The sequence below is a fragment of the Thermincola sp. GK-1 genome (assembly GCF_059412445.1).
Window position 1 is genome coordinate 1 of record NZ_JBSQAT010000010.1, and the last position, 57,671, is coordinate 57,671.

Sequence of the window (57,671 nt, forward strand, 5' to 3'; positions counted from 1 at the left end):
ACAAAACAAAAAAGGCCATACCAGTTCAAGCTGGTTATGACCGTATTATACGAACAACGCTGGAAACGGCTGCGCTGTGCTCCGACCCAACTTGCCCCGTCCTCGGCTGTCACGGGTTTTGCAGTTACCTGGCAAAAACCGCGCCAGCCTTATGGGCGGGAAAGTTCATTTAGCTCCACTGCGTTATGTGAAATGTTTTGTCTAAATATGGTATAATTAAGGTTGCATAATAAAAGACCCCCAATAGGAGGTCCTAGTAAAATATTATCGTCTACTGTATTTTCCAATGTATTGAGATTGAAAACTTTTAAGTAATTCTACGTATGTATTAAGAATTGAATCGAATAGATCAAAGTTATATACTAAAGCCTCGTCAATTTCCTGCGTATTTGTTACTTTACCCATATACCATTCTTCGTATAGTTCGGCTTTCCCTACAGTATAGATTTGGTCTAACAAAATTGCACTGTCCTTATCAAGAAATCTGTAAGTTCGTTTATAAAGTGCTGCATGATAAGGGTATTTAAGTTTTGGAGGCCGACCTTCTACATAATTGCTTATATCAGAAATTGGAGCAATCAAAACTCTGCTAGAATTTCTATTATTTCTACCGATAATTATGCAAGGATGTATGTCGCTCATATTTCTTGCGTCTGGGTTAGTTCCAAAATTAAACCAATGTACGCAGCCTTTTTCAGTATGTGAACTTGGGGTCGGGTTTGCAGGCAAAGGTGGACAAGGCATAACTATTTATCCAACTTTCTTCTGGTCTTCATGTTTTTACAAAATTTATTGGCTTCTTCGGTTTCTTGATACTTAGCGTCATAATAGTCGAAAATTTCTTGCCTCTTTTTATCATTTAATATCATAATATGAAAAGTGGAAAGATTTTGAGTTTTGGTTTCTTCCTTTTCTAAAATCGCAGGCATTTTTAGTCCCTCCTTCTTTCTCAAAGAAGAAAGTTTTTTATTCCAGGGCTTGTTCCTTTTAACCATATTGTACCACCTTACTATAGCGTATTTCAATAGCATATTACTATACAATATGCCCATTCAAAAGAAAAATGAAACAAATAATAGAAGAAGTACCATTAATTGAGGCAGACAAAAGACTTCGCCTAACATAAAGCCGTGTTTCCGCAGTTGAGCATACAAAAACACCGGCAAAGCACTGGCCCTGCCGGCGTTAAACCGTTACTCAATATGCTCATTTGGCGGCAACACGTGTTGGACGAAGCTGCGTGTATAGAAGCAGTTTATGGGGATTCAAAGTTTTATAATCCTTGCCAGAAATACGTTTCTGGCAGGAAATGCAGGCTAATAAAACATATAAAGTAAAATATTCCATACGTCGGGACGTGCGTGGGTTGTCGGGTAACTGGCAGTCCTACCGCAATTCACTTTTTCAATTATTATTTTGAATTTGTTGTTATTGAAAATTTTCCATACTTGGCAATTATATATGAGCTCAACAAACCGTACACAACATAATTCAGGGTATGCATTAATGTTGTTAAGCCATCGTTTTTCATTTGCGGAGCTATTTTTAGTAAACGTACAATAAGTCCCATACCAATCAATAACATGAAACCAGCTAATGCTAATCCTTTTAGCCAGTAATAATCCTTTCCTGACAGTTTGAGCAAATAAGCTAATAAAACACCACCGGCGGCTCCAATTACTAAATGAACTATAATACCTACTAAATAGCCATAGATAGTGTTGACTTGACTCCAACTGAGTAAGATAGCTGCAGATACTTGCAATGTTGTAATCTTTATTATACCAAGCGATTTCCATACCATTGATAATAGATGCATTACAATCGTTCCCGATATTCCAGCTATAGTACCTATAGTCAAAGTGTCCTTCATAGTAATATCTCCTTCATTAAATTTATTGCTATCTAGATTTTAGTATATCCGTTGGTTCAGTTAGTTTATACTTATGCATTGTAAGGCATCGCAAAACATGTTTTTTGTTAATAAAACTTTTGGCTAATCAATTTTAAACAGTTTCCGGCCAACTTCAGCTAACAACAAGCTAAACGGCTCCACTACGCTCCGACCCAACTTGTCCCGTCCTCGGCCGTCACGGTTTTTACAGTTATCTGGCAACAATCGCGCCAACGGCTGGGACTGTAGAGAGATACAAATAAAGAAAGCCGCCGTTGTCACGATTCCTGCATTGACGGTGCAAAAACCGCGCCAGCCTGCGGGCGGATAAAGTTCCTTTTCAACCATGGGTCAGATGAAATACGGCTATATGTTAATTTAGCTGATTCCTGTAGTACCCTTGTAACTGTGTAGGTGAGGGGTACTTCCACTAATTGAGGTTTCTCCTCCAAAATTATGATAATGACCTCCCTCGGGAAGTTCGATGGAAGTACCGGTTATTCCAGAGACTATATGGGTGTGGCCATCATCATAGGTAGTAACAGTATAATATCTGTGTGAATGAGGAACTTCACTTGGAGCTGGGTCTGTAAATCCTGAGTACCTGTGACTATGGTTTAAATTTACTGAAGTTACCCCTGCAAATTTATGTTGATGTGAAGGCCCATAATTGTTAACATTATTCATCCCATCAGCTCCTTTCGTCGTCAATCTAGTATATGTGTAAAGCACTTTTATGGAGACATAATTAAAAGCATATTTTTAAAAATATTATTTTTCGCCAAGTCTTTGATTTTTCTCTTCTAAAAAATGTAAAAAAGTTATTTATGATTTTTACTCTTCAAGCAATATTTCCAACTACTAATTCAACTTTTGATAAACGGATGTTATTTTTCTATTTTGCTTAAACACAGAAATTTTAAATTTCTATTGACAATTTAATTCATGCCAATTATACTATCACTATAAACCATAACCGATACACAGTTGTATCAACTGAGCAATGATGCTTTCCGAGGCCGGAAAGCATTTTTTGTTTATGTAAAACGAAATGAATTAGTTTTATGTTATGATAAAATTAAATAAAGGATACTTCATGATTTCTGCAAAACACTGTTGTTAGAGTACTTCGATGTACATGGGCAGAGGGGCCTTTTGGCATAATTTCCGGTTTGGAAGCCAAAGGGCCTTTTTGTTTAATTCTACGGCGATTGTTCAGGCGAAGGCGCCAGGGTTAACTCACTTACCCCGGCGCCTTTTTGTATACATCTGTGGATCTTCCCAAGGGAGGTGAACAGCTAAAAATAATAGGTAGTGCCAAAAATGACGCCGACAAAGTTTACCATATTTAATTTTAGGAGGTTGGTATTTATGAGACAGGTTGCTATTTACGGAAAAGGCGGTATTGGCAAGTCCACCACAACACAGAACACGGTGGCTGCGCTGGCCGAAATGGGTAAAAGGGTAATGGTGGTGGGCTGTGACCCCAAAGCGGATTCAACCCGCTTGCTGCTTCATGGTCTGAACCAGAAGACCGTTCTGGACACCCTGCGTGACGAAGGCGAGGACATTGATCTGGAGGATATCATGCGGGAAGGCTATGGGGGTACAAAATGTGTTGAGTCCGGTGGCCCTGAGCCCGGGGTAGGCTGTGCCGGACGCGGTATAATCACTTCCATTAACCTTTTGGAGTCCCTGGGGGCTTACGAGGATAACCTTGACTATGTATTCTATGATGTACTTGGTGACGTTGTCTGCGGCGGTTTTGCCATGCCCATCCGGGAAGGCAAGGCCCAGGAAATTTACATTGTTGCTTCCGGCGAAATGATGGCCCTCTATGCGGCCAACAACATCTGCAAGGGGATCAAAAAATATGCTCAGAGCGGCGGTGTTCGCTTGGGCGGCATTATTTGTAACAGCCGGAAGGTGGATAACGAGCTTGAGTTGTTGCAGCATTTTGCAAAAGAGCTCGGGTCCCAGTTGATTCACTTTGTACCCCGGGACAATATGGTGCAGAGGGCGGAAATTAACAAGAAAACCGTTATCGACTATTACCCCACTCACCCCCAGGCTGACGAATACAGGACGCTGGCCAGGAATATCGACGGCAATGACATGTTTGTAATCCCGTCGCCCATGACTCAGGACAGGTTGGAAGAACTGCTCATGGAACACGGTATCCTGGACTAACCGGAAGAAAAACAGAAAGCGAGGATTGAGGCCTATGTTAATGATTAAAGCTGTCGTGAGACCTGAAAAAACCAACCGGATTCTGGCAGAACTCAACGATGCCGGTTTTCCGGCCGTAACCAAGATTGACGTGGTTGGTCGTGGTAAGCAAAAAGGCGTTATTGTGGGAGATGTTGTTTACGATGAAATTCCCAAGGAACTGCTGATGATCGTGGTTCGGGACGAAGACAAGGATGATGTGGTCAGCATTATTATGAGACACGCCAAGACAGGCGAACAGGGCCATTACGGCGACGGTAAAATCTTTATTCTTCCTGTGGAAGAGGTATATACCATCAGCAGCGGCAAGAAAGAGCTATAGGAGGTGGCCGGCCATGAAAGAAATTATTGCCATTATCCGTATGAATAAGGTCGGTCAAACCAGAAGCGCCCTTGCTGAAGCCGGGTTTTGCCGGATGACTGCCACCAAGGTTATGGGCCGGGGCAAGATGCTTAAGGACTTGGCCCTGCTTGACAAGGCCACAGACGAGAACCGGGAAATCATTCTGCAAAGCATGTTGAAGGGCGGACGGTTAATTCCCAAGCGGCTGCTGAGCATAATTGTAAAGGATGAAGATGTACAGAAGGTTGTCGATACCATCATAGCCGTAAACAAGGAAGGTCACGTCGGTGACGGTAAAATCTTTGTCCTCCCGGTCACGGATGTAATCAGGGTCCGCACCGGGGAAACCGGCGAAGAAGCAATCTAAAAGAAAAAGGGGGTTGTAACCATGTCTGTTACAGAAAAGGATTTAGAAAGAATACTTGAGGCTTATCCTGCCAAAGTAAAAAGAAACCGCAAAAAGCACATCCTGATTAAAGATTCCAGCCAGGAGCCCCAGGAAATCGAAGCCAATACCCGGACTATTCCCGGCATTATCACCAACCGGGGCTGTGCTTATGCCGGCTGCAAGGGCGTGGTGCTGGGTCCGCTCAAGGATATAGTACATATTACCCATGGGCCTGTGGGATGCGGCTACTATTCCTGGCTAACCCGGAGAAATAAAGCCAAGACGCCCCCGGACGGCAAGAATTACCTTGCTTACTGTGTTACTACTGATATGCAGGAAAAAGACATCGTATTTGGCGGCGAGAAAAAACTGGCCCAGGTCATTGACGAAGTGGTGGAAATCTTTAAACCCAATGCCATTACTATATCTGCTACCTGCCCTGTTGGTCTTATAGGAGACGATATTCAGGCAGTGGCCAAAGCAGCCCAGGAAAAGCACGGCATTCCCGTTATGGGTTTTAACTGCGAGGGTTACCGGGGCGTCAGCCAGTCGGCCGGCCACCATATTGCCAACAACGGTTTGCTGGAGTGGGTAGTTGGCAAGGGAGAGATGACGGCAGCGCCGGCCAAATATTCCATTAATATTTTGGGCGAGTACAATATCGGCGGCGACAGTTGGGAAATCCACCGTATTCTGGAAGAGATAGGTTACCATGTTATCGCCGTAGCCAGCGGTGACGGCTCTTACGAAGACCTGAAAAATGCTCATGTGGCTGACCTTAACCTGGTTCAGTGCCACCGGTCCATTAACTACATCGCGGAGATGCTGGAAATTAAATACGGTACACCGTGGTTAAAGGTGAACTTCATAGGCGTTGAGGCTACTTGCCAGTCCCTGCGCGATATGGCCCAGTACTTTGGTGACGAAGAGCTAATTAAAAAGACGGAAGAGGTTATTGCCAAGGAGTTGGCCAGGATCGAACCAATCCTGGAGCAGTACAGGAAAATATGTAAGGGTAAAACTGCCTTTTGTTTCGTCGGCGGTTCCAGGGGACACCACTACCAGAAGCTGTTTGAGGACTTGGGCATTGAAACCGTACTGGCAGGTTACGAATTTGCCCACCGGGACGATTACGAGGGTCGGCAGGTTATACCGCATATCAAGGTTGATGCTGACAGCAAGAACATTCCCGAATTGCATGTGGAACCCGATCCCAAGTTTTTTAAACTGAGAATTTCGCCTGAAAAAGCGGAAGAATTGAAGAAAAAAATCCCACTGAGCTATTATGCCGGCATGAATGTGGATATGAAGGACGGACATGTAATTATTGACGACATGAACCACTTTGAAACCGAGGAGTTTATCAGGATTCTCAAGCCCGATATTTTTGCGTCGGGGATTAAAGATAAATACATTCCGCATAAAATGGGCATTCCTTCCAAGCAGCTCCACAACTATGATTACAGCGGACCTTACGCCGGCTTTAACGGCGCTGTCAAATTTGCCCAGGATGTAACGGCTATGTTTACTAATCCGGCCTGGAACTTCATAGCTCCTCCCTGGAAAGGCAAACCGTTACTGGAGGGGCAATTGCAAAAATAATAGTGCAGTTAGTGGAACGACCGCCGGCGCAGGGCATAGCCTACTGGCTGCCGGCAGTCGGCCTATGACAGAAAGGAGGAAAATAAAATGCTAGACTTTACGCCTAAAGAAATTAAAGAACGCGCTTCGGGTGGTTTAATCAATCCAGCCAAGACATGCCAGCCGATTGGGGCCATGTATGCCGCTCTCGGCATACACAGGTGCCTTCCCCACAGCCATGGCTCTCAGGGATGCTGTGCCTACCACCGGTCTCATCTGACCAGGCATTTTCGTGATCCCATACTGGCGTCAACCAGTTCCTTTACCGAAGGGGCTTCCGTTTTCGGAGGCGGCGCCAATCTAAAAACTGCTATCAAAAACGTATTTGCCATCTATAACCCGGATGTCATGGCCATTCACACTACCTGTCTCACCGAGACCATCGGTGATGATATCCCGGCGTTCCTGAACCAGGCTGAAATACCGGAAGGCAAAATTGTGATCCACGCCAACACCCCGAGTTACGTTGGGTCCCATATCACCGGTTTCTCCAACATGACTAGGGGAATGGTTAATTACTTGTCTGAGGCCACCACCGAGACCAAAAAGGAACAGGTCAATATCATTCCCGGTTTTGTGAACCCGGGTGATATGCGGGAGATTAAAAGGCTGGTCAAAGCCATGGGGATTAACTTTATCATGTTCCCCGACACTTCCGGTGTCGTAGACTCCCCAATGACCGGCAAGTTTGAAATGTTCCCCAAAGGTGGTACTACCGTTGAAGAACTGAAAGATACCGGTAATTCTAAGTTGACTATTGCCCTGGGTTCATTTGCATCTACCGATGCCGCCATTGCATTGGAGCGCAAGTGCAAAGTACCCGCAAAGACCCTGAAGACGCCCATTGGAGTAAAAGCAACAGATGAGTTCCTTATGACCCTCAGGAATACTTTTGTTACCGAAATACCTTATGAACTGGAAGAAGAAAGGGGCCAATTGGTGGATATTATGGTAGACACGCACCATCAATTTCATGGTAAAAAAGTGGCTATCTTTGGCGATCCGGATATCGTTATCGGCTTGACCGAGTTAGTACTGGGTCTGGGCATGGTACCGGTGCATGTACTGACCGGTACTCCGGGCAGTACCTTCGAGAAGGAAGTCAAGGCCATGCTGCTGGAGTCCGGTCTAAAGGGCAATGTAAAGGCTGCCGGCGACCTCTTCGAATTCCACCAGTGGATCAAGAATGAACCGGTGGACCTGATCATCGGCAACACTTACGGCAAGTATATCGCCCGGGCTGAAGACATACCGCTGGTACGGGTAGGCTTCCCGATTCTCGATAGGAGCGTACACTCTTATATGCCCATTGTAGGTTACAAAGGGGCCATGCGGCTGGTTGAAATGATCAGCAACGCCCTCCTTGACAGGCAGGACCGGGATGCCGCTGATGAAGACTTTGAGTTGGTCATGTAACGGAAGGACGTGGTCATATGGACACCGGCCTGGCCATCAGAGAACGTCTTGACTCTATTGCTGTCAAGGGTAAACAGAAAAAGCAGATTAAGTGTGACACGGACAGCATTGCGGGGTGCGTCAGCCAGCGGGCATGTGTCTACTGCGGGGCCAGGGTAGTTTTGAACCCTGTCACTGATGCAATCCACCTTGTTCACGGACCCATTGGCTGTGCCAGCTATACCTGGGATATCAGGGGGAGCCTTAGCAGCGGTTCCGAACTTTACCGGAACAGTTTCTCCACTGACCTGCAGGAAGAAGATGTAATTTTTGGCGGTGAAAAGAAACTGGCCCGGGCCATTGATGATTTGGTAGGTAAATATAAGCCCAGGCTGGTTTTTGTCTATGCTACCTGCATCGTGGGGGTAATAGGTGACGACCTGGAAGCCGTTTGCAAGGCGGCTGCGCAGAAACACAACATCGAAGTAATCCCGGTTGAGTCAAGTGGGTTTATCGGAAATAAAGCGGCCGGATACAGGGCAGCCTGTGATGCCCTGTTCCGCCTGATTAATTCTGGTGAAACGGAGAAGAAAAAGAACGACCCCAAAATTAACTATTTGGGTGATTTTAACCTGGCTGCCGAGGCATGGATAATTAAAAATTATCTGTATGAAATGGGTATAGAGGTCAATGTAACCTTTACCGGCGACTCAGATTACATGGCGCTGAAAAAAGCCCCGGAAGCTTCTTTAAATATCGTCCAGTGTGCCGGTTCCATGCATTACCTGGCTAGAAAAATGAAAGACCGCTTTGGCATTCCCTTTATGAACGTATCTTTTCTGGGCATCGAGGATACCTCCGATTCCCTGCGCAAAATTGCCGCATTTTTTAACAATGATGAAATTACCCGGCGTGCGGAAGCCTTAATTGATAAAGAAATTCGGCGAATAGAGCCTCTTATAAGGGGTTACCGGAAGAAACTGCAGGGTAAAAAAGCCGCAGTATATGTGGGAGGCGGGTTTAAGGCAATTTCCTTAATTAAGCAGTTTAAAGAATTGGGCATAGATGTTGTTATGGTTGGTACCCAGACAGGAAGGCGGGAAGAGTATGAGGTGATCCATGACCTGGTTAATGAAGGGACAGTAGTACTGGACGATGCCAACCCTTCAGAATTGGAACGCTTTATGCTGGAAAAGGGCGCCCACCTGCTGGTGGGAGGCGTGAAGGAGCGGCCCCTGGCCTATAAAATGGGCTTAGCCTTTATAGACCACAACCATGACCGGAAGCATCCCCTGAGCGGTTTTGTGGGAGCTGTAAATTTCGCGGAAGAGGTCTACTCTACAGTTTGCTCCCCCGTCTGGAGATTCATTGGATAAAAGTCTCCAGGCCTCCCGGCGGCAATAATTCTCAGACATTTGATTTCAGGGATTGGCCTTTTTAAAGGATGCCCAAAAAGGAGGAAAGCTTATGAAGAAGGAGACCCCAAAGTTTCGTAATGTTACCGAAAACCCATGCCATATGTGTATGCCTATGGGCGGGATCATTCCCTTTAAAGGAATAGAGCAGTCAATGGTCATCCTCCATGGTTCCCAGGGTTGCGCCACCTATATGAGGAGGCATATTGCCGAACACTTTAACGAACCCATTGACGTAGGGTCTTCTTCACTTAATGAAAAGGGAACCGTTTACGGGGGAGAACAGAACCTGAAAACAGGCCTCGATAATATAATGAAAGTTTATCGGCCCAAACTGGTCGGAGTTTTGACTACCTGCCTGGCGGAGACAATCGGTGAAGATATAGAAAGAATTACTTCGGATTACTTGCGTGACAGGGGCTTAGAGGGTTTCCCTGTTGTTACCGTACCTACTCCCGGTTACGGGGACAGCCATTTTGAAGGTTACTGGTTTACTCTGACAAGAATCGTTACCAAACTTACTCAAAGGGCGAAGAGACATTCCCGGGTTAACGTAATTGTGCCTAATATAAGCCCCGCCGATATACGGGAAATCAAGAGACTGCTGGACTTAATGGGCGTGGAATATATTTTGTTCCCTGATTTTTCAGAAACCCTCGACCGACCCTTTGAAAAGCCGTACCAAAAGATTCCCGCAGGAGGTACCAGGACGGCAGACATCAAGGTAATGGCAGGCTCCGCAGCTACCATACAGTTTGGGATGACGGTAGAAGACAGTATGTCTCCCGGTAGGTTTTTACAAACCGAGTATGATGTGCCCTTATATAATCTGCCCATACCGATGGGTGTTGAAAATACGGACTTATTTTTTGCGTGTCTTAAGGAAATTACGGGGAAAGAAATGCCCGCAAGCCTGCGGTTGGAACGGGGCAGGCTTTTAGATGCCATGGTCGATTCGCATAAATATAATTTCCATGGCCGAAGCGTAATTTTTGGGGAACCGGAACTTGTTTTCGCTGTTACAAAAACCTGCAGTGAAAACGGGATTTTCCCGGTAGTGGTGGCCACAGGCAGCAGGAATTCCAAACTGCCCAGGTTACTTAAGGGCTTTTTGCACGAGTTAGAGATTGAAACCAGGATCCTTACCTCTTCTGATTTTACGCAAATCCGCAAAAACAGCCGTGAAATGGGCGCCAATATTGCCATTGGCTCTTCAGAGGGCCGGTACCTTACAGAAAAAGAAGGTATTCCTCTGGTCCGGCTGGGCTTTCCCATCCATGACCGGGTTGGGGGGCAGCGGCTGTTGTCAGTAGGGTATACGGGGACCACCATGTTTCTGGATCGTATAACTAATACATTATTAGAAAATAAGCTTACTAACTATAGGAGTTCGATGTACCAAAAGTACTACAAACATTATCATGCCGCTGTACCGGCGCATTAAAGCATTGATAACTACCGGCCACTGACCACTGGTCGCTGGCAACTATTGTAGGAGGTGAAGGCGATGGAATGCAGTTCGCCATGCAGTGTTAATAACAAACATATACCACCGGGCCTGTTGGAAGCTACTGCCAAGCATCCCTGCTATTCCTTTGGAGCTCATCATAAACATGCCCGCATGCACCTGCCCGTTGCGCCCAAGTGCAATATCAACTGTAACTACTGCAACAGGAAATTTGACTGCCTGCACGAAAGCAGGCCGGGAGTGACCAGTGAAATCCTTACTCCCCAATCAGCAGAGCAAAAATTCCGCAGGGTGAAAGCGCAGATTGAAAACTTAAGTGTGGTAGGGATAGCAGGGCCTGGAGATGCCCTGGCCAACTGGGAAATAACAAGGGAAAGTATTAAACGGCTGAAGGCTATCGACCCTGAAATCATCTTTTGCCTGTCGACCAACGGTCTGCTGCTTCCGGAATATTACCACGAAATTATAAGTCTGGGCATAAAGCATGTCACGGTAACAGTAAATTGCCTTAACCCGGAGATTGGGGCCCGGATTTACGGCCACATTCTGTACAAAGGAAAGAGATATGAGGGGGAAACAGGTGCGGCCATTTTGATAAAAAACCAGTTGGAAGGTATTCGGCTGCTGGCGGAAAACGGAGTCCTTGTCAAGGTGAACATAGTTATGATCAAAGACATCAATGACTTTCACATACCTGACATAGTCAAAAAGGTGAAGGAACTGGGGGCCTTTATGACCAATATTATGCCGTTAATTCCCGCGCCGGGAAGCGCTTTTGAAAATTACCCGCAAACCAGCATGAAGGAATTAAACAAGATGAGAAACCAGTGCCAGCTTCATTTACACCAGATGCGTCACTGCCGGCAGTGCAGGGCCGATGCCATTGGTTTGCTGGGAGACGACAGGTCGATAGAATTTGCCGCCGAGACAGCAGGGAGAATACCTGCGGGAACAGCCTCCGGTCAAGGGAAGAAGATTTACAGAATTGCGGTGGCATCGAAAAGAGGCGATCTGATTGACCAGCATTTTGGCCATGCTTCAGAATTCCTTATTTATGATGGGAATGGCCGTTACTTCGAAATGGTGGAAACAAGGCGGGTTGACAAATACTGCAGTGGGGCAGAACTTTGTGAAACGGAAGAAGATAAAAAAGATGCCATTGCCGATGCACTGAAAGACTGCAATGCGGTACTCATATTGCGGATAGGCTACCAAGCCAGGCAGAGGCTGCTGAAAAAAGGTATCGTCAGCATAGAACATTACGGCACAGTGGAAGAGGGCCTGAGTTTTGCCGTACAAAAGATTGAGGGCAAGGAGGCGGTTTAAAATGAATAAACCTAAGTACCATATTTTTGTCTGTACCAGTTCCCGGCCTACGGGTCAGCAGAAGGGCTTCTGCCATGCCAAAGCATCAGTGGAATTAATGGAAGCATTTATGGAAGAAATTGAAGAGCGCGGGCTGGGAAGCGAGGTTTTTGTAACCAACACAGGTTGCCTGGGAATTTGTGAAAAAGGCCCCATCGTGATAGTCTACCCCGATAATGTCTGGTATGGAGCGGTTACAGTTGACGACGTGGAAGAAATTATGGAGGAGCATATAGAAGGGGGGAGACCCCTTGCCCGCTTGATTTTCTAGTCTATTAACAGACAAAACCTTTGGTTACACAACGATAGTCAGGAGACATCGGCCCATTAGTACGGGGGGGTGAGAAAAATGGCTAAAGAAATTGCTGTGTTTGTCGGTGCAGACGGGAATACGGCTTCCTTCTACGAAAAAGGGAAAGTTATCGTATTTCAGAGAAACCAGGGCAAGTGGAAAAAATTAAGGGAAAAAGGGTTTACTCTTGCTGACAGCCAGGGTATGAGGGGACTGCGGGAAAAGATGGCTGAGGTGGTAAAGTTTCTTGGTACCTGCCGGGTATTCATCGGGCTTTCTGTAATCGGTGTGCCGTATTTTGAACTGGAGAAGGCGGGCTGCAGCATATGGGAGTTTGAGGGAAATCCCCTGGAATTCCTGGACTACATTCTTGAGCAGGAAGAAGCAGAAAGGGCCGGGAAAACGCGCGACGGAAATCCTGATACAGAAATAAAGCCTATCGAAAGGTCGGCGGGGTGTTTTTATATATCCCTTAAAGATATTCAGAGCCGCAACCTTGGAATCACATCAAAGCAGGCCTTATTGCCTTTTTTGAGAAAAGGTAGCTTTTACGAATTGGAAGTGCTTTGTGACCATGTTCCGCCATGGCTGGAAGGTGAACTATATAGTTCCGGACTATTAGGCAGAATAGAAAAGCTTGGGAACGGGGAGATAAGAGTCACAATAACGAAGAAATGCAGTGACCAATGTTAATGAAAAAATAACCGGTTGAGAAAGGGGTTGGGAGTATGAGGATGGCCTTTCTATCAAGCGATGGATTAAAAGTCATGAAAAAAATGTTTTTAATGCTTGCAGCCCTTTTATCAATTCTACCGCTTAACAGTTGTGGGCAAAAGGGGGTTAGCAGTGAAAAGGCCCTGCAGGGGAAGAAAGAGATTATACTTGATGTTTCTGCTGCAGCCAGCTTAAAGGACGTTTTGACAGAAGTCCGGAAAATGTACGAAGAAAAAAATCCGGGTATAAGATTAAGGTTTAATTTTGCCTCCTCAGGTACCCTGCAGCGCCAAATTGAACAGGGAGCTCCCGCTGACCTTTTTTTCTCTGCCGGGGAAGAACAAATGGATGCTCTGGTCAAACAGGACCTTGTTGAAAACCCTGTTATTATTTTCGGTAACCGGTTGGCTTTAATAGCTCCTGCCGGCGAACCCATTGAAATTGGTCCCCTGGAAGACATTCTCAGCCGGAAATTGGATAAAATAGCCATTGGCAACCCCGATACAGTCCCGGCAGGGGAATATACCGAAGAAGCTTTGCAGAATGCCGGCCTATATGAAAAATTATCCTCCAAACTGGTTTTTGCCAAAGATGTAAGGCAGGTTTTGGCTTATGTGGAAACGGGAAACGCCGATGCCGGTTTTGTTTACCTGTCAGACGCCGTCCTTTCCAAAAATGTTAAAACCCTTTTCATCATACCCTCAGGGCTGCATAGGCCTATCAAATACCCTGGAGCTGTGATAAAAGGTTCTGACCACAGGGAACAGGCAGAAGATTTCCTGGAGTTCATGGGAGAGGAAGAAATACGGAAGGTATTTCAAAAATACGGTTTTTCGGTACCCGGAGCAGAATAACCGGGAAAGGAGGGGCTTTTTTTGGCTGTACCTGTAGAACCGGTGATTTTATCTGTAAAGGTAGCTTTAATATCAACTACAATAACAACAGCCCTTGGAACAGGAACAGCCTGGGTTATGTCCCGCAAGGAGTTTCCCGGGAAGAACCTGGTGGAAACAATTATAGGGCTGCCCCTGGTTTTACCGCCTACGGTAATAGGCTTCGGCCTGCTGCTGCTGTTTGGCAAACACGGGCCCCTGGGATTTATACTGGAAGAAGTATTTAACGTACGGGTGGTATTTACCTGGTGGGCCGCTGTGATTGCTGCGGCCGTAGTATCCTTTCCATTAATGTATCGCAGTGCCAAGGCAGGGTTCGGGTCGGTTGACAGAAGGCTGGAAAGTGCGGCCAGGAATCTCGGCGCTTCCGAGTGGAAAGTTTTTTACACTATCTCCTTACCGCTGGCCTTACCGGGCGTTCTCGCCGGCGTTCTCATGGCTTTCGCCAGGTCACTGGGTGAGTTTGGCGCAACGGTGATGCTGGCTGGCAATATTCCGGGCCAGACCCAGACCATACCTTTAGCTATATACTTTTCTGTGGAATCGGGCGATATTGATACAGCCGGCCGGCTGGTGGCAATTATAACGGCAGCCTCTTTTATCATTACCTTCGCCGTCAATAAATGGCAGGGGAAAACGGGTCAGGGTTTTCAAGGCCGGCAGGACAAGAAGGGACCGGAAAGAGGTGAAATGGGTGTTAGAAGTAAATATACAAAAGGCTTTACCTGATTTCTCATTAAAAGTGGCCTTTTCTTTTGCTAATGGCATAACTGCTATATTAGGCCCTTCCGGAGCCGGCAAAACAACCCTGCTGCAATGCATCGCAGGACTTGTCTCGCCGGATGAGGGTTTTATCAGTTTAAAAGGGAAGGTTTTCTATTGCTCCTGGGAAGGTGTTAATTTACCGGCACGCCTGCGAAGAGTAGGTTATGTATTTCAGGATTATGCTTTATTTCCTCATATGACAGTAAAACAAAATGCCATGTACGGAGTAAAAGGCTGCAAAAAAAAGAGGGGCTACAGGCTTTCTGTTTTCGACGTGCTGGAAATGTTAAAGGTAACCCATCTTCAGCACAGATACCCGGACGAACTGTCAGGCGGTGAGAAACAGCGGGTTGCCCTGGCCAGGGCCCTGATGACCGAACCTGATATCCTGCTTCTTGATGAACCCCTGTCAGCCCTGGATGATTATACGCGGAAGCTGTTGCGCAGGGAATTGAAAGAACTTCAGGGGAAATGGGGGATTCCTTTTGTTATGGTGACCCATAACAGTGAGGATGTGAAGTACCTAGCGGATCAGGCCCTGTACCTTCATGAGGGGAAACAATACACGTTAGGGCAGCTACGGAGCGCGTCCTCCACATTAGTATACCTGACCAGGTAAAGGGAAAAACAGTTAAAACGAAGTCACTAATCACCAATCCGGCCCGAAGGAGGAGGTGCGCCTATGTCTGAATTTTTGATAGTTGATACAACGTTAAGGGACGGTGAACAGGCTGCCGGTATAGCTTTTACACCTACGGAGAAAATTGCTATTGCCCGGCTGCTTGACGGTGCCGGGATACCATTGATAGAAGTTGGCACTCCGGCCATGGGGCTGGAAGAACAGGAAGTCATTCGTCATATTGCCGGCTTGGGGTTGCAGGCAGGTATTTTTACCTGGAATCGCTTATCTGTAAAGGATATAGAGGCTTCCCTGAGCTGTGGCGTAAACAGTGTGCATTTATCGGTTCCGGTCTCAGATATACAGATAAAATACAAGCTGAGAAAAAACCGCCGGTGGGTACTGGAAACGCTTAAAGACGTGCTGTGTTATGCTGTGAAGGCGGGTTGTACTGTCTCCGTTGGGTTAGAAGACGCTTCCCGGGCCGACCAAAAGTTTGTCGCCCTTGTTGCCGGCATAGCTTTAGAAGAGGGTGCAGTAAGGATAAGGTATGCCGATACTGTTGGCATATTAGAGCCCTTTAGAACATATGAAATAATGAGAAGTCTCATCTCCCGCATAGGAAGTAATGTGGAAATTCATGCCCATAATGATTTCGGCATGGCCGCTGCCAATACACTGGCGGCGGTAAAAGCGGGGTGCCGGTATATAAGCACTACTGTTAACGGGATCGGAGAAAGGGCCGGCAATGCCGCCTTTGAAGAGATGCTCCTTATTTTTAAACAGCATTTTGGTTCAATGCCCGTTGATGATTTCTCCAGGGTCAAAATTTTATCGCGCTTTGTATCCCGGGCGTGCCGCCGGAAACCATATGCATTTCCGCGCCATTTCAGGGCTGTTTAGGAATTAAATTCTTCATAAAAAAATAAAAAACTATTGTCAAGAATAAAATTGTGTGCTATTATTCTTATATAAAATATAATAAAATGATACAAGGCTGTATCAATTTAGCAATGACGCTTTCGGAAAGGAAAACTTTCTGTAAAGCGTTTTTTATTTTTATACAGGTTTTCATCCCCCTAAGTTCATGGAAGTACTTAGCGGGTTGAGCAAAGACGCTCTCTTGCGGGAATAGGCGCCGGTTTCCGAAAGGGAGTGTTTTTGTTTAGCTATAAAAAATTATGAAAAGAGGTGACGCCGATGAAAACTGTTAAACTTAGCCTATTAGGCGCTATGTTGATGGTTTTCAGCCTTCCTGGTATAGCCTGGGCTGCAGATGCTTCTGCAGTCGATGCAGGAGATACTGCTTTTATGATTATATCAAGCGCCCTGGTTATGCTCATGACTCCGGGACTGGCCTTATTTTATGGGGGCATGGTCCGGAGGAAAAACGTGCTTAGCACGATGATGCAGAGCTTCATTATCATTGCAATTATTTCTGTTCAATGGGTGCTGTTCGGTTATTCGCTGGCTTTCGGACCTGACCACGGCCACATAATTGGCAGCCTGGACTGGTTAGGTTTCAACGGGGTAGGAGCCGAACCAAACCCGGATTATGCGGGGACTATTCCGCATCAGATTTTTGCTATATTCCAGTTAATGTTTGCCATTATTACTCCTGCATTGATTACAGGGTCAATCGCTGAGCGGATGAGGTTTCCTGCTTTTCTGGCCTTTACCGTCCTTTGGGCTACCATAATATATGACCCTCTGGCTCACTGGGTCTGGGGAGTAGATGGATGGATCCGCAACCTGGGAGCGCTGGACTTTGCAGGTGGTACTGTTGTGCACATAAGTTCAGGTGTATCAGGCTTGATTGCTGCCTTGATTTTAGGAAAGAGAAAAGGGTATGGCAAGGAACCTATGCTGCCGCATAACCTGCCATGGACTGTACTTGGCGCTGGCCTGTTATGGTTTGGCTGGTTCGGGTTCAACGCAGGAAGCGCTCTGGCTGCTAACGGCCTGGCCGGAACAGCCTTTGTAGTTACTAACACTTCGGCCGCTGCTGCAGCTTTATCCTGGGTACTTGCCGAATGGCTGCACCACGGAAAACCTACCCTTTTGGGCGCGGCCAGTGGCGCTGTAGCGGGCCTGGTCGCTATCACGCCGGCAGCGGGCTTTGTAACCCCTCTTGCCGCAATAGCCATTGGTTTAATTGGAGGAGTTATTTGCTACCTTGGTGTTGGAGTACTTAAAGCCAGGCTTGGTTATGATGATGCACTGGATGCCTTTGGATGCCACGGTATAGGAGGCACCTGGGGCGCAATCGCCACAGGACTGTTTGCAACCACAACTGTTAACCCTGCCGGGGTTGATGGGCTGTTTTACGGTAACCCGGCGCTGCTGAAGGCACAGATTATCAGTATTGTTGCTACTTACCTTTTTGCGGCGATTGGAACCTTCGTAATACTCAAAGTAGTTAATGCATTTACCAGAATTAGGGCCACTGAAGATGAAGAACTCATGGGCCTTGACTCCACAATGCATGGGGAAGAGGCATACCGGGATTTCGTTTTAACCGGTTCCCTTTCCAAGGGTCAATTTAAAGAGAAAGTAGCGGAGGCCCCTTCAGTGTCGCTAAATATTTCTTCCACCTAATTATTATCAATCCATTGGTTTACTGCATAACCGCAGAATAAGACATTCTGGGGAAAGAGGGAATGTAACATGAAGAAGATAGAAGCTATAATCCGTCCGTCAAAACTGGACGAGATAAAAGAAGCCCTGGGGAAGTTTGGCATCCATGGTATGACTGTTACCGAAGTAATAGGATGCGGCCTACAGAAGGGTAAAAAAGAAGTCTACAGGGGTACAGAATATACTATTGACCTGCTGCCCAAGATAAAGGTTGAGATAGTCATCAGGGATAAATGGGTGGATGAGGTGATCAGGATATTAGTCAACACGGCCAGAACCGGTGAAATTGGTGACGGAAAGATTTTTGTCTATCCAATCGAAAATGCTGTCCGGATCAGGACCGGTGAAAGTGGAGAAGAAGCGATCTAACCGGAAACATAATGTTCAAGGCGGGCTTTAAATAATAATGTTTTCAATTAAAAATTATACCTAATAAAAATTAAAATGCTGATACTAAGATGTATCTACAGCGAAGGCGCTTGTCGGAATCGGTAAAAGATTCCTGAGAGCGTCTTTTTTGGTATAATGGTTTACCAATAAGCTGATGAGCAGTGACGCTCTTTTGGGGGGAATATCGGCGTCTTCCCTTCGAAGAGCGTTTTCTGCTTATCAATACACGTAAATTTCAGGAGGGATTACTATGATGAGCAAAATGATACGTATATTAATGATAACGCTTTTGTTCATATTAACAACCATAGGGGTTGCTTGGGCTGGAGATGGCCCGACAGCCGAGTCTAACGCCGTGGCTATTGATACAGCCTGGACTTTAATTGCAGGTTTTTTGGTATTCTTTATGCAGGCGGGTTTTGCGATGGTTGAAACAGGGTTGACCAGGGCAAAGAATGCCGGTAACATTATCATGAAAAACTTGATGGACTTTGCGGTAGGCACTATTGCCTATTGGTTGGTTGGTTTTGGTCTGATGTTTGGCGCCAGCAAAGCAGGTCTTTTCGGGACTTCTCTGTTTGGAGCCACAGGTAATGCCGACCATTTGGGCCTCTCTGTACCACTTATGGCATTCCTGATTTTCCAGACGGTCTTTGCTGCTACCGCTGCCACTATAGTTTCCGGGGCAATGGCTGAGAGAACCAAGTTCATAGCTTACATTATTTACAGTGCAGTCATTAGTTTGATAATTTACCCGATAGTAGGGCACTGGATTTGGAATTCCGAAGGGTGGCTTTTTAAAAAGGGTATGATAGACTTCGCCGGTTCCACCGTTGTACACTCTGTAGGCGGTTGGGCCGCTCTAGTCGGAGCAGCCATTCTGGGCCCCCGGATTGGCAAATACGGTAAGGACGGAAAAGTAAATGTAATTCCTGGACACAGTATTACTCTTGCTGCGTTGGGCGTATTTATCCTATGGTTTGGCTGGTTTGGGTTTAACCCGGGCAGTACTTTATCGGCAACTAACCTGAAAATTGCTGAAATTGCTGTTACTACCAATATAGCAGCGGCAGCCGGGGCATGTCTGGCCATGATCTTCACCTGGATTAGGTACGGGAAACCCGACGTTAGTATGACCTTAAATGGTGCCTTGGCCGGCCTTGTGGCCATAACTGCTGGGACTGCTGCCGTAAACAATGTTGGAGCTGCAGCGATTGGTGCTATGGCTGGAGTATTGGTAGTATTGGCGGTTGAGTTCTTTGACAAAGTGGCCAAAATTGACGACCCTGTTGGTGCAATTTCTGTTCACGGAGTTTGTGGTTCCTTTGGAACAATCATGGTAGGATTGTTCGCAGTAGACGGGGGCCTTTTATATGGTGGCGGGGTAGACCTTCTTATTACTCAGGTGACAGGTGTAGTCGCTGTATTCATCTGGACTGTTGTTACAACCGGTATCTTGTTCTTAGTCCTTAAATACACCGTAGGCCTGCGTGTTACGGAAAATGAAGAACTGGAAGGTCTTGATCTTGGCGAACACGGAATGGTTGCCTATGGCGACTTCGTTTTGAGAGGCACTACTTCCGTGAATTACTCCAGCCCGGGTATTGTGTCACCTACTTCCGTCGGGCAGACTGTCGAAAAGCCGTTATAGCAACCAGAGCCAGGTTTAGACAAGGAGGGGTTTTCATGAAAAAGGTTGAGGCTATTATTAGACCCAGTAAACTTGACGATCTGAAGGACGCCCTCGGGAAATACGATATTCATGGCCTGACAGTAACAGAAGTTGTTGGTTGCGGATTGCAAAAAGGTAAGAAGGAAATATACAGGGGGACAGAATATACCATAGACTTATTACCGAAGATTAAAATAGAAATAGTTGTCAAGGACAGCGTCGTTGATGAATTGGTAAAGCTAATATCTGACACTGCCAAAACCGGCGAAATCGGAGACGGGAAAATATTTATTTATACTGTAGAGAAAGCTGTCCGGATCAGAACCGGCGAGGCAGGAGAGGCTGCAATTTAACCAGACATAATCAACACTAAAGATAAAAAATTAAGGGCCGTTATACGGCCCTTAACTTTTAAAATTTGGTAGGAGTTATTGTCACATGAGTTAGTTTACTTTATAATACAATTATATATGCTACTTGTAACAAAATGTAGGTGGACTGCAGTGAAAAAAGTTGAAGCAATTATCAGGCCCGCAAAACTCAACGAAGTTAAGGAAGCTCTCGAATTAATAGGAATCAGAGGGATGACGGTGTCCCATGTCATTGGCTGCGGTACCCAGATGGGGTTGACTTCAGTATACCGCGGGCAGGTATATAATATCAATTTGTTAGAGAAGATAAAAATCGAAATTGTCGCCGAAGACAGGTTTATCGACCAGATTATTAAAAAGATTTCAGAGGCAGCCAGGAGCGGAGAAATAGGTGACGGTAAAATTTTTGTTTACCCTGTTGAAAAGGCTGTGCGGATCAGGACAGGTGAAAGTGGCCCGGATGCCATTTAGCCCCCGGACTTAAATATTTTGTATACAACAAAATTTGCAGTTGCATTTGGTTGAAATTTTGCTATAATTATATCCATAGAACCAATATATAATTTATATAGTATGGCACAAGAAAAAATTAAATATTCGGTGATACGATGAAGTATCATCAATTGAGGCGATGAAGCCCTCAGTTCTATTCTTACGAATAGGACTGCAGGGCTTTTTCATTTTTATTTATTTTTATTTTACCAGCCAGAAAGGGGGTCTTCATATATGGATGAGCGTCGTGTTATAATCGCCGATCCTGATCCAGCCAGTAGAAAAAACCTGAAAGCTCTACTAAATAAAGCCGGTTATCTGGTAGTTGGCGAAGCAGAAGACGGACTGACAGCCTTAAAATTGATCCGCTACAGGCAGCCGGATTTAGTCATTATGGAGGCCAAACTGGCGGTGTTGGAGGGGGCGGAAATAGGGGACATTGTTGAAGAAGACGGGCTGGCGCCTGTTATCTTGATTGGCACTCCGGATCAGGTAAAGTTACCTGATTATGAAAAAGAAAAACGTTTTTTTGCCTATGTAATTAAGCCCGTTGATGAACGCAACCTTTTTCCGGTGATAGATCTGGTGATTAGAAATTATAACCGCATCAGGGCTTTGGAAGAAGAAATAGTAAAATTGAAAAATACGCTGGAGACCAGAAAACTGGTGGAAAAAGCCAAGGGCATACTTATGGATACTTTGGGTCTGACGGAAGCCGAAGCTTTTCGCCGCATTCAGAAACAAAGTATGAACAAGAGGATGTCAATGCAGGCCGTTGCCAAAGCAATTATCCTGGCACACGACCTCAAATAAGGTTTTAATCCCAATTATTGTACAGTGGGGGGTGTTAAGACCTAACGCTTAATAAATTTATTGAGCATCTGTATTCAGTTTAAGCTAATTTTTACAAAACCATAAAATGAGAAAGGTGTGTGAAAAAAATGACCAAACAGGAAGTTTTGGAAAAAGCAAAAGAATTAAATGTAAAGTTTGTGCGTTTGCAGTTTACTGACATTTTCGGGGTGTTAAAAAACGTTGCCATTACAACCGAACAATTAGAGAAGGCTTTGGATGGTGAGCTTATGTTCGACGGTTCTTCTATCCAGGGCTTTACCCGGATAGAAGAATCTGATATGTATTTACGACCCGACCCGGATACATTTATAGTGTTCCCCTGGAGACCAAAAGACGGAGCTGTGGCCCGGCTGATCTGTGATGTTTATAAGCCGGACGGCAATCCTTTTGAAGGCGACCCGCGCTATATTCTGAAAAAGGTAATTGCGGAAGCGGCAGAATTGGGGTACAGGATGTATGTAGGCCCGGAAGCAGAATTTTTCCTGTTCCTTGTTGACGAGGAAGGAAAACCGACTACTATAACCCACGACAAAGCGGGCTACTTTGACCTGACACCTGTGGACCTGGGTGAAAATGCCCGGAGAGATATGGTTTTGACCCTCGAACAGATGGGTTTTGAAATAGAGGCTTCCCACCACGAAGTTGCTCCCGGACAGCATGAAATCGACTTTAAATATTCTGACGCCTTGGATGTTGCTGACAAAATTATGACCTTTAAGTTTGTTGTCCGGACAATTGCTCAGCGGCACGGTTTGCATGCTACTTTTATGCCGAAACCTATATTTGGTATCAACGGTTCCGGTATGCATATGAACCAGTCACTGTTTAAAGGAGATCAAAACGCATTCTTTGATCCCAATGGGTATAAGCAGTTAAGCCAGGAAGCTCTCTATTACATTGGCGGATTGTTGAAGCATGCCCGCGCTTTGGCAGCTATTACCAACCCGACGGTAAACTCCTATAAGCGTCTTGTACCTGGTTATGAAGCGCCTGTATACCTGGCTTGGTCTGCTGCCAATAGAAGCGCTCTCTGCCGCATCCCTGCCAAGAGGGGAGCCAGCACAAGGGTAGAGCTCAGGAATCCGGACCCCTCCTGCAACCCGTATCTGGCTATAGCTGGCGCTTTGGCGGCCGGCCTGGATGGAATCAAGAACAAGATTCAACCCCCTGCTGAAACAAGCGCCAATATCTACCATATGGATGCTGCCACAAGAGCAGCTGAAGGCATTCAAAGCCTGCCGGCCAACCTGAAGGAAGCCCTTGACGAATTGCAAAATGATGAGGTATTAAAGGACATGCTTGGTGAGCATGTTTACAATAAGTTCATGGAAGGCAAACTTCAGGAATGGGATGAATACAGAACAAAAGTTACCGAATGGGAAATTGAAAAATACCTTACCACCTATTAATTTTAATTTACTGCTAGCTTAATGCTGAACCAAATTCTCTATACCATCCTTCCCATCTTAAAAGCGGAGTGGTCGCTGACACTCCGCTTTTAAGCATTTAGGTGTCTGTTAACTACTTAGCCGTAAGTATACAAAATAATCAGCAAAAAAGTATTGCATTTCTTTTTGGCTATGCTATAATAGGAAGCAGAATTAATAGTCTGGAAATACAAAGGTGTATTTCTGGTTCTGAAGCAACGGCGCTTTCAGACAACAGGGGCAAGAGCCTCTGTTATTGGAAGTGCTTTTTATTTGTACATAATAAGGAGGGCGGTGCGGTTTTTGGTAGAGTATCGGAAAGTCTGGCTTTGAAATTAAACGAAAACTTCCAGTAGAAAGGTTGTGTTAACAATGGCGTTAACCAAAGAAGATGTTATACAGATGGCGGCTGAGGCAAACGTAAAGTTTGTGCGGCTGCAGTTTACAGATATTTTTGGTGTATTGAAAAATGTAGCTATTACTGTCGAACAGTTGGAAAAAGCTCTTGATGGGGAAATGATGTTTGACGGGTCCTCAATAGAAGGATTTGTAAGGATTGAGGAATCGGACATGTATCTAAAGCCAGACCCGAATACCTTTGCCGTATTTCCCTGGCGCCCCCGGGAAGGCTCGGTTGCCAGGTTGATTTGTGATATCTACAATGCCGACGGCGCCCCTTTTAGCGGCTGTCCCAGGAATACTCTCAAGCGGGTACTGAGTGAGGCTGCAGAGATGGGGTATACCATGAATGTGGGCCCGGAAGCGGAATTTTTTCTCTTCTTGACCGATGAATCCGGCAGACCTACTACAATTACCCACGATAAAGCCGGTTATTTTGACCTTACCCCTGTCGACCTGGGCGAAAATGCTCGCCGCGATATGGTTCTGACCCTTGAAGAATTAGGTTTTGAGATTGAAGCCTCGCACCATGAGGTAGCTCCCGGACAGCATGAAATAGATTTTAAATATGATGATGCCCTTGATATTGCCGATAAGATTATGACTTTTAAATTTGTTGTGCGGACTATAGCACAAAGACATGGTTTGCATGCTACCTTTATGCCCAAACCCGTCTTTGGTATAGCCGGTTCCGGTATGCACATGAACCAGTCCCTTTTTAAGGGGGAGCAGAACGCTTTTTATGACCCTACTACTCCCGACCAGTTAAGTGCAGAAGCTTATTACTATATAGGCGGACTGATTAAACATGCCAAGGCTATTGCTGCTATTGTTAATCCGACAGTGAACTCTTACAAGCGCCTGGTATCCGGTTATGAAGCGCCTGTATATATTGCCTGGTCTGCCGCCAACAGAAGTCCGTTAATCAGGATTCCTTCCAAGAAAGGGATGAGTACCCGTATTGAGTTAAGAAACCCGGACCCTGCCTGTAATCCATACTTGGCAATAGCCGTTTGCCTGAAGGCAGGATTGGACGGAATTAAAAATAAAATACAGCCTCCACCGCCAACGGATAAAAACATTTACCATATGACCCCTGAAGAACTGGCTGCCGAAAATATCGAAAGCCTGCCCATGAACCTTTATGAAGCTATTAAGGAGCTTCAGAAGGACGAAGTAGTGAAAAGCGCTTTGGGGGACCACATCTACAACCGGTTTGTGGAGGCAAAACTAATTGAATGGGACCGGTACAGGGTTCAAGTCCATCCATGGGAACTTGAGGAGTACCTGGAAAAGTTTTAATCAGCTAAACTTGCACCGGCTTATTCATAAGCCGGTTTTTATTACCGTAAAAAAAGTAAAAAAATGTAAGAAAAGCAAAACAAAGGAAATGGTAGGTGATAACTTTGGTTAAGCAGTATCCGAGAATTCCCTCCGGCTGCGCGATAAGTGGAATTATCAATAAAAAAGGCCAAGTTTTTTCCGGCGCAGATATTATCAGGTCAATTGCCTTGATGCATGATCGCTCCAATGGTTTGGGGGGTGGATTTGCTGCTTATGGAATTTACCCCGAATATGAAAACCATTATGCTCTGCATGTATTTTATGAAGGACTGACTTGCAAAGAAAAGGCTGAACAATTTATAAATGAGCATTTTAACGTAGATTCCAACGGCAAAATTCCTACCCGCAAAGTATGTTCAATTACCAATCCCCCGCTGATTTGGCGTTATTTTGTACAGCCCAAAAAAGACAAGCTTTTGCAGTCGGAACTGACGGAAGAAGAATATGTTGTGCGCTGCGTAATGCGAATAAACAGTGAGTACGACGGAACCTACATTTTCTCCAGCGGAAAGAACATGGGTGCTTTTAAAGGGGTTGGTTACCCTGAAGATATAGGGGAGTTCTACCGGTTAGACGAATACAGAGGGTATATCTGGACTGCTCACGGCCGTTTCCCTACCAATACCCCGGGCTGGTGGGGTGGAGCCCATCCTTTTACTTTGCTTGATTGGTCTGTTGTACACAATGGGGAAATATCTTCCTATGGTGCGAACGCCCGGTTCCTCGAAATGTTTGGATATAAATGCACTCTGCAGACAGATACGGAAGCTATTACCTATATTTTTGACTATTTAATCCGCAAGCAGGGACTGAGTCTTGAACTGGCCGTCGCCACTGTGGCGGCGCCTTTCTGGAAGGATATCGACAGAATGGAACCGGCCGAAAAGGATTTGTTCACAGCTTTACGAGCCACCTATTCCAGTCTGCTTGTGAATGGGCCTTTCTCCATTATCCTTGGAACCAGAAACGGTATAATGGCGCTTAATGACAGGATCAAACTGCGTTCTCTGGTGGCTGCAACCAAGGGAGATTTTCTTTATGTGGCCAGTGAAGAATCGGCTATCCGTGAAATTTGTGCCGACCCGGACACTGTATGGACGCCTCGCGGGGGCGAACCGGTAATTGGTTTGCTGGAAGGAGCTGACAGGTTATGACACTGAATTTCCAAACTCCGGATTTTATTGTGGAACGGGATATCAAAAAATGCATCAACTGCAGAGTCTGTGAGCGCCAGTGTGCCAATGAGGTTCACTCTTATGACGCGGAAGAAGACTTAATGATGGCTGACGACACCAAGTGCGTAAACTGCCACCGGTGTGTTCTGCTTTGTCCTACCAGGGCCTTAAGCATCAGGCGGCATCCGCTGGAATTTAGGGAGCACCCGGTTTGGACGGGGTCAACGATTAAAGAAATTTATAAACAGGCAGCTACAGGCGGCATTTTATTGACAGGGATGGGTACTGACAAGAATTTTCCTGTTTACTGGGATAATATCTTATTAAATGCGAGCCAGGTAACCAACCCGTCCATTGACCCGCTGCGTGAACCTATGGAACTGAAAACTTTTTTGGGGCGTAAACCGGAACAGTTGAATATCAAAGACGGTCGCCTGGCGGAAAAGATGCCACCTCAACTGGAACTGGAAGTCCCCATAATGTTTGCGGCCATGTCCTTTGGATCCATCAGTTTAAATGCCATTACATCATTGGCCAGGGCAGCCAAAGAAGTAGGGACTTACTTTAATACGGGCGAGGGCGGATTGCACAAGAGCCTGTATGAGTTTGGGGATAACTGTATCGTCCAGGTGGCTTCCGGGCGCTTCGGTGTTCACCCGGAATACCTGAAGGCCGGTAAAGCCATCGAAATAAAAGTCGGTCAGGGAGCTAAACCGGGCATCGGTGGACATTTACCGGGTGAAAAAGTTGGTAAACAGGTTTCCGAAACCAGGATGATACCTGAGGGAACCGACGCCATTTCCCCTGCGCCGCACCACGATATCTATTCCATAGAGGATTTGCGCCAGCTCATATTTGCCCTGAAGGAAGCAACCAATTACGAAAAACCTGTCTCTGTAAAAATCGCTGCTGTGCATAACGTTGCCGCCATAGCTTCCGGTATTGCCCGGGCAGGGGCCGATATCATTGCTATTGACGGAATTCGCGGCGGAACGGGGGCGACACCTTTAAGAACTCGTGACAGTGTTGGTATTCCAATAGAATTTGCCCTGGCAGCGGTTGATTCCAGACTGCGGGCAGAAGGCATCCGGAACCAGGTTTCCATTGTAATTTCCGGCGGTATCCGGAACAGTTCCGATGTGGTCAAAGCCATTGCTCTGGGAGCAGATGCCGTTTATATAGGAAGCGCGGCATTAATTGCTCTGGGTTGTCATATGTGCCAGACCTGTTACAGTGGTAAATGCAACTGGGGTATAGCTACTCAGAACCCCAACCTGGTAAAACGTTTAAATCCAGACATAGGCGCCCGGAGAGCTGCAAACTTGCTGAAGGCCTGGGGCCACGAGATCAAAGAACTTTTAGGCGGTATGGGTATCAATGCTTTGGAGAGCTTGCGGGGTAACAGGCTGATGCTAAGGGGAATTGGCTTAACGGAAAAAGAGCTTAATATACTCGGAATAAAAGCGGCCGGAGAGTAAGGGGGGTAAGTAATGAAAAGGATATATGCCAACGAGGAAGTGTGTATAGGCTGCAGGTTGTGTGAAGTTCACTGTATTGTAGCCCATTCCCGTTACCCTAACGACATTGTGAAGGCTTATAAAAAAGGGCCGCGTCCTGCTGCCAGGATAATCGTCGAGGAAAACAAGCCTGTATCTTTTGCCATACAGTGTCGGCACTGTGATGAACCATACTGTATCAAAGCCTGTATAACGGGAGCTATGCACCGGGATACGGAAACGGGCACCGTTGTAAACGATACAGAACGTTGTGTTGGCTGCTGGACCTGTATAGTGGCCTGCCCAGCCGGCGCTATTGTAAGAGACGGAGCAGGGAAGAAGGTTGCCGCCAAATGCGACTTATGCATAGAAAAAGCCGATGGCCGGCCGGCGTGTGTGGCCAACTGCCCCAATGGAGCATTAGTACTTGCAGAATAGGGCCAAAGGGAGGTGTAGAGGCGTTGAAATACGTATTGATCGGAAACTCTGCAGCGGCAATTGGCGCTGTTGAAGGAATCAGAAAGGTAGACAAGAAGGGTACGATTACCATACTGTCCGACGAACCGTACCATACCTATTCCAGGCCGTTAATATCTTATTACCTGGCGGATAAAGTCACGGAAGACCAAATGAGGTACCGCCCGGAGGATTTTTACGCACTGCATGGTGTACAGTTTTTGGGGGGCCGTAAGGCATTAGCTGTAAAAACCGGTGAAAAAACGGTGGTTACCGCAGAAGGCGATATACCTTATGATAAATTATTGATCGCCACCGGCAGCAAGCCTATTGTTCCCCCGGTACCCGGACTGGACAGGGAAGGGGTCTATACCTTTATAAAATTTGATGACGTTAAAAAAATTAAGGAAGTTGCCGCGCCGGGAAAAAGGGCTGTGGTTATAGGAGCGGGCCTCATTGGTATGAAGGCCGCAGAAGCTCTGGTACAGTGTGGCGTGGAAACTACTGTGCTGGATCTTTCGGATAGGATTTTGAGCTCAATTCTGGATACCAGAGCTGCGGAAATGGTAAAAGCGCATGCGGAAACCAAGGGTGTTGCTTTTAAGTTGAACAACACTGTTGTAGAGGTCCGGGGGGATAATAAAGTTAGTTCGGTTCTGCTGAAAGATAACAATGAGCTGCCCTGTGACATAGTCATAGTAGCCATAGGGGTTACCCCTAACCTGGATGTGATTAAAGAATCTGACATTAAGTACAACCGCGGTATATTAGTTGACGAGAAGATGCAGACCAGTGTGCCTGATGTATATGCCGCCGGGGACGTAAGTGAAGGTTATGACCTTCTTTACGGTGGACAAAGGGTACTCCCGATTTTGCCCAATGCTTATATGCAGGGGGAAATTGCCGGGCAGGCCATGGCAGGGGCCGAAGTGCAATTTGGCGGCGGATTTGCTTTCAATGCCATAGGGCTTTTTGGCCTGCCAATGAATACGGCCGGTATTGTTAATCCTGAAGGTAGCGAGTATGAGACCATGGTGGATGAAAGCAGCCAGGATAAATGTTATCGCAAAATAGTTTTAAAAAATGACAGGGTTGTTGGCTTTATTCTGCTCAACTCTATAGACCGGAGCGGTATTTTAACCGGGTTAATCAGGGAACAAGCAGATGTCAAGGCTTTCAAGCAGGATTTAATCCGGCAGGATTTCGGTTATATCCATTTTGCGCCGGACGTGAGAAAAGCTAAATTGACAGGAGGGAAGGCCGGTGATTAAAACAATTGATGCTAAAGGCATATACTATAAAGAGCTGAATGACCTCCTCCTGGAGACGGTAAATGAAGGCGCCACCCAAATTCTTTTGGAAAATGTAAACGGCCAGCGTTATATCGGTACCCGTATAAACAAACCGGTGCACATCGAAATCCGGGGGGTGCCCGGCAATGACCTGGGGGCATTTATGGACGGTCCTGCCATTACTGTTTATGGCAGCGGTCAGGATGCGGTAGGGAATACCATGAACTCCGGAAAAATAATTGTGCATGGGCATGCCGGGGATGTGCTCGGTTATGCTATGAGGGGCGGTAAAATTTTTGTCCGTGACGATGTGGGTTATCGGGTAGCTATTCACATGAAGGAATACCGTGACAAAAAGCCCCTTATTATTGCCGGTGGCTGCGCAGGAGACTTTTTTGCCGAATACATGGCAGGCGGTGTAGCAGTTCTACTGGGGCTGAACCGCAAACCCGGTCGGCCCGTAGTCGGTGATTACCTGGGAACAGGTATGCATGGCGGAGTTGTTTACCTGCGGGAAAAGAGGGAAAACATCAATCCGCATTACCTGGGTAAGGAAGTTGCGGTATTTGATATCGATGAAAAAGACAGAGAGATTTTAGAGACCTATCTCACCGAGTTCTGCAGCGACTTAAATGTAGACCTCAAAACTGTTATGGACCATGCGTTCACCAAAGTTGTTCCGGTATCCCATCGCCCATACGGAAAACTTTATACATCATAAATAGCTCATGGTACCGGCTGATAAATTTCCAGACAATCCACAAATTCAGCAACTTTTTTATCAAGGTCCGCATTTATTTTGGTTGTAGCGGGTAAAATAGGTTAGCGTCCTAATAATTACCAGGCAAAAAATTCCCTGTTCTGTATGTGCAAGGCCTGTCTTTAGCAGCAGGCTATATTGACACGAGTATTGCTCCTTGTTATAATATAGTATATATGTCGATATATACGCTTTGCTGAGGAGGTGCGCTAGGGTGGCGGAAGTAAAAAGAATTATGATTAGTTTACCTGATAACCTGTTGCGCGAAGTAGACGGTATCGTGGCTGCGGAAAAACTTAATCGCAGTGAGTTTATTCGTGAGGCCATGAAACTTTATATCCAGGAGAAAAAACGGAGAACTATCAGGGAGCAAATGAAGAAAGGATACTTAGAGATGGCCAAAATCAACTTGGCGTTGGCTGGAGAAAATTTTAATGTTGAACATGAAGTCACACGCCTTTTTGATGGAAGGTTAGCGGAGGGTAAATAATATGCTTATCCGACGCGGTGATATCTTCTTTGCAGATTTAAGTCCGGTAGTTGGTTCGGAACAGGGCGGGACGCGACCGGTTTTAGTACTACAAAACGATATAGGCAATCAATACAGTCCGACCACCATAGTAGCGGCAATCACTTCTCAAATAAGCAAAGCCAAACTTCCTACTCATGTAGAAATATCTGCAAAAAACAGTGGGTTGGAAAAGGATTCGGTTATTTTGCTGGAACAGATTCGTACTATTGATAAAAGCCGGTTAATGGAAAAGGTTACATCTTTGAGTGAAGAAGATATGGAAAAGGTAGCTCAAGCTATCGAGATCAGCCTAGGGTTAATTGATATTTAGACAGTCTGTGTTATTAGAAAAGAGCCATGAAATAAACCGGCTCTTTTTTCTTTTGTAGCATTTTATATAGTAAAATTTACCATTATATGAGGACGATAAGGCAAAATGAAGTGAGATACATAACCTTATATTAAAACCATAATAAAACAGCAGTTGGAGATGAGGAAATGAAACCGGTAATAGGTATTACCTGTGCCGAAGAAAACGGGGCTGACCGGTATTTTTTAGCCCGGGCATATACGGAAGCTGTTGCCAGTGCGGGAGGTATACCATTACTTTTGCCGGCCCTGTGTCAACAGGATTGCTCCTTAATATTGGCTAAGACAGACGGCCTTATCTTGTCGGGAGGGCCGGATGTAGACCCCTACTTTTTTGGAGAAGAACCTGAGCCGGGGTTGGCAGAGATTACCCCGGACAGGGACTGTTTCGAGATTACACTTACGCGCCTGGCATTGGAAAAAGGCATTCCCGTGTTTGCTATCTGCCGTGGTATTCAGGTACTAAATGTTGCCGCCGGAGGGACGGTGGTTCAGGACATAAGTGTGGAGATACATAAACCGGTCAAACATTCTCAACAGGCTCCCCGGTGGTATCCTACCCACCGGGTAGACTTGGTTCCCGGTACGAAATTAAGCAGCATATTGAATACCCCTTCCATAAGAGTGAACAGTTTTCACCACCAGGCGGTCAGGGCACCGGCACCGGGTTTTCTGGTGACTGCCAGGTCTGTTGACGGCGTCATAGAGGCCATCGAATCTACTAACCACTCTTTTGCCCTGGGGGTGCAATGGCATCCCGAATGTATGACAGCAAAAGATATACATGCCCGCCTGTTGTTTGCGGCTTTTATTGCCGCCTGTAAAACCAACCAACCGGGTAAAATGACTAATAAATGAAGGAAAAACCTGTGCTGCCGGCATAATAGAATAAGGTTATTATCTTAATCAGAATGGAGGAACCGTATTGATCGAGACCATTGCCAGGGAACTCAAATTGAAAGCTGTTCAGGTAGAAAATACCGTCAAACTTTTGGATGCAGGTAATACTGTTCCCTTTATTGCCAGGTATCGCAAAGAAGCTACCGGTGAACTGGATGAAAACCAGATCAGGGAGATTCAGGAACGCTTAAACTACCTGCGTAACCTGGAGGAGCGTAAACAGGAAGTTATCAGGTTGATAGATGAGCAAGGGAAATTGACTCCCGAACTTGCTGAAGCAATTAACCGGGCAGAAAAATTGCAGGAAGTGGAAGACCTGTACCGGCCATATAAACAGAAACGCAAGACCAGGGCTAGTGTAGCTAAGGAAAAAGGATTGGAACCTTTAGCTGAAGTCATATTGGCGCAGGCCCCTGATTCCGGGGACCTGAGTTCCCTGGCTACTTCCTATGTTAATACTGAAATGGGCGTAAATACTCCGGAAGAAGCTCTGGAAGGAGCCCGGGATATAATTGCCGAAATTATTTCCGATGACGCCGATGTCAGGAAACTTGTCAGAAGAATGACCTTCGAAGCCGGGTTCATTTCTTCCCAGGGCAAGACAAATGAAAAAGGCGTTTATCAAATGTATTATGATTACCGTGAACCTGTACAAAAGATTCCCCCCCACAGGATTTTGGCTTTAAACAGGGGTGAGAAGGAAGAAGCGTTGAATGTAAAGATAGAGGCCCCGGTGGAAAAAATATTGGTGGCTGTGCAGGCGATGTATATCAGGGAGAACAGCCCATACGAAGATTTCCTTAAAATTACTGTGGAAGATTCCTATAAAAGGCTTATTGAGCCTTCGATAGAGCGGGAGATCAGGAACGAACTGACGCAAAAAGGGGAAGAACAGGCAGTTAAAATATTTGCGAGTAATTTAAGAAACCTTTTACTGCAGCCACCTATTAAGGGTAAAGTGGTTATGGGTATTGATCCCGGATACCGTACCGGATGTAAAATTGCTGTGGTAGACGAAACAGGCAAGGTGCTTGATGTGGGGGTTATGTACCCAACCCCGCCGCAAAACAAAGTGGAGGAAGCAAAAAAAATCATGGCTTCCCTGATTGACAAACACAAGGTTGACCTGATTGCCATTGGCAACGGGACTGCTTCCAGGGAAACGGAAGCAGTGGTGGCAGATTTGCTGGCTGAATACCCGGGGAACCTCGCTTACACCATTGTCAGTGAAGCCGGGGCTTCAGTTTACTCAGCCTCCAGGCTCGCCGGTGAGGAGTTCCCACAATACGATTTATCCTTGCGAAGCGCTGTTTCCATTGCCCGGCGGTTGCAGGACCCGCTGGCGGAACTGGTCAAGATTGACCCCAAGGCCGTGGGCGTGGGCCAGTACCAGCATGATGTAAATTCCAAAAGGCTGGAGGCCACCTTGCAGGGGGTAGTAGAGTCGTGTGTAAATACTGTGGGTGTAGATCTTAATACCGCATCGCCTTCTTTATTGAAATATGTGGCCGGCATAAAACCATCGGTAGCCAAGAACATTGTCACTTACCGGGAAAGCAACGGCAAATTCAGGAACCGCGCGGAATTAAAAAAGGTCAAGGGCTTGGGGGAACAGACCTTTGTTCAGTGCGCAGGTTTTCTGCGTATTGCAGATGGAGATAATCCCCTGGAAAAGACTCCTGTTCACCCCGAGTCATACTTTCTGGCTGAAAAGATATTAGCCAAGGTAGGATTGAAACCGGCAGACCTGCTCAGCAAGGAGAGCGGCCAATTGCAGGAACTTTTATCTAAAATGGATGCAGCGGCTTTAGCCAGAGAACTGAATGCGGGTGAACCTACTGTCAGGGACATTATTGAAGCCCTGCAAAAACCGGGGCGCGACCCGCGGGAAGACATGCCCAAACCAATTTTCCATAAAGAAGTAACTTCCCTGGAAAACCTGCGTGAAGGAATGGTGCTGCAAGGGACTGTGCGCAATGTGGTTGATTTCGGCGCTTTCGTAGACATCGGGGTGAAGCACGATGGTTTGGTGCACATTTCTCAGCTCAGTGAAAAATATGTGAAGCATCCTATGGAAGTAGTGGCTGTGGGCGATATAGTCAAAGTAAAGGTTGTGAGCATTGACTTGGAGCGGGAGCGGGTTAGCCTATCTATGAAAGATGTCTAAGTATAGCGACCAGTTGCCGGTGGTTGCTGGCCGCAAAGATACGACTGAAGTGGCGATACAATCGTTACTCCGAAGGGCAACTGGTTATTGGCTGCTGAAATTACTAAGAAAGGAGAAATAGCTTTGCGAACACGGGAGATCATGAACCTTGTATTGGAATTGGCCGGATTGGACGAGGTGCCGCCCGATTCGGGCATTATTGTGCCCGGCAAAAACATAAAAAAGCTGGCCTTCGGCATTGATATGGAGGTCGCCGAGCTGTTGTTGGCCCGTGATTTGGGCGTTGACGCCGTGATCAGCCACCATCCCAAAGGGGGCCTGCCTATGGTGGATTTCCACAAAGTCATGTACAGGCAGATTGATAGAATGGTAGAGGCCGGTATACCCATCAACAAAGCCCAAAAGGTGCTCCAGGAAAGGGTGGAACAGGTCGACCGGTCTCACCACGTGGGGAATTATGATCGGGTAGTATCAGCTGCCCAACTGTTAAATATGCCCTATATGGTCATTCATTCACCTGCGGACATTCTCACGGAGAAGACTGTTCAGGCAGCTCTTGACAGAGGATTGGCCGGTATACCGAAGGCCACTTTAAGAGATGTTCTTGATATACTGGTGGAAATTCCCGAGTATCAGAATTCGCCGGTTAAACCGGTGATCAGGGTAGGCAGCGAAAAGGATTACGCCGGGAAAGTATTTGTCGTAATGGCCGGCGGTACCAACGGCGGGGAAAAAGTGGCCAGGGCATATTTTGAGGCCGGCGTGGGAACCCTGGTGGCCATGCATATGCCCGATGATGTAATCAGGGCTGTACGGGAACAGAACATTGGCAATATAGTAGTGGCCGGTCACATGCCCAGCGATTCCATAGGCATTAACAAAATCATTGCCGCTCTGGAAGCCAGGGGTGTCGAGGTAATCCGTATGAGCGGGGTAGTTGCGCCTTAATAATGGCCATTGGGTCTACTGCTGGGGGTGAAACAACCTTTGACCTGCAGATGCCGCTGTATGGTGAAGTAACCGTTGCTCCGAGGTTGCGTGTACAAGGAAGGGTGGGTGGCGTGCTGAGGCTACCGTCAAGGAGCGACTGTGCCCGCAAACCCTTGCCGGGGAGGCAGGGAGTTCCCGCATGTCCGAAGATGGTGAATGCCGCCGGGAAGTCCGGCACGCAACGGAGGTTGAGTGTCCGGATGGGAGGCGGCCTGACTATAAAGAAATGCAACATGAGCCATCGAGTTCGGGAACGCTGCCTTCCCGGCCAGGTTTTGCAGCACAAAGCTCCGTGGTAGCCGGGTCACCCCACCCACCCTTCCTTGTACAGATCGAACCGTAATACAGGCCGTTCTGTAGTCAGTGGGTGATCACACTTAATCGCCGCTGCCCGGAGCCTCGAAGCAACGGTTGTTCCACCGGTACAGCGCCAACCCCAAAAACAAAGGAGGAGAGTTATGTTAGCCATAATTAACGGTCGGGTAATAACCATGACGGGAAAAGAATACGAAAAGGGTACTATTCTGACGGACGGTCAAAAAATAGCAAAGGTTGGTTCCAATATATCAATTCCGGAAGGAGCGGAAGTCATTGATGCCGCCGGTAAAATTGTTATGCCGGGGCTCATTGACGCTCACTGCCATGTGGGAATACTGGAAGAAGTATACAGGCAGGAGGGGAACGACGTCAATGAATCGACGGAGCCTGTGACTCCGCATTTACGGGCTATTGACGGTATAAATCCGGAAGACCTTGGTTTTCAGGATGCCCTGGAAGGAGGCGTGACTACTGTTGTTACGGGGCCGGGAAGCGGAAACGTTATAGGCGGGGAAAACCTGGCCATGAAGACTTTTGGTCGGGTGGTTGACGAAATGGTTATAAAAAACCCCATCGGCCTCAAGGTAGCTTTTGGTGAAAACCCTAAACGAGTTTATGGCAGCCAGAGCAAGATGCCTATGACAAGAATGGCCACTGCTGCTTTGTTCAGGGAGGCTTTGGTCAAAGCCGAAAATTATATGGCCAAGATGGAACGTCAAAGACAAAGAACGGAAGAAGCCTTTTTTGAACGGGATTTGAAAATGGAGGTACTCTGCAAGGTTTTGAAAAGAGAAATTCCTATCCGGGCCCATGCCCACAGAGCCGATGATATCATGACCGCCATTCGCATCGCAGAAGAATTTAATCTGAAAATTATCATTGAACACTGCACCGAGGGATATAAAGTTGCCGATCAGTTGGCGAAAAGAGGAATACCGGCCGTCGTGGGCCCCTTCTTAACGAATAGGGCAAAAGTTGAATTAAAAGACAGGACTTTGGCTAACCCTTATTTTTTAGCCAAAGCCGGTGTAAAAATAGCTTTTATGACTGACCATCCTGTCATCCCAATTAATTACTTGGCATTGAGCGCCGCTTTAGCCGTCCGGGAAGGGTTGGATGAACAGGAAGCTATGAAGGCATTGACAGTAAATGCGGCGCAAATTTTAGGTTTGCAGGACAGGATTGGAACGCTGGAACCGGGTAAGGATGCCGACATTATTATCTTAAACGGACCTTTATTTGAATTGAAAACGCGGGTGGAAAAGGTCATTGTTGCAGGTAAAATAATTAATTTAGATAGTAAATAATTAGATATATACGGAAGCATTAGCAAGTGGTCAAAACGTCGGTTTTTGTCGGAAAATCGCCTATTTTTTGGGGAGGAAACCCTTCTTTTACGTCGAAGAATAGATTATAGAATAAAATAAGTTTTAGACATCATAACTGCCTTTTTGAACATCAAAAAGGTAATTTCGGACACACGAATTGTAAATTGGTATCTGCCGAAGGAGGTGTAATAGTGAGTGGGTTTCCTCTAAAAGTGTTGATTGTTGACGATCAGGCCGGCGTAAGGCATTTGCTGGAAGCTGTTGCCCAGGAAGAGGGATGTCAAACTTTCACCGGCTGTAATGGTTTCGAAGCTGTCGACCAGGTTAAGAAAAATCAACCGGATTTAATATTCATGGATATCAGGATGCCGGGGATGGATGGTACCCAGGCCTTGGAAATCATTTTACAAATGGGCCTTGATATTGAGATTGTAATGATGACGGCTTTTGCTGAGAAGGAGGTGCTTGACAAAACACCTAGTGGGAGGGTTCGATACCTGATAAAACCTTTTGACATTGAGGAAATACGCAGCATTATACGAACCTTGGCTGACAACGGAAATAACCGGCAAATTTCCGTTGGTTAGAAAAACTTCGACCACTATACCACTTATAGTGGTTTTTTTATGTTTTATATGATATAATATTTCAGTATCTAGGAAATTATGCTTTGAGGTAAAATTGGGGATAACCTCAAAGCATGATTTCCGGATATCAACAAAAGTTTCCTTAAAGTTTCGATAGAAACTTTTGTTCTATTCAAAATTAGTTGCCACTAGGGGTGCCTTCGGGCTGAGAGGCTTCATGCCAACCCTTTGCACCTGACCTGGATAATGCCAGCGGAGGGAAGTGGTCGGTATATTTGCATTATATCGCCCATTCTGTCTGGAATGGGTTTTTTCTTTTCAAAAAAATTTTTTGGAGGGATCAGCTTTGAAAAAGGTACTTACTATTGCCGGATCGGACTCCGGCGGCGGAGCAGGTATCCAGGCAGACCTGAAAACCTTCAGTGCGTTTGGTGTTTATGGGATGTCTGTTATTACTGCCGTAACATCCCAAAATACTTTGGGAGTAAGCGGTTTTCGGGCTATGCCCGCTGAATTTGTCGGGCAGCAGATGTCCGATGTTCTGTCGGACATAGGGGCCGATGCTACAAAGACGGGGATGCTTGCCAACGCAGACATTATATGTGAGGTGGCGGAAAAAATAAGGGAATTTAAACACGAAAACCTTGTAGTCGACCCCGTAATGGTGGCTACAAGCGGGGACAGACTCATGGAGCCGGAAGCAGAAAAGGCCCTTAAGGACAAATTGTTGCCATTGGCGTTAGTGGTTACCCCGAACATCGCAGAGGCAGAAGTATTAAGCGGTATCCGGATCGCCAACCGGGAAGATGTGGAAAAAGCCGCTCAGATTATATATGGTTGGGGTCCAAAAGGAGTAATAATCAAGGGAGGCCACCTGTCGGGGGAAGCCATTGATTATTATTACGACGGCAAAGAAATTTATGAGTACCGGAGCCCGCGGGTAGATACAAAGAACACCCATGGAACAGGATGTACTTTTTCCGCGGCCCTGGCCGCCTGCCTGGCCCTGGGAATGCCTTTAAAAAAGGCTATTCCAATAGCGAAAGACTATCTATACCTGGCGCTTTTAAATGCCGATTCCCTGGGCGCCGGTCACGGACCGACAAATCACCTGGCCGGGTATTTTGACCATTCAACAAAAGCCATAAGGCCGGCAAAAGGTTTGCCGGCGGCAAAAACCGAAAATAATTCCCGCAAATTGACGGGCCGGAAATTATATGTTATTACCGGCCAGGAATTTGCCAAAGGCCGGCCTGTAACAGAGGTAGTAAGCCAGGCATTGGCCGGCGGCGCGGGTATCATTCAACTGCGGGAGAAGAAATGGACCACCAGACAACTGGTGGAAGTGGGACGGGAGTTGCAAAGGCTGGCCCGGGAAAACAATGCCCTGTTTATAGTTAATGACCGCATAGATGTGGCTTTGGCTGTTGATGCGGATGGGGTCCACCTTGGACAGGATGATATGCCGGTCCGTATGGCCCGCCGGGTCATCGGGCCCGATATGATTCTGGGGATTTCTGCGGAAACGGTGGAAGAGGCATTAACTGCCGAAAAAGAGGGAGCCGATTATATTGGATTTGGGCCGGTTTTCCATACAGATACCAAGCCCGACGCGGGGACAGCCAGGGGTTTGGAATTGCTGGCGCAGGTAAAAAAGGCCGTTTCTATTCCTGTTTATGGGATTGGCGGTATTAAATTGGATAATGCGGCGGAAGTTTTAAGTGCCGGGGCTGACGGCGTGGCTGTTATAACTGCCGTTGTCGGGGCCGACGATATAACACTGGCAGCACAAAAATTTATTCACATAATGGAAGGTGGTAGATAGAATGACACAAATGCAAGAGGCACGGGCAGGCCGGATAACACCGGCCATGGAAATGGCAGCCCAAAGGGAAGGGCTGGCGGCGGAATTTATTCGGCATGGTTTGGCGTCAGGAACTATAGTCCTCCCGGCTAACATAAACCATAAAAATTTGGAGCCTTGCGCTATAGGCCATGGACTAAGGACGAAAGTAAATGCCAATATAGGGACATCGCCTGAATTTCCTGATTTGGACAAGGAAATAGAAAAGCTGGAAGCGGCTTTGGCCGCGGGGGTAGATGCAGTGATGGACCTCAGCACAGGCGGCGACCTAAATGTCATCAGGCGAGAGATCTTAAAGCGTTGTACGGTACCAGTCGGCACAGTTGCCGAATACCAGGCGATGGTGGAAGCCCGGCGAAAATACGGAAATCTGATTGAAATGACCGAGGAAGACCTGTTTAATACCATTGAACAACAGGCGCGCGATGGGGCTGATTTTATTACTGTCCATTGCGGCGTTACCGGCGAGGGAATTGAGCGTTTGAAAAAAGAGGGCCGGATTACGGACATTGTTAGCCGCGGCGGGGCTTTTATGGCGGGCTGGATTTTGCATCACAACCGGGAAAACCCTTTGTACGAACAGTATGACCGGCTATTAGATATAGCCGAGAAATATGATGTCACTTTAAGCCTCGGTGACGGATTGCGGCCCGGTTGTTTGGCAGATGCCAGTGACCGGGCGCAGATACACGAGTTAATTATTCTGGGCGAATTGGTAGACCGGGCCTGGGAAAGAGGCATACAGGTCATGGTTGAAGGCCCCGGCCATGTACCGCTCAACCAAATTGAAGCTAACGTTATATTGCAGAAACGCATCTGTAAAGGGGCGCCCTTTTATGTACTGGGACCTTTGGTTACCGATGTCGCCCCGGGTTATGACCATATAACCTCGGCTATTGGCGGCGCCCTTGCGGCCTCTGCCGGAGTGGATTTTCTTTGTTATGTGACACCCGCCGAGCATTTGGGCCTGCCGTCGGTAGAAGATGTAAGGGAAGGGGTGATTGCGGCGAGGATTGCCGCTCACGCCGCTGACATTGTCAAGGGAGCGCCGGGAGCATTGGCCTGGGACCTGGAAATGGCCAAAGCACGGAAGGCCCTGGACTGGCAAAAACAGATAGAACTGGCTATAGACCGGGAGAAAGCAGTCCGGTATTGGCAGGAGAAGAACATAAAAGACAAAGATGAAAATAAGGGTAAAGAAGAATGCTCCATGTGTGGAGAATTTTGCGCCATGAAAGTAATTGGGGAACATTTGCAATGTGACAGGAACAAAAAGTCATAAACTTTACTCTTAAAATTAATATCTGTGTCCTGGTATAGTAAAATGTTTCTCTGTGTACCGTAAGTCATAACTTATTGTTTTACCACCATAGTGCTAATAGAACTGCGAAAGTTGAAATGTTTATTAAGTCTGAAGGAGGCGTACGTACAAATGCAGGAAAAGTTAAAATACTTGAATTCGTCTCAGGTAGCCGGGTTTTTGGCCCGGGTGAGACGGGAAAAACCGCTTATTCACCATATTACTAACTACGTTACGGCTAATGATTGCGCCAACATTACTCTGCATACAGGCGGCTTGCCGGTTATGGCCCATGCCTTCGACGAGGTGGAAGAAATGGTGGAAGCGGCCAGGACCTTGGTTTTGAACATCGGAACCCTTCAACCCGACCAGGTAGCGGCTATGATCAAAGCGGGTAAAAAGGCGAACCGGCTGGGAATCCCTGTTTTACTGGATCCTGTCGGTGCCGGAGCCACCAAACTGCGCACCGAATCGGCCAGGAAAATCCTCAGCGAAGTAAAAGTATCTGTTGTTAAAGGAAATTATGCGGAAATAGCTATTTTGGCAGGTACCGAAGCCGAAATCAGGGGTGTTGACGCGGCAGGGACGGTAGAGGATATAGACCGGATAGCCAGGGAATTTGCCGCCGCCAGAGATGTTACCGTCGTAGTCACCGGAGTTACTGACATCGTTACTGACGGCCGGACCGGCTATAAAATAAGTAACGGGCATGAGCTTATGGGTACTATAACAGGTACGGGTTGCATGGCCGGTTCTGTTATCGGCTGTTTCCTGGCCCTGCAAGATAGCCCGGTTCATGAGGCTGCAGCGGCGCTGATCTGCTACGGAATAGCAGGCGAAATTGCCGCCGGAAGGGCTGACGTATACGGACCGGCAAGTTTTAGGACGGCATTTTTCGACAGCTTATATAACCTGCAGGAAAAACAGATTAGCCGGATGGCTAAGTTTGCGGCTTATTAATAAACCAAAATGAATACAGCAAAAAGGTCTGGTTGAGCTTTAAGCCAGTACAGGGTATAATAGGTTAAGAATTGATTTTATGGGAGATTTCATATGAAAATTGCTGAAATTGGAGAATTCGGTCTTATTAAACGGATTAGTTCTAATCTGGAATTCCGGCGTCAGGGATTGATCATGGGTATCGGCGATGATACGGCGGTTTTCCGCCCCGGCGAGGGTAAATGGCTGCTGATGACCACTGATATGCTGGTAGAAGGAATTCATTTTTCCGGGCACTTTGCGTCTTATGAACAGATTGGCTGGAAGGCAGTTGTGGTCAATGTCAGTGATATTGCGGCTATGGGGGGGATTCCTGCTTGTGCCACTGTATCCATAGGGATTCCTCCACAGTTGGAATTGGAGGCCGTTGAAGAGATTTACCGGGGCATGAGGAAAGCTGCCCGTACATACGAATTGAATATAGTTGGAGGAGACACGGTGAAATGCCCTCCCTTATTGGTTATTAATGTAACTCTGGTGGGCGAGGCCGATGAGGGAAAAGTGATATACCGGTCCGGGGCTGCTCCCGGCGACATAATATGTGTAACAGGTCCTCTGGGAGGTTCGGCTGCGGGGTTGCAGCTACTGCTGAACAGGGATTTGGAATGTCCGGAGGAAGCCCGGCGGGAGGCCCTTTCTTTCCACCTGGAGCCCCAAGCCAGGGTAAAAGAGGGCTTGCTTCTTAGTAGCGAAGGTCTGGCCACCTCTATGAACGACATCAGTGATGGGTTGGCCAGTGAGCTGCATGAGATATCCCAGGCCAGCAATACCGGTTTTGTGATAGACTACGATTTAATACCCATTGCAGATGCCACCAAGGAGGTAGCCAAGAGCTGCGGGACAGACCCTGTTCATTGGGCCCTCTATGGGGGCGAAGATTTTGAACTGGTTTTTACTGTAAAACCCAGAGCTTTGGAAAAAGTGGAGCGTTTATTTGCAAAGTGTGGTTTTTCGTTATACAGAATTGGCCATGTTACAGAGAAAGAAAAAGGATATCTGATGAGGGGCGGTCCTGGGGGAGAAATGCAAATATCTCCCCGGGGTTATAACCATTTTACAGAATAAGTTTTTGGTCCATAATACAAATATGGCGAACAGAAAGGTGTTTTCGGGTGGTTATCTTTAGCAAAAGTCCTGAAGAGACATATAAAATAGCGGAAGCATTAAGCCGGCATGTGCGTCCCGGTGATGTTATCTGCCTGCAGGGGGATTTGGGAGCAGGCAAAACCCATTTTGCCCAGGGTTTTGCCCGGGGATTGGGTATTGAGGAACATGTTACCAGTCCTACCTTTACTTTGATTAATGAATATACCGGCAGGCTGCCGTTTTACCATATTGACGCATACCGTCTGGAAGACCCCGACGAAGGGTACGAACTGGGGCTCGAAGAGTATTTTTATGGGTCCGGGGTTACCTTAATAGAATGGCCTTCGAAAATAAAAGAATTGCTGCCGGAGGCTTATCTGGAAATTGCTATAGAGAAGGAAACGGCGGACGAATATCGGCGCAAGTTAACTTTTCGGGCCAGAGGCGAAAGGTATAGCAACCTGATGCAGGAGTTGAAAACTGGATGTATGTGTTAGGAATCGATACAGCCACAAAAGTGGCTGGGGCGGCTATTGTTAAAGACGGCCGGATCATATCCGAACGGTTTATTCACAACAAACTCACCCATTCCCAGGTCTTATTGCCCATGGTGGACCAGGTAATCGCAGATGCCGGGATTACAGTGCATGAACTTGGGGGAATTGCTGTTACAGGCGGTCCGGGGTCTTTTACGGGGTTGAGAATAGGGATGGCTTTTGCAAAAACACTGGCTCAAGTGCTGCAAATTCCTGTTACCGGGGTATCCACATTACAAGTTTTGGCCGCAAATGTTTTGCATTTTGAAGGGCTTATTTGCCCGATTTTGGATGCCCGCAAGCAGGAAGTATATACATGCATTTATCGCTGTTCCGGCGGGAAATTGCATATTATTGAAGAAGCGAGAGCCATGAGCATAGAAAACCTTGTGGAGAAACTTAACGGCACAGAAGGTTCCGTTATTTTTTTGGGTGACGGTGTGCCCGTATATTTTGAAAAGATACAAGCTATACTGGGCGGGCGGGCCGTTCAAGCCAATCAATTGAACCTTTATACGAGGGCCGGGGCCGTTGCCCTTTTAGGCGCTGAGGAATTCCGCCGTGGTGAAATCAAGGGCTTAACGGAAATAAATCCGGTGTATCTCAGGCGTTCTGAGGCGGAAATCACCTGGGAGAAAAGAAGAGGGGAAGCAGAAAATGAAAAGGCTTGCTGCCATGACTTGCGCTCACTTGGATGAAGTATTGGCTATTGAAAGGGTATCTTTTCCCACGCCATGGACGAAGGCGGCTTTCACCCATGAAATAATGAACAATGAATTTGCCTGTTACATAGTGGCTCTGGATGGTAATAAAGTTATCGGTTATTGCGGCATGTGGGTTATAGTGGATGAGGCTCATATTACTACTTTGGCCGTACATCCCGATTACCGCCGCCAGGGTATTGCCCGGGAAATGCTTAAGGAAATGTGTAACGAGGCCCTCTACCGGGGTTGCCGGAGAATGACCCTGGAAGTCCGTCTTTCTAATCATGGAGCCATCAAGCTTTATGAAAAAGTGGGTTTTGTGTCTTGCGGCCTGCGCCCAGGTTATTATACAGATACTAAAGAAGACGCCATTATCATGTGGAAAGATAATCTGAAAGAGGTTTAACTTTCTGGCGTAGTTGTTCGGAAAAGAATCTGTCTCGGTTAAGGTGAAAAGGCATGGAGAAAATCATACTGGCCCTGGAGACATCTTGTGATGAAACTTCGGCTGCCGTATTAAAGAACGGAAATATTGTATTGTCCAATATCATTTCTTCACAAATACCTGTACATCAAAAATTTGGCGGGGTTGTACCGGAAATTGCATCTCGCAAACATGTGGAAATTATAAACGGAGTTATCGCCGAGGCACTGGAAAAAGCCGGTATTACTTTTCGGGATATTGATGCAGTGGCCGTTACTTATGGCCCCGGTCTGGTAGGGGCGCTCCTAGTGGGCGTAACAGCGGCGAAGGCTGTGGCTTATGCTTTAAATGTTCCGTTGATTGGTGTCAATCACATTGAAGGACATATTTATGCCAATTTCCTGGTGGAACCCGGCTTATCTTTTCCCTTTTTATGCCTGGTAGTATCCGGTGGGCATACAGAGTTGGTTTTGCTAAAAGACCACGGTGTTTATGAGGTAATTGGAAGAACACGGGACGATGCTGCCGGGGAAGCCTTTGATAAAGTGGCCCGGGCTTTGGGGTTGGGTTATCCTGGCGGTCCCCTGATAGATAAGTTGGCAGCGGCGGGGAACCCGGCTGCCGTGGAATTTCCGCGCGCTTACCTGGAAAACTATGATTTCAGCTTCAGCGGCCTGAAATCGTCGGTATTAAACTACTTAAACAGGGCTGCCCAAAAAGGCGAAAAGATAAACAAAGCCGACCTGGCTGCCAGTTTTCAGCGGGCTGTAACCGATGTACTTATTGACAAAACGGTCATGGCGGCCCGCGAGCTGGGTGTAAAAACAGTCGTTATGGCCGGTGGGGTGGCCGCTAATAAGCAGTTGCGCGAAGGGCTGAAAAAAAGACTCCAGGAACAGGGCATTAGTTTTTTCCAGCCGCCGATCGAATTGTGTACCGATAACGCAGCTATGATAGGATGTGCAGGATATTATAAGCTTTTGCGACAACAGATAGCGCCACTGACATTAAATGCCGTACCGGGTCTAAAATTGGGCCGGGAAACCTATTAAATATAGAAATTTCCGACAGTTTAAAAGCCGAGCCTTTTTTAGAACACCTGTTTTGTGGATGACATTATCCTGTGGATAATGTGGATAACACTGTTAATAACTTGATATGTAAAGGTTTTGTTATGTGCAAAAAATTTTTACCAATTTTTTAACAAAAGCTGTGGGTTTTGTGGATAACCGGTTGAAACAGCCAAAAAAGCCCCTAAAGTATGTGGATAACCCTGTGGAAATTGTGGATTTGTTCAAAAAATCTGATTTTGTTTATAAATTCGATAGAGTACTCTTTAAAACGACAAGGATAAGGTATTAAATACCAACTGTATTTGATATGAATTGCTAAGTAAACCCATTTTTATCAACATAACATTATATTTATTATTTACTGAAGGGAGTCAAACAAACTTGCGTCCGATATTATTCAAGTTAGGGGCCTTTTCCATTTATTCCTGGGGGTTGATGTTAAGTATAGCGGTATTGATCGGAACCTATCTGACGATAAGGTGGGCGAAGGAGTACAACATATCAGCCGATACGATCATTGATTTGGTTATTTACCTGGTTGTAGGCGGGCTGATAGGGGGCAGGCTGTTTTATGTATTTGTTTATGACCCCTCGTATTATTTGTCCCATCCGTTAGAAGTATTTTTCCTCTGGCGCGGAGGTCTTGTCTACTATGGCGCTTTGGCCGGAGGGTTTTTGACGGGAATTTGGTATATTCGGAAAAAAAAGCTGCCTTTTTGGCAACTGGCTGATGTGGTGACTCCGGCTTTGGCTCTGGGTTACGGTATAGTGCGCATTGGCTGTTTTTTAAACGGATGTTGTTATGGAAAGCCGACTAATTCAATATGGGGAGTTATTTTTCCCCACCTCGATAATCTGTACCGCTACCCTACTCAACTGTATTCTTCGGCTTTTGGGATGGGTATGTTCCTGTTTTTGCTCTGGTTTAAAAAAAGAAAAACCTTCGACGGTCAGATGTTTCTTCTTTTTCTAATTATTTACGGAATTGAACGGATCATAGTCGAGGCTTTTCGGGAAAACCTGCTTATTTGGGGTCCAATAACTGTCTCCCAGCTTATCAGTGCCTTCGTCATACTGATTGCCGGAATTTTCTATTACCGTAAAGCGCGGGTGAACGTAAATGAAACCCGCCATTGACCGGCTTTTGCTGCATTCAGTAAATGCGGCCAATATACTTCCGCTTACTTCTGTCTGCAATGTCAGATGCGTTTTTTGCAGCAATCCACAGAATCCACCCGATTTGGAAACTTATAACATGCCCCCTTTGAGTTTGGAGAAACTTGCAGAGTTGCTTGAATTTATAGATCCGACCCAAAAAATAGTGATCGGGGAGTCGGTGACCCGTTTAAATGAGGGTGAGCCCCTGACTCACCCCTATTTTAAATCGGTAATAAGGCTCATTAGAAGCAGGTTCCCGGAAACGCCTGTCCAGATAACGACAAACGGCATCTTATTAACAGACGAGGTACTTGCAGTTTTAGAAAATGCCGGTAATGTGGAACTAAACATTTCCCTAAACAGCGTTTCTCACGAAAAACGTTGGTTGCTCATGAGAGATAGTTCCGAACAGCGGGTGGTGGCAAATCTTGCCCGGTTGCGGCAGGCGCGGGTGACTTTTCACGGAAGTGTGGTGGCTGTTCCACACCTGACGGGGTGGGATGATTTACGGGATACTATTGCGGCATTGGCTGAAACGGGTGCCTTATCAACACGGGTATTTTTGCCTGGATATACCCGATGGGGAAAAGAAAAAGCAAACTTTAAGGAATCCCTTTGGGAAGAAGTGCATAGTTTCATTAATAAACTGAGAACTGAATTTAAGATGCCTATTTCCTATGAACCCCCTATATTGGAAGATCTCTGTGCTCAGGTAGAAGGGATTTTTCCAGGTTCTCCCGCTGAAAAAGCGGGTTTACGGATAGGCGACCGGATAATTTCTGTCAATGGCAGTCCGGTTATTTCTCGGGTAGACGCTTTTCACCGCATTAAGGAAAGCGGCGGCAAAGTAACTCTGATCCTGCAAAGGAATAACTGGAGTTTTAGTACCTGCCTTGTGAAGAAACCGGGCGAGGCTCCGGGGATTTTAATGAGTTATGATGTGGACCAGGCATTACTGCAGGAATTGGTGCACAGGAGCCGGCGGAAAGGATATAAAAAGGTTTTGCTTCTGGTTTCGTCTCTCGGGAAAAAGGTGATGGAAAAAGGGATACAGGCTTTGCAACAGGAGACGGAATTCGTTGTCAGGGAAACACCCAACCGTTACTTGGGGGGAACCATTAAAGCGGCGGGACTGCTTGTTTTGGAAGATTTTATACAGGCGCTGAAGGAAGAAAAAGGGTTGGCCGGTCAATACGACGCTGTTTTCCTTCCTGCTGTTGCCTTCGATGTATGGGGCCGGGACTTACGAGGCTGCCATTATATGGACCTGGCCCGGAACTGTCCCATAAAATTGGAATTAGTTTAAAAATGAAAAAAATGTATTACATTAAGAATATTTTCTTATTTGGAGCAGGATAATTGCTTAGTATGTTGAAATAAAACTAAATTTTATTTTTAAAATTATTCATTAAATTGTTGATAAAATTTTGTTGTAAAGGAGAGTTGAGACGAGTGTTACACCCGGAGATTGAAACCATGTCAAGAGAAGGTATTCGGGAACTACAGGGTATACGTTTGCAGGAAACTGTTCGGCGTGTTTACGAAAACGTGCCTTTTTACCAAAAGGCTTTTCGGGAAATAGGTTTGGAACCCGGCGATATCAAAAGTGTGGATGATTTAAGCAAATTACCTTTTACTGTTAAACAGGACTTAAGGGATAATTATCCATTTGATCTGTTTGCGGTACCTAAATCCGAACTGGTACGGGTACACGCTTCTTCCGGAACTACCGGTAAGCCGATTGTGGTAGGTTATACCCAAAATGACATTAATAACTGGGCAGACCTGATGGCCCGTTGTTTTGCCATGGCGGGAGCTACAAAAGATGATACGGTGCAAATTGCTTACGGCTATGGATTATTTACCGGCGGTCTTGGCTGTCATTATGGGGCTGAAAGACTGGGGGCTACAGTTGTCCCCATTTCCGGTGGGAATACCAAGCGGCAGTTAATGCTCATGCAGGATTTCGGCACGACAGTTTTGGCTTGTACGCCTTCTTATGCTCTCTATTTAGCTGAAGAGGCTGTCCATATGGGTATTGATTTACCGGCCAGTCAGCTGCGGATCGGGGTCTTTGGCGCGGAACCCTGGTCCGATAACATGCGCAAGGAACTGGAAAACAAGATGGGGATTGATGCTTATAACATATATGGACTGAGCGAAGTAATTGGGCCCGGCGTTTCTATGGAATGCCAGTGCAAAAACGGGATGCATATCAATGAAGATTACTTTATTGCCGAGGTGGTGGATCCCGAGACTTTGGAGCCGCTCCCATACGGACAGAAAGGTGAACTTGTATTTACTTCTTTGCTTAAGGAAGCCTTTCCTGTTATCAGGTACAGGACCAGAGACATTTCGGTATTAATTGAAGAAAAATGTGACTGCGGTCGGACTTTTGTTCGCATGGAGAGGGTAGCAGGCAGAACCGATGATATGCTTATCATCCGCGGTGTCAACGTATTTCCGTCGCAAATTGAAAGTGTGTTGTTGGCTATTGGCGAGACAGAGCCCCATTACCAGCTGGTTGTAGACCGGAAAGGAGCAATGGATGACCTGGAAATCTGGGTTGAGGTATCTGATAAGATGTTCTCCGATGAAATTAGACGACTGGAAGAATTGGAGCGCAAACTGCGCAACGAAATTCAGAGCGTCTTGGGAATTTCCGCCAAGATTAAGCTGGTTGAGCCCAGAACCATTCCTAGAAGCGAAGGTAAGGCAAAACGCATAGTGGATAAAAGGGAGTTATAATCAACAAAGGGATTCAGCTTTGGTTAAGAGAGTTTTTAATTAAACCCGGCCAAAATAACTTTGTAAGGAGGGATTTATATGAAAGTTAAGCAAATTTCGGTGTTCCTGGAAAACAAGTCCGGTAGATTGGCGAATGTGACTGAAATATTGGGGCGGAACAACATCAATATAAGAGCGCTATCCATTGCTGATACATCCGATTTTGGAATTCTTCGCCTGATTGTGAACAAACCTGATGAGGCTTATGCTTGTCTTAAGAAGGCCGGTTTTACAGTCAGCGCTACGGAAGTAATTGCTGTAGAAGTTCAGGATCATCCCGGCGGTTTGGCTGCTGTGTTGAAAATATTGGATGCCCGTGGCATAAATATTGAATATCTTTACGCTTTTCTGGAAAAATCTTCCGATGCCGCGCTTGTGGTGTTCAGGGTTGAGCAGATTGATGAAGCTATCAAAGTATTAGGGGAGAACGCTATTAATGTTCTCAAGGGTGAAGATGTTTATAAACTATAATGGTTAAAAATCAAGTAAAATGGGCCTATATGGCCCGTTTTTCATGAGCGCAGTACTATTTTCGTTGTAAATTCTGCACTTTTATGTTATTATATGCATAGATTTAAAAGAAAACCAAGGGGGGAAGCGGTTTTGAAAAAAAACGCGCCTATGTGGATTATGGTTGGAATCGTTGTTCTCCTGGCTGGTTTCCTTGGTTTTAAAGCCTTTCAAGAAAAGACAAGTCCTCAGCCTCCGGTGCAGGCGAATTTTCCTCCCAAAGGCGGAGAGAAACAAACTACAGACCCATCACAGGAAATAAAAGAGGTAAAACAGGAGAGGAAAAAATCAAAAATTCCCGAAACCGACCCCGAACAGGGAGAAATCTTTGTAGAAGGTGAAGTAAAAGCCGTTGACGTGGAGAAACGCATTTTGACCATTGACCAGCATATGGATGACAACAGTGTCAGCATTACACCTAATGTAGCGGTTGCCAAAGATGCGATCATCCAAAATAAGGAGAGCGATGTTACTTTGGGGGAAATAAAGGTCGGGGACATTGTTGGCATGATTTTAACCAAAGACAGGCAAGCAAGAGCTGTGTTAGTCAACTTTTAGCCTTCAGGAAGTGAGATGATTAACTTGGAGTCCTATGGAATAGGACTTTTTTTATTGCTATAGGCCGAAAGTCCCGGTCCCGGTCAGACTGGGACAGGAGCATCATTTTCGGGGGGAACGGATATGGTAGAGAGGGAATTACTGTAAGCTGTCGAATATCATTAAAAAATATCAAAATTAAGTTGAAGATTTTTTCGAAAAAGGCAAACCTGTCGAAAGGCGGGGACGCAAAGCTGCGGGTCTAAGGAATTAGTGGCCGGTCCACTACTCTATGACAGTCGGGCTGCCGAAGAAGGATATGAGCGTCAGTATGCCTGTCTTCCGGTGCCGGAGACGGGCTTTTTTTGGGAGGTGAACCGATGACTGTATCATTCCTAATAAGGCATGGAGTGGCATGTGTCTTGGGAACCTTTGCCTGGTGGTATTTTTACTCGGCGGAAAATATTTTTTATCCACCATGGCTGGGAGTCATCGTTGCTGCTTTTGTAATTACTCTGGTTGTTGTGATCATTTCGGGGAACGAATTGCTCATCTTTGCAATTACCGGTTTTTATTTCCTGATTTTATTTCCTGATTCGGCCACTGCTTTCAATGACCTGCTGCCTGTTCTTGGCGGGATCGTAGCCGGGACGGCTCTTTGGAAGATCCTTTGAGTTGGACCTTAATTATTCTCATAAAGTCGGGGAGGCTAAATGTTTTCCGGATTTAACCTCCCCTTAATTTTTTCGATGGCGGGGCTTTCTCCGCAATGCAAGTTTTTTATATAAAGATTGTTAATTAATTTAATAGTAAGATTTTATTTAATAGCTATTTGCTTAGCAGGATAATTTTGAACGGCCCTAGAATATGTCGAATGTTAGGTATAAAGTGAGGTAGACAGGCATAGTTATGATTTAGAAGTGCCGGACTTGTCTAGGGAAATGGAAAATAAACGCTAGGAAAAGTTGAAAAAATCAGAATTTTATAGGAGGAGAATTATCTTTGAAACGCGAATTAAGAAAGAAGATTATCGCTGACAGGATGGCCATGTCGAATGAAGAAGTCACCAGGAAAAGTCAGAAAATTGCTAAAAGACTCGAGGATTTGCCTGAGTACAGGGAAGCCGAGTTAATCATGTTTTATATAGACTTTCGGAATGAGGTGCAGACGGGAGACCTGATTAAACGGGCTTTAGCCCGGGGGAAACGAGTTGTTGTGCCGATAACTGTACGTGAAACTTCTACCTTAATTCCTTCGGAAATAAAGGATTTTCCCGGTGATTTGACAAACAGTACTTGGGGGATTTTGGAACCCCAAAAAGAATGTATTCGTCCCGTAGACCCTTCGGAAATTGACGTTGTCATTGTTCCAGGGGTTTCATTTGATACTAGGGGGAACCGGATGGGCTATGGGGGAGGTTTTTATGACAGGTTCCTCCCGAGAACCAAACCCGACGCCACGCATATTGCTTTGGCTTTTGAATTGCAAATGAGGGATAATGTCTATCCGGAAGAGCACGATCAACCTGTTCATTATGTAATCACAGAAGAACGGGTTATCAAATGTTTTAATTAAAGAAAAAACGGAAGGAGGGAAACAGAATGTGCTGCTGTGAAAAGAAGGATCCTAAGCAGGAAGCATTAGAAGCTTTGTTGGCTAAGTATAAAGGGCAAAAAGGTGCTCTGATCCCTGTACTTCAGCAGACTCAGGACATTTACGGGTACCTGCCCAAGGAAGCCCTGCAACAAATTTCCAGAGAACTGAAAATTCCGCTCAGCGAAATATTTGGTGTATGTACTTTCTATGCCCAGTTCCATTTGAGTCCGCGGGGGCGCAATATTATACGCGTTTGTTTGGGAACTGCCTGCCATGTACGTGGGGGCGCCAAAATTTTTGAACGCGTACAGCAGGAGTTAGGTATTAAGGATGGCGAAACTACGGAGGACCTGCGCTTTACCATTGAATCCGTAGCCTGTATAGGAGCTTGTGGCTTGGCTCCCGTCATCATGGTAAACGATGATACACACGGTCGGTTGACACCGGACCAAATACCCGATATATTGGCCCAATATGAATAGAAGGGGGGGGTTACATGATTTCCTTAGCAGAAAAGAGAAAAGAATATCAAAACAGATTGGCTGAAAAGGCCAAGAAAACTGTTATCGTGGTAGGTATGGGTACATGTGGTATAGCTGCCGGAGGAGATAAAGTATGGCAGGCTTTGGAAAACGCAGTTAAAAACAAAAACCTTGACATAGAACTGGTTTACAGTGGTTGTATCGGTTTATGCTATGTAGAACCGATTATGGAAGTGCATAGACCGGATATGCCAAGGGTTATTTATGGTAATGTTAATGGGGAAACAGCATTAAAAATCCTGGAAGAGCATGCTTTAAACGGAAAAGTTGTCAGTGACTTGGCGGTGGCCCAGGATCCCAAGGAAGGGAAAACCGTCCTACCTGAGATTCCTATATTAAACGAAATGCCTTTCTATAAAAAACAGGTAAAAACGGCCATAGCCAACTGTGGCATTATCAATCCCGACAGTATAGAGGAGTATATTGCTTATGGCGGATACGAAGCGCTGGAAAAAGTTCTTTCCAGCATGAGCCAGACCCAGGTAATTGAAGAGGTTAAAAAATCAGGGCTGAGGGGTCGCGGCGGCGGCGGTTTCCCCACCGGTTTAAAGTGGGAGTTTGCTTACAAATCACCGGGAGACAAAAAATACGTTATTTGTAACGCTGATGAGGGAGACCCGGGTGCTTTTATGGACCGCAGTGTTCTTGAAGGAGACCCGCATGCTGTGCTTGAAGGAATGGCTATTTGCGGTTATGCCATTGGTGCTGATGAAGGCTATATTTACGTACGGGCTGAGTACCCACTGGCTATTAAGCGGCTGGAAAATGCCATTGCCCAGGCTGAGAAAGCAGGGCTGCTAGGTGAAAACATCCTGGGATCCGGCTTTAATTTCAAGCTGAGGATTAAGGCTGGCGCCGGCGCCTTCGTATGCGGTGAAGAAACAGCTTTAATCAATTCTATTGAAGGCAAGCGCGGCATGCCCAGGGTACGGCCTCCGTTCCCTGCCCAGTCCGGTTTGTGGAATAAGCCAACTAACAACAACAACGTAGAAACCTATGCCAACATTCCCGGTATTATCCGCAAAGGCGCTGATTGGTTTGCCGGCATGGGTACGGAAAAGAGCAAAGGCTCTAAGGTCTTTGCCCTGACCGGTAAAGTAAACAGAACCGGTCTGGCCGAAGTGCCGATTGGAATTACCATCAGGGAAATCATTTTCGATATCGCCGGTGGCATTCAAAACAACAAGAAGTTTAAAGCTGTGCAGATCGGCGGTCCGTCGGGCGGATGTATTCCTGAAGAATACCTGGATACACCGGTGGATTATGACTCATTAACTGCCCTTGGGGCTATGATGGGTTCCGGTGGCCTGGTTGTTATGGATGAGACTACCTGTATGGTTGACGTGGCGAGATTTTTCCTGAACTTTACCCAGAAGGAATCCTGTGGTAAGTGCACGCCCTGCCGTGAAGGTACTAAGCGGATGCTGGAGATATTGAACCGTATATGTGACGGAAAGGGTAAACCGGAAGATATAGATACCCTTGAACGCTTAAGCAATGTAATTAAATCGACAGCCCTTTGTGGTTTGGGACAATCAGCGCCCAACCCTGTGCTGGCTACTCTCCGCTATTTCCGTAACGAATACGAAGACCATATCCATAACAAGAAGTGTACCGCCGGGGTTTGTACCGCATTACTGGAATATAAAATTGATCCCGATAAATGTAAAGGCTGCGGCGCTTGTAAGAAGGTTTGCCCCGTGGGCGCTATTTCCGGGGAGAAGAAAGAAGCCCATGAAATTGATGCGGGCAAGTGTATTAAGTGCGGCAGTTGTATAGAGAAGTGTAAGTTTGACGCGATTATTAAGGGTTAAGCGTTGAACATACCTCCAGTTTTGCCGTAAAGAGAGGTGAATAAGTTGTCAAATGTAACCTTGACCATAAACGGCCGCCAGGTTACTGTTCCGGCCGGAACCACTGTGCTGGAAGCTGCCGAAAAAATCGGCGCTTTTATCCCAACCTTTTGCTATGAAAAGGATTTAACGGCGCCGGGAGCATGCCGAATTTGCGTGGTGGAAATCGAAGGCTGGCGCAACCTGCCTGCTTCCTGTGTAACTGCAGTGGCTGATGGTATGGTGGTGCATACTGAATCACCGGCCGTGGTGGAAGCCAGGAAAACCATATTGGAGCTGCTAGTGGCTAACCACCCCCTGGATTGCATGACCTGCGAAAAATCGGGCAACTGCAAACTGCAGGATTACGCATACCGGTATGGGGTAACAGGTACAGCATTTGCAGGAGAAAAACACGCATACCGGCCTGATGATTCCAACCCTTATATTTACAGGGATCTCAACAAGTGTATCCTGTGTGGCAAATGTGTGGCTGCCTGTAACGCTGTACAGGAACGCAGTGTGATAAATTTTGCCTACCGTGGCTTTAATACCAAAATTGCCACCTTTCTGGACACTGATTTAAAGGATTCGGAATGTGTATACTGTAACCGCTGCGTAGCTGTATGCCCTGTTGGCGCCATCGTTGACAAAACCATGATGGGAAAGGGCCGGACCTGGGAATTAGAGAAGAAACAAGTTACCTGTACATTCTGTGCAGCGGGATGTGCATTTGATGTAAACTATAAAAACGGGAAAGTTGTAGGGGTTACAGCAGCCAATGCTGCTGCCGGCCGGCCTTTGTGTCTCAAAGGACGCCTGGGCGTGAATCTCTTGTATAACCCCGATTGCCCGGAAAAGCCATTAATCAAGAAGGATGGCGAATTTACCGAAGTTTCCTGGGAGGAAGCATTGGGGATTGCTCAGCTTCTGGAAAAGATCAATGCTTTGACCAAATAGGATACTCCTTACTCTCATGATAACCATGCCAATGTTAAAGGAGGGAGAGTTAGTGGCCGAGATAACTCTTACTATAGACGGCCAGCAGGTTACCGTACCGGCAGGGACAACGGTTCTGGAAGCGGCGGAACAGATTGGCGCTTTTATACCTACCTTTTGCCATGACCCTGAGCTTTCACAGCCGGGCGCTTGCCGGATTTGTGTGGTGGAAATCGAGGGCTGGCGCAATCTTCCTGCTTCCTGTGTTACGGCAGTGGCTGAAGGAATGGTTGTTCATACCGCTTCACCCGCTGTGGTAGAGGCACGGAAAACCATTCTTGATTTGATGTTGGCCAACCATCCGGAAGATTGTATGACCTGCCAGAAGTTTGGTAACTGCAAACTGGCCGACTATGCATATTATTACGGCATTAGAAAGTCCAGCTTTGAAGGAGAACGGCACAACGATCCTGTCGATGATTCCAGCGCTGTTATCCTCCGGGACACCAATAAATGTATTCTCTGCGGCAAATGCGTACGCGTTTGCGACGAAATTCAGGGCAGGCACGTATTGGATTTCATGTACCGCGGTTTTAATACCAAGGTCGGCCCCGCCTTTAATGAAGGCATGGGCGATTCAGAGTGCGTTTCCTGTGGCAGTTGTGTTGCCGTTTGTCCCGTAGGGGCCCTCACGGAAAAGAATATGCAGGGTTTGGGCCGTTCCTGGGAAGTTAAGAAGGTCAAGACTACCTGCCCATATTGCGGGTGCGGCTGTAACTTCGATTTGAACGTAAAAGACGGTAAAGTCATTGGTGTGACTTCCAACCCAACCAGTGAGGTTAATGGCCGTCACCTTTGCGTAAAAGGAAGGTTTGGCTATGACTTTGTCCATAGCCCTGACCGGTTAACCAAACCTTTAATCAAAAAAGAAGGCGACTTTGTAGAGGTCAGTTGGGATGAAGCGCTCAGTTACGTTGCGGCCAGGTTTAATGAACTGAAAGAAAAACACGGCAGCGATGCACTGGGTGCATTGACTTCCGCCCGCTGTACAAATGAGGAGAACTACCTGGTCAACAAACTGGCGCGGGTCGGTTTCGGGACCAACAATATTGACCACTGCGCCCGCCTCTGACACTCTGCTACTGTTGCCGGTCTGGCAACTGCATTCGGTAGTGGAGCAATGACCAACTCTATTGGAGAGATTAAAGACTGTGATTTCCTGTTTGTATTGGGTTCCAATACCACGGAAACCCACCCGATCATTGCCATTGAAATGAAAAAGGCAGTCCGCAGGGGCGCCACTCTGGTGGTAGCTGATCCGAGAAAAACGGAAATGGCGGAACTGGCTTCCTATTATATTCCATTAAAACCGGGCGCCAATATTCCTCTGCTTAATGCCATGTGCAATGTCATTATTGAGGAAGGCTTATATGACAAGGAGTTTGTTGCCAACAGGACTGAAGGCTTTGAGGAACTCAAGGAAGCTGTGGCTAACTTTACTCCGGAAAACTATGCCGGTATTATCGGTATTCCGGCGGAAACTATCCGGGAAATTGCCCGCGGTTTTGCCAGGGCTAAAAACGCGGCTATATTCTATACGATGGGCATTACCCAACATATAACGGGAACCAACAACGTACTGGCCATAGCTAACCTGGCCATGTTAACGGGCCAGATTGGAAAACCCAGTAGCGGCGTTAACCCGTTAAGGGGCCAAAATAACGTACAGGGTGCTTGTGATATGGGAGGCCTGCCCAACGTATTCCCCGGATATCAACCTGTTACGGACGCGGCTGTGGTGGAGAAATTCTCCAAAGCCTGGGGAGTGCAGCAGTCAAACAAAGTAGGGCTGACAGTGGGCGAGATGCTGGATGCAGCTCACCGTGGGGACTTGAAAGGGTTGTACATTCTCGGTGAAAACCCGATGCTCAGCGATCCTGATATCAACCACGTCAAAGAAGCTCTTGAACATTTGGAGTTTTTAGTTGTGCAGGACCTTTTCCTCACTGAAACCGCCATGCTTGCTGATGTGGTTCTGCCCGGCGCCAGCTTTGCGGAGAAGGACGGTACTTTCACTAATACCGAACGCCGTGTACAGCGGGTTCGTAAAGCTATTGATCCTATCCCTGGCAAAGCGGATTGGGAAGTTATTGCTGAAATCCTCACCCGGATGGGATACCCGCACCATTACAGCAGCGCATCGGAGATTTTTGATGAAATTGCCTCTGTTACGCCGCAGTATGCCGGTATTTCTTACGAACGGCTGGAGCGGGGAAGTTTGCAGTGGCCATGTCCCACTAAAGAACATCCCGGTACCAGATACCTGCATGAGGGTAAATTCTCCCGTGGCTTAGGCAAGTTTACCGGAGTAGACTTTAAACCACCGGCAGAACTTCCCGATGCCGAATATCCTTTCGTATTAAACAC

59 protein-coding genes and 2 riboswitches (1 of these 61 running past the window's edge) are annotated in these 57,671 nt (G+C 46.5%); of the genes, 55 read left to right on the forward strand and 4 right to left on the reverse strand.

All coding sequences use genetic code 11. From position 1 onward, the window contains the following. Nucleotides 1-216: hypothetical protein (locus ACSNJE_RS10330; protein ID WP_495252620.1), on the forward strand; the 216-nt coding region annotated here is incomplete at its 5' end. A gap of 48 nt (nucleotides 217-264) precedes the next feature. Here the strand turns inward: ACSNJE_RS10330 and ACSNJE_RS10335 are convergent. From ACSNJE_RS10335 to ACSNJE_RS10350, 4 genes are all read right to left on the reverse strand, one after another. Then, complete coding sequence (locus ACSNJE_RS10335; RefSeq protein ID WP_495252621.1) at nucleotides 265-744, reverse strand: type II toxin-antitoxin system PemK/MazF family toxin; 480 nt, start codon at nucleotides 742-744, stop codon at nucleotides 265-267. 2 nt (nucleotides 745-746) lie between these two features. Beyond that, on the reverse strand, nucleotides 747-929 hold the full coding sequence (locus ACSNJE_RS10340; protein ID WP_474660287.1) for a hypothetical protein: 183 nt from the start codon (nucleotides 927-929) through the stop codon (nucleotides 747-749). Nucleotides 930-1,411: 482 nt separating this feature from the next. Then, nucleotides 1,412-1,873 carry a hypothetical protein gene (locus tag ACSNJE_RS10345; protein ID WP_474773652.1) on the reverse strand — a complete coding sequence of 154 codons (462 nt, stop codon included), beginning with the start codon at nucleotides 1,871-1,873 and terminating at the stop codon, nucleotides 1,412-1,414. Between the two features lie 399 nt (nucleotides 1,874-2,272). Next, on the reverse strand, nucleotides 2,273-2,581 hold the full coding sequence (locus ACSNJE_RS10350; RefSeq protein WP_474773651.1) for a YmaF family protein: 309 nt from the start codon (nucleotides 2,579-2,581) through the stop codon (nucleotides 2,273-2,275). Between the two features lie 684 nt (nucleotides 2,582-3,265). Here ACSNJE_RS10350 and nifH point away from each other — a divergent pair. From nifH to fdhF, 54 genes are all read left to right on the forward strand, one after another. Continuing rightward, on the forward strand, nucleotides 3,266-4,084 hold the full coding sequence (gene nifH / locus ACSNJE_RS10355) for a nitrogenase iron protein (protein ID WP_495252622.1): 819 nt from the start codon (nucleotides 3,266-3,268) through the stop codon (nucleotides 4,082-4,084). 34 nt (nucleotides 4,085-4,118) lie between these two features. Beyond that, a complete protein-coding gene (locus tag ACSNJE_RS10360) occupies nucleotides 4,119-4,445 on the forward strand; it encodes a P-II family nitrogen regulator (RefSeq protein WP_041587668.1) in 327 nt (108 codons plus the stop codon). A gap of 13 nt (nucleotides 4,446-4,458) precedes the next feature. After that, entirely contained in the window at nucleotides 4,459-4,833 is a 375-nt protein-coding gene (locus ACSNJE_RS10365) for a P-II family nitrogen regulator (protein WP_013119580.1), read from the forward strand. 21 nt (nucleotides 4,834-4,854) lie between these two features. Beyond that, nucleotides 4,855-6,456: a nitrogenase molybdenum-iron protein alpha chain gene (gene nifD / locus ACSNJE_RS10370; protein WP_013119581.1), complete on the forward strand. Its 1,602-nt coding sequence runs from the start codon at nucleotides 4,855-4,857 to the stop codon at nucleotides 6,454-6,456. A gap of 87 nt (nucleotides 6,457-6,543) precedes the next feature. Further along, nucleotides 6,544-7,911 (forward strand): nitrogenase molybdenum-iron protein subunit beta, encoded by a 1,368-nt coding sequence (gene nifK / locus ACSNJE_RS10375; RefSeq protein WP_474773649.1) that lies wholly within the window; start codon nucleotides 6,544-6,546, stop codon nucleotides 7,909-7,911. Nucleotides 7,912-7,928: 17 nt separating this feature from the next. Next, nucleotides 7,929-9,266 (forward strand): nitrogenase iron-molybdenum cofactor biosynthesis protein NifE, encoded by a 1,338-nt coding sequence (gene nifE / locus ACSNJE_RS10380; protein ID WP_495252623.1) that lies wholly within the window; start codon nucleotides 7,929-7,931, stop codon nucleotides 9,264-9,266. Nucleotides 9,267-9,357: 91 nt separating this feature from the next. Next, nucleotides 9,358-10,749, forward strand: coding sequence for a nitrogenase component 1 (locus ACSNJE_RS10385; protein ID WP_495252624.1), 1,392 nt, complete (start codon nucleotides 9,358-9,360; stop codon nucleotides 10,747-10,749). A gap of 63 nt (nucleotides 10,750-10,812) precedes the next feature. Then, nucleotides 10,813-12,099 carry a nitrogenase cofactor biosynthesis protein NifB gene (nifB, locus tag ACSNJE_RS10390; protein WP_495252625.1) on the forward strand — a complete coding sequence of 429 codons (1,287 nt, stop codon included), beginning with the start codon at nucleotides 10,813-10,815 and terminating at the stop codon, nucleotides 12,097-12,099. A gap of 1 nt (nucleotide 12,100) precedes the next feature. Next, complete coding sequence (locus ACSNJE_RS10395) at nucleotides 12,101-12,409, forward strand: 2Fe-2S ferredoxin (RefSeq protein ID WP_013119586.1); 309 nt, start codon at nucleotides 12,101-12,103, stop codon at nucleotides 12,407-12,409. 78 nt (nucleotides 12,410-12,487) lie between these two features. Next, nucleotides 12,488-13,123: a Fe-only nitrogenase accessory AnfO family protein gene (locus ACSNJE_RS10400; RefSeq protein ID WP_474773644.1), complete on the forward strand. Its 636-nt coding sequence runs from the start codon at nucleotides 12,488-12,490 to the stop codon at nucleotides 13,121-13,123. Between the two features lie 35 nt (nucleotides 13,124-13,158). After that, nucleotides 13,159-13,998 (forward strand): molybdate ABC transporter substrate-binding protein, encoded by an 840-nt coding sequence (modA, locus tag ACSNJE_RS10405; protein WP_495252626.1) that lies wholly within the window; start codon nucleotides 13,159-13,161, stop codon nucleotides 13,996-13,998. 21 nt (nucleotides 13,999-14,019) lie between these two features. After that, complete coding sequence (gene modB, locus ACSNJE_RS10410) at nucleotides 14,020-14,766, forward strand: molybdate ABC transporter permease subunit (RefSeq protein WP_474773642.1); 747 nt, start codon at nucleotides 14,020-14,022, stop codon at nucleotides 14,764-14,766. Further along, nucleotides 14,732-15,421 (forward strand): ATP-binding cassette domain-containing protein, encoded by a 690-nt coding sequence (locus tag ACSNJE_RS10415; RefSeq protein WP_474773641.1) that lies wholly within the window; start codon nucleotides 14,732-14,734, stop codon nucleotides 15,419-15,421. Before modB ends, ACSNJE_RS10415 begins: the two co-directional genes overlap by 35 nt. A 63-nt stretch (nucleotides 15,422-15,484) precedes the next feature. Then, nucleotides 15,485-16,324 (forward strand): hydroxymethylglutaryl-CoA lyase-like TIM-barrel protein, encoded by an 840-nt coding sequence (locus ACSNJE_RS10420; protein WP_495252627.1) that lies wholly within the window; start codon nucleotides 15,485-15,487, stop codon nucleotides 16,322-16,324. Between the two features lie 297 nt (nucleotides 16,325-16,621). Next, nucleotides 16,622-18,019 (forward strand): ammonium transporter, encoded by a 1,398-nt coding sequence (locus ACSNJE_RS10425; protein ID WP_495252628.1) that lies wholly within the window; start codon nucleotides 16,622-16,624, stop codon nucleotides 18,017-18,019. 69 nt (nucleotides 18,020-18,088) lie between these two features. Next, on the forward strand, nucleotides 18,089-18,427 hold the full coding sequence (locus ACSNJE_RS10430) for a P-II family nitrogen regulator (RefSeq protein WP_013119593.1): 339 nt from the start codon (nucleotides 18,089-18,091) through the stop codon (nucleotides 18,425-18,427). Between the two features lie 283 nt (nucleotides 18,428-18,710). Next, nucleotides 18,711-20,099: an ammonium transporter gene (locus ACSNJE_RS10435; protein WP_495252660.1), complete on the forward strand. Its 1,389-nt coding sequence runs from the start codon at nucleotides 18,711-18,713 to the stop codon at nucleotides 20,097-20,099. A gap of 35 nt (nucleotides 20,100-20,134) precedes the next feature. Next, nucleotides 20,135-20,473, forward strand: a complete 339-nt coding sequence (locus ACSNJE_RS10440; RefSeq protein ID WP_013119596.1) for a P-II family nitrogen regulator — start codon at nucleotides 20,135-20,137, stop codon at nucleotides 20,471-20,473. A 150-nt stretch (nucleotides 20,474-20,623) separates the two neighbouring features. Beyond that, nucleotides 20,624-20,962, forward strand: a complete 339-nt coding sequence (locus tag ACSNJE_RS10445; protein WP_013119597.1) for a P-II family nitrogen regulator — start codon at nucleotides 20,624-20,626, stop codon at nucleotides 20,960-20,962. Between the two features lie 255 nt (nucleotides 20,963-21,217). Further along, a complete protein-coding gene (locus ACSNJE_RS10450; RefSeq protein ID WP_013119598.1) occupies nucleotides 21,218-21,796 on the forward strand; it encodes an ANTAR domain-containing response regulator in 579 nt (192 codons plus the stop codon). Between the two features lie 128 nt (nucleotides 21,797-21,924). Then, entirely contained in the window at nucleotides 21,925-23,247 is a 1,323-nt protein-coding gene (glnA, locus tag ACSNJE_RS10455) for a type I glutamate--ammonia ligase (protein ID WP_474773635.1), read from the forward strand. A gap of 390 nt (nucleotides 23,248-23,637) precedes the next feature. After that, nucleotides 23,638-24,966, forward strand: a complete 1,329-nt coding sequence (gene glnA, locus ACSNJE_RS10460; RefSeq protein ID WP_013119600.1) for a type I glutamate--ammonia ligase — start codon at nucleotides 23,638-23,640, stop codon at nucleotides 24,964-24,966. A 95-nt stretch (nucleotides 24,967-25,061) separates the two neighbouring features. Then, nucleotides 25,062-26,162 (forward strand): class II glutamine amidotransferase, encoded by a 1,101-nt coding sequence (locus ACSNJE_RS10465; protein ID WP_083436834.1) that lies wholly within the window; start codon nucleotides 25,062-25,064, stop codon nucleotides 26,160-26,162. After that, nucleotides 26,159-27,661 carry a glutamate synthase-related protein gene (locus ACSNJE_RS10470; RefSeq protein WP_052217616.1) on the forward strand — a complete coding sequence of 501 codons (1,503 nt, stop codon included), beginning with the start codon at nucleotides 26,159-26,161 and terminating at the stop codon, nucleotides 27,659-27,661. Before ACSNJE_RS10465 ends, ACSNJE_RS10470 begins: the two co-directional genes overlap by 4 nt. Nucleotides 27,662-27,673: 12 nt before the next feature. Beyond that, nucleotides 27,674-28,117, forward strand: coding sequence for a 4Fe-4S dicluster domain-containing protein (locus ACSNJE_RS10475; RefSeq protein ID WP_052217618.1), 444 nt, complete (start codon nucleotides 27,674-27,676; stop codon nucleotides 28,115-28,117). Nucleotides 28,118-28,140: 23 nt separating this feature from the next. Then, on the forward strand, nucleotides 28,141-29,406 hold the full coding sequence (locus tag ACSNJE_RS10480; protein WP_495252629.1) for an NAD(P)/FAD-dependent oxidoreductase: 1,266 nt from the start codon (nucleotides 28,141-28,143) through the stop codon (nucleotides 29,404-29,406). Continuing rightward, nucleotides 29,399-30,148 (forward strand): GltB/FmdC/FwdC-like GXGXG domain-containing protein, encoded by a 750-nt coding sequence (locus ACSNJE_RS10485; protein WP_495252630.1) that lies wholly within the window; start codon nucleotides 29,399-29,401, stop codon nucleotides 30,146-30,148. The genes ACSNJE_RS10480 and ACSNJE_RS10485 overlap by 8 nt, the downstream gene beginning before the upstream one ends. 253 nt (nucleotides 30,149-30,401) lie before the next feature. Then, nucleotides 30,402-30,677, forward strand: a complete 276-nt coding sequence (locus ACSNJE_RS10490) for a CopG family ribbon-helix-helix protein (protein WP_013119606.1) — start codon at nucleotides 30,402-30,404, stop codon at nucleotides 30,675-30,677. Nucleotide 30,678: 1 nt separating this feature from the next. Then, entirely contained in the window at nucleotides 30,679-31,029 is a 351-nt protein-coding gene (locus tag ACSNJE_RS10495) for a type II toxin-antitoxin system PemK/MazF family toxin (protein WP_013119607.1), read from the forward strand. A gap of 167 nt (nucleotides 31,030-31,196) precedes the next feature. Then, nucleotides 31,197-31,925, forward strand: coding sequence for a gamma-glutamyl-gamma-aminobutyrate hydrolase family protein (locus ACSNJE_RS10500; RefSeq protein WP_052217622.1), 729 nt, complete (start codon nucleotides 31,197-31,199; stop codon nucleotides 31,923-31,925). Nucleotides 31,926-31,992: 67 nt separating this feature from the next. After that, nucleotides 31,993-34,134: a Tex family protein gene (locus ACSNJE_RS10505; protein WP_474773630.1), complete on the forward strand. Its 2,142-nt coding sequence runs from the start codon at nucleotides 31,993-31,995 to the stop codon at nucleotides 34,132-34,134. 123 nt (nucleotides 34,135-34,257) lie between these two features. Further along, on the forward strand, nucleotides 34,258-35,082 hold the full coding sequence (locus ACSNJE_RS10510; RefSeq protein ID WP_474773629.1) for a hypothetical protein: 825 nt from the start codon (nucleotides 34,258-34,260) through the stop codon (nucleotides 35,080-35,082). A 2-nt stretch (nucleotides 35,083-35,084) separates the two neighbouring features. Then, complete coding sequence (locus ACSNJE_RS10515; protein WP_474773628.1) at nucleotides 35,085-35,423, forward strand: hypothetical protein; 339 nt, start codon at nucleotides 35,085-35,087, stop codon at nucleotides 35,421-35,423. A gap of 159 nt (nucleotides 35,424-35,582) precedes the next feature. Further along, nucleotides 35,583-36,749, forward strand: coding sequence for an amidohydrolase (locus tag ACSNJE_RS10520; protein WP_052217628.1), 1,167 nt, complete (start codon nucleotides 35,583-35,585; stop codon nucleotides 36,747-36,749). Nucleotides 36,750-36,961: 212 nt separating this feature from the next. Next, entirely contained in the window at nucleotides 36,962-37,357 is a 396-nt protein-coding gene (locus ACSNJE_RS10525; RefSeq protein ID WP_052217630.1) for a response regulator, read from the forward strand. 180 nt (nucleotides 37,358-37,537) lie between these two features. Then, a riboswitch (TPP riboswitch) is annotated at nucleotides 37,538-37,635 on the forward strand. 68 nt (nucleotides 37,636-37,703) lie between these two features. Further along, nucleotides 37,704-39,182: a bifunctional hydroxymethylpyrimidine kinase/phosphomethylpyrimidine kinase gene (gene thiD / locus ACSNJE_RS10530; RefSeq protein WP_160315538.1), complete on the forward strand. Its 1,479-nt coding sequence runs from the start codon at nucleotides 37,704-37,706 to the stop codon at nucleotides 39,180-39,182. Nucleotide 39,183: 1 nt separating this feature from the next. Beyond that, nucleotides 39,184-40,503, forward strand: a complete 1,320-nt coding sequence (gene thiC, locus ACSNJE_RS10535) for a phosphomethylpyrimidine synthase ThiC (RefSeq protein WP_474773627.1) — start codon at nucleotides 39,184-39,186, stop codon at nucleotides 40,501-40,503. Nucleotides 40,504-40,653: 150 nt separating this feature from the next. Then, the gene (gene thiM, locus ACSNJE_RS10540; RefSeq protein ID WP_052217633.1) at nucleotides 40,654-41,481 is read left to right on the forward strand and encodes a hydroxyethylthiazole kinase; all 828 of its coding nucleotides are present in this window, start codon (nucleotides 40,654-40,656) and stop codon (nucleotides 41,479-41,481) included. A gap of 93 nt (nucleotides 41,482-41,574) precedes the next feature. Beyond that, complete coding sequence (thiL, locus tag ACSNJE_RS10545; protein WP_052217636.1) at nucleotides 41,575-42,585, forward strand: thiamine-phosphate kinase; 1,011 nt, start codon at nucleotides 41,575-41,577, stop codon at nucleotides 42,583-42,585. 47 nt (nucleotides 42,586-42,632) lie between these two features. Next, entirely contained in the window at nucleotides 42,633-43,103 is a 471-nt protein-coding gene (gene tsaE / locus ACSNJE_RS10550) for a tRNA (adenosine(37)-N6)-threonylcarbamoyltransferase complex ATPase subunit type 1 TsaE (RefSeq protein ID WP_013119616.1), read from the forward strand. Further along, the gene (tsaB, locus tag ACSNJE_RS10555; RefSeq protein WP_083436836.1) at nucleotides 43,091-43,840 is read left to right on the forward strand and encodes a tRNA (adenosine(37)-N6)-threonylcarbamoyltransferase complex dimerization subunit type 1 TsaB; all 750 of its coding nucleotides are present in this window, start codon (nucleotides 43,091-43,093) and stop codon (nucleotides 43,838-43,840) included. The genes tsaE and tsaB overlap by 13 nt, the downstream gene beginning before the upstream one ends. Beyond that, nucleotides 43,800-44,252 carry a ribosomal protein S18-alanine N-acetyltransferase gene (gene rimI / locus ACSNJE_RS10560; RefSeq protein WP_052217638.1) on the forward strand — a complete coding sequence of 151 codons (453 nt, stop codon included), beginning with the start codon at nucleotides 43,800-43,802 and terminating at the stop codon, nucleotides 44,250-44,252. The genes tsaB and rimI overlap by 41 nt, the downstream gene beginning before the upstream one ends. 53 nt (nucleotides 44,253-44,305) lie before the next feature. Beyond that, the gene (gene tsaD, locus ACSNJE_RS10565; RefSeq protein WP_013119619.1) at nucleotides 44,306-45,322 is read left to right on the forward strand and encodes a tRNA (adenosine(37)-N6)-threonylcarbamoyltransferase complex transferase subunit TsaD; all 1,017 of its coding nucleotides are present in this window, start codon (nucleotides 44,306-44,308) and stop codon (nucleotides 45,320-45,322) included. A gap of 402 nt (nucleotides 45,323-45,724) precedes the next feature. After that, on the forward strand, nucleotides 45,725-46,480 hold the full coding sequence (gene lgt, locus ACSNJE_RS10570) for a prolipoprotein diacylglyceryl transferase (RefSeq protein ID WP_013119621.1): 756 nt from the start codon (nucleotides 45,725-45,727) through the stop codon (nucleotides 46,478-46,480). Continuing rightward, complete coding sequence (locus ACSNJE_RS10575; protein ID WP_495252631.1) at nucleotides 46,464-47,807, forward strand: DUF512 domain-containing protein; 1,344 nt, start codon at nucleotides 46,464-46,466, stop codon at nucleotides 47,805-47,807. Before lgt ends, ACSNJE_RS10575 begins: the two co-directional genes overlap by 17 nt. A gap of 170 nt (nucleotides 47,808-47,977) precedes the next feature. Further along, nucleotides 47,978-49,249 carry a phenylacetate--CoA ligase family protein gene (locus ACSNJE_RS10580; RefSeq protein WP_461568346.1) on the forward strand — a complete coding sequence of 424 codons (1,272 nt, stop codon included), beginning with the start codon at nucleotides 47,978-47,980 and terminating at the stop codon, nucleotides 49,247-49,249. A gap of 78 nt (nucleotides 49,250-49,327) precedes the next feature. Continuing rightward, nucleotides 49,328-49,759: an ACT domain-containing protein gene (locus ACSNJE_RS10585; RefSeq protein WP_013119624.1), complete on the forward strand. Its 432-nt coding sequence runs from the start codon at nucleotides 49,328-49,330 to the stop codon at nucleotides 49,757-49,759. A gap of 132 nt (nucleotides 49,760-49,891) precedes the next feature. Then, entirely contained in the window at nucleotides 49,892-50,356 is a 465-nt protein-coding gene (locus ACSNJE_RS10590; protein WP_052217645.1) for a hypothetical protein, read from the forward strand. A 192-nt stretch (nucleotides 50,357-50,548) separates the two neighbouring features. Then, a riboswitch (cyclic di-GMP riboswitch) is annotated at nucleotides 50,549-50,647 on the forward strand. A 68-nt stretch (nucleotides 50,648-50,715) separates the two neighbouring features. Further along, nucleotides 50,716-51,009 (forward strand): hypothetical protein, encoded by a 294-nt coding sequence (locus tag ACSNJE_RS10595; protein WP_013119626.1) that lies wholly within the window; start codon nucleotides 50,716-50,718, stop codon nucleotides 51,007-51,009. Between the two features lie 328 nt (nucleotides 51,010-51,337). Next, on the forward strand, nucleotides 51,338-51,910 hold the full coding sequence (locus ACSNJE_RS10600) for a 5-formyltetrahydrofolate cyclo-ligase (RefSeq protein ID WP_495252632.1): 573 nt from the start codon (nucleotides 51,338-51,340) through the stop codon (nucleotides 51,908-51,910). Between the two features lie 26 nt (nucleotides 51,911-51,936). Then, nucleotides 51,937-52,413, forward strand: coding sequence for an NADH-quinone oxidoreductase subunit NuoE (gene nuoE, locus ACSNJE_RS10605; RefSeq protein WP_052217647.1), 477 nt, complete (start codon nucleotides 51,937-51,939; stop codon nucleotides 52,411-52,413). Between the two features lie 14 nt (nucleotides 52,414-52,427). Continuing rightward, a complete protein-coding gene (nuoF, locus tag ACSNJE_RS10610) occupies nucleotides 52,428-54,287 on the forward strand; it encodes an NADH-quinone oxidoreductase subunit NuoF (RefSeq protein WP_474773623.1) in 1,860 nt (619 codons plus the stop codon). Nucleotides 54,288-54,332: 45 nt separating this feature from the next. Beyond that, nucleotides 54,333-55,265, forward strand: a complete 933-nt coding sequence (locus ACSNJE_RS10615; RefSeq protein ID WP_152909000.1) for an NADH-quinone oxidoreductase subunit G — start codon at nucleotides 54,333-54,335, stop codon at nucleotides 55,263-55,265. 52 nt (nucleotides 55,266-55,317) lie between these two features. Further along, on the forward strand, nucleotides 55,318-57,671 hold the 5' portion of the coding sequence (gene fdhF / locus ACSNJE_RS10620; RefSeq protein WP_495252633.1) for a formate dehydrogenase subunit alpha. 331 nt of this gene lie beyond the right edge of the window; 2,354 of the gene's 2,685 nt are visible here — the first part of the coding sequence; the start codon lies at nucleotides 55,318-55,320; its stop codon lies off the right edge, out of view.

What these genes read in the sequence shown, in the direction of transcription:
- ACSNJE_RS10400 (WP_474773644.1), top strand. Translation starts at nt 12,488, where the DNA reads ATGGCTAAAGAAATTGCTGTGTTTGTCGGTGCAGACGGGAATACGGCT.
- ACSNJE_RS10345 (WP_474773652.1), bottom strand. Translation starts at nt 1,873, where the DNA reads ATGAAGGACACTTTGACTATAGGTACTATAGCTGGAATATCGGGAACG.
- ACSNJE_RS10575 (WP_495252631.1), top strand. Translation starts at nt 46,464, where the DNA reads ATGAAACCCGCCATTGACCGGCTTTTGCTGCATTCAGTAAATGCGGCC.
- rimI (WP_052217638.1), top strand. Translation starts at nt 43,800, where the DNA reads ATGAAAAGGCTTGCTGCCATGACTTGCGCTCACTTGGATGAAGTATTG.
- ACSNJE_RS10470 (WP_052217616.1), top strand. Translation starts at nt 26,159, where the DNA reads ATGACACTGAATTTCCAAACTCCGGATTTTATTGTGGAACGGGATATC.
- tsaD (WP_013119619.1), top strand. Translation starts at nt 44,306, where the DNA reads ATGGAGAAAATCATACTGGCCCTGGAGACATCTTGTGATGAAACTTCG.
- thiC (WP_474773627.1), top strand. Translation starts at nt 39,184, where the DNA reads ATGACACAAATGCAAGAGGCACGGGCAGGCCGGATAACACCGGCCATG.
- nuoE (WP_052217647.1), top strand. Translation starts at nt 51,937, where the DNA reads ATGTGCTGCTGTGAAAAGAAGGATCCTAAGCAGGAAGCATTAGAAGCT.
- ACSNJE_RS10585 (WP_013119624.1), top strand. Translation starts at nt 49,328, where the DNA reads ATGAAAGTTAAGCAAATTTCGGTGTTCCTGGAAAACAAGTCCGGTAGA.
- thiL (WP_052217636.1), top strand. Translation starts at nt 41,575, where the DNA reads ATGAAAATTGCTGAAATTGGAGAATTCGGTCTTATTAAACGGATTAGT.
- nifK (WP_474773649.1), top strand. Translation starts at nt 6,544, where the DNA reads ATGCTAGACTTTACGCCTAAAGAAATTAAAGAACGCGCTTCGGGTGGT.
- ACSNJE_RS10365 (WP_013119580.1), top strand. Translation starts at nt 4,459, where the DNA reads ATGAAAGAAATTATTGCCATTATCCGTATGAATAAGGTCGGTCAAACC.
- ACSNJE_RS10515 (WP_474773628.1), top strand. Translation starts at nt 35,085, where the DNA reads ATGGCCATTGGGTCTACTGCTGGGGGTGAAACAACCTTTGACCTGCAG.
- ACSNJE_RS10340 (WP_474660287.1), bottom strand. Translation starts at nt 929, where the DNA reads ATGCCTGCGATTTTAGAAAAGGAAGAAACCAAAACTCAAAATCTTTCC.
- ACSNJE_RS10350 (WP_474773651.1), bottom strand. Translation starts at nt 2,581, where the DNA reads ATGAATAATGTTAACAATTATGGGCCTTCACATCAACATAAATTTGCA.
- ACSNJE_RS10495 (WP_013119607.1), top strand. Translation starts at nt 30,679, where the DNA reads ATGCTTATCCGACGCGGTGATATCTTCTTTGCAGATTTAAGTCCGGTA.
- ACSNJE_RS10335 (WP_495252621.1), bottom strand. Translation starts at nt 744, where the DNA reads ATGCCTTGTCCACCTTTGCCTGCAAACCCGACCCCAAGTTCACATACT.
- tsaB (WP_083436836.1), top strand. Translation starts at nt 43,091, where the DNA reads ATGTATGTGTTAGGAATCGATACAGCCACAAAAGTGGCTGGGGCGGCT.
- nifH (WP_495252622.1), top strand. Translation starts at nt 3,266, where the DNA reads ATGAGACAGGTTGCTATTTACGGAAAAGGCGGTATTGGCAAGTCCACC.
- ACSNJE_RS10420 (WP_495252627.1), top strand. Translation starts at nt 15,485, where the DNA reads ATGTCTGAATTTTTGATAGTTGATACAACGTTAAGGGACGGTGAACAG.
- ACSNJE_RS10500 (WP_052217622.1), top strand. Translation starts at nt 31,197, where the DNA reads ATGAAACCGGTAATAGGTATTACCTGTGCCGAAGAAAACGGGGCTGAC.
- ACSNJE_RS10425 (WP_495252628.1), top strand. Translation starts at nt 16,622, where the DNA reads ATGAAAACTGTTAAACTTAGCCTATTAGGCGCTATGTTGATGGTTTTC.
- glnA (WP_013119600.1), top strand. Translation starts at nt 23,638, where the DNA reads ATGGCGTTAACCAAAGAAGATGTTATACAGATGGCGGCTGAGGCAAAC.
- ACSNJE_RS10475 (WP_052217618.1), top strand. Translation starts at nt 27,674, where the DNA reads ATGAAAAGGATATATGCCAACGAGGAAGTGTGTATAGGCTGCAGGTTG.
- ACSNJE_RS10595 (WP_013119626.1), top strand. Translation starts at nt 50,716, where the DNA reads ATGACTGTATCATTCCTAATAAGGCATGGAGTGGCATGTGTCTTGGGA.
- ACSNJE_RS10440 (WP_013119596.1), top strand. Translation starts at nt 20,135, where the DNA reads ATGAAAAAGGTTGAGGCTATTATTAGACCCAGTAAACTTGACGATCTG.
- ACSNJE_RS10360 (WP_041587668.1), top strand. Translation starts at nt 4,119, where the DNA reads ATGTTAATGATTAAAGCTGTCGTGAGACCTGAAAAAACCAACCGGATT.
- nuoF (WP_474773623.1), top strand. Translation starts at nt 52,428, where the DNA reads ATGATTTCCTTAGCAGAAAAGAGAAAAGAATATCAAAACAGATTGGCT.
- ACSNJE_RS10395 (WP_013119586.1), top strand. Translation starts at nt 12,101, where the DNA reads ATGAATAAACCTAAGTACCATATTTTTGTCTGTACCAGTTCCCGGCCT.
- nifB (WP_495252625.1), top strand. Translation starts at nt 10,813, where the DNA reads ATGGAATGCAGTTCGCCATGCAGTGTTAATAACAAACATATACCACCG.
- thiM (WP_052217633.1), top strand. Translation starts at nt 40,654, where the DNA reads ATGCAGGAAAAGTTAAAATACTTGAATTCGTCTCAGGTAGCCGGGTTT.
- nifE (WP_495252623.1), top strand. Translation starts at nt 7,929, where the DNA reads ATGGACACCGGCCTGGCCATCAGAGAACGTCTTGACTCTATTGCTGTC.
- ACSNJE_RS10520 (WP_052217628.1), top strand. Translation starts at nt 35,583, where the DNA reads ATGTTAGCCATAATTAACGGTCGGGTAATAACCATGACGGGAAAAGAA.
- glnA (WP_474773635.1), top strand. Translation starts at nt 21,925, where the DNA reads ATGACCAAACAGGAAGTTTTGGAAAAAGCAAAAGAATTAAATGTAAAG.
- ACSNJE_RS10430 (WP_013119593.1), top strand. Translation starts at nt 18,089, where the DNA reads ATGAAGAAGATAGAAGCTATAATCCGTCCGTCAAAACTGGACGAGATA.
- modA (WP_495252626.1), top strand. Translation starts at nt 13,159, where the DNA reads ATGAGGATGGCCTTTCTATCAAGCGATGGATTAAAAGTCATGAAAAAA.
- ACSNJE_RS10385 (WP_495252624.1), top strand. Translation starts at nt 9,358, where the DNA reads ATGAAGAAGGAGACCCCAAAGTTTCGTAATGTTACCGAAAACCCATGC.
- ACSNJE_RS10580 (WP_461568346.1), top strand. Translation starts at nt 47,978, where the DNA reads ATGTCAAGAGAAGGTATTCGGGAACTACAGGGTATACGTTTGCAGGAA.
- ACSNJE_RS10450 (WP_013119598.1), top strand. Translation starts at nt 21,218, where the DNA reads ATGGATGAGCGTCGTGTTATAATCGCCGATCCTGATCCAGCCAGTAGA.
- ACSNJE_RS10435 (WP_495252660.1), top strand. Translation starts at nt 18,711, where the DNA reads ATGATACGTATATTAATGATAACGCTTTTGTTCATATTAACAACCATA.
- nifD (WP_013119581.1), top strand. Translation starts at nt 4,855, where the DNA reads ATGTCTGTTACAGAAAAGGATTTAGAAAGAATACTTGAGGCTTATCCT.